Here is a 57,671-nt window from a genome sequence, read left to right as displayed (position 1 = left end):
GCGCGCGCACGCGCGAGATCGCCCTTGCGAACCTCAAGCGCTCCTCCCTCTACGGCGGCTATATCCAGGGACGCGGTCCGCGCTACTGCCCCTCCATCGAGGACAAGTTCGTCAAATTCCCGGAGCGCGAGGTGCAGCACCTGTTCCTGGAGCCCGAGGGCCTGGACACCTGGGAGATCTATCTCAACGGTTTCTCCAACAGCCTTCCCCCCGAGGTCCAGCTCGAGATGCTGCACAGCGTGCCCGGACTGGAACAGGCGGTGATGGTCAAGCCCGCCTACGCCATCGAGTACGACTGCTACGACCCGCGTGAGCTGGATTTCAGCTTGCAATCCAGTCATATCGCCGGTCTGTTCCTGGCCGGTCAGGTCAACGGCACCTCGGGCTATGAGGAGGCCGCCGGTCAGGGCCTGGCCGCTGGTGTCAACGCCGCGCACCTGGCCCTGGGACGCGAGCCGGTGACGTTTTCCCGTGCCGAAAGCTACCTGGGCGTTATGATCGACGATATCGTCAGCTGCGGGGTGGATGAGCCCTACCGCCTGTTCAGCTCCCGCGCCGAGTTCCGTCTCTCCCTGCGCCAGGACAACGCCGACCTGAGGCTGTCGCCCCTGGCCCACAAGCTTGGCCTTCTGGATGGTCCGAGCTATGCCAAAGTCCTGCGCAAGAAAGAGCTTTCCGAAGCGGTGCAACAGGAGCTTGGCTCTACTTTCCTCTCTCCCGAAAAGGCCAACCCTTATCTTGAGAGTATCGGCGAGACTCCGGTCAGCTCCGGTATCGGCCTGAACAAGATTATCAAGCGGCCCACGGCGAGCCTGGCCGGTCTTCTGACCTACCTGGGACGGGAGGTCACGGCTGCGGAGCAGGAGGTGCTGCCCCAGGTTGAGATGGAGCTTAAATATTCCGGTTTCATGCAGCGTGAGCGGGGTCGGGTGCAGCAGATGGAGCGTATGGAAGGTGTGCGGATTCCGTCAGGCCTGGATTATTCCTCTCTTACCGGGCTGTCGCGCGAGGGCCGCGACAAGCTTTGTGCCCGCTGTCCCGCGACCCTGGGCCAGGCCCAGCGCATTCCAGGGATCAGCCCCAGTGACATCAGCCTTCTGATGGTGGCCCTGAGCCGGGCGCGCAGTGGGAACTCCGATTCCGATTCTTCTGAGACTGAAGGGCCTTAAGACTCTACTTGCCCCTTTCAACCTCCGGCCAGATTATCCGGTGCAACTGCACCTGCAGCTTGCAGATCAGGTTGTCCTGGATCATCCATTCCGCCAGGACCGCCGGCTCGAGACTGCCGGCCACCGGCGACAGCAACACCCGCGGGTTCCTTTCCAGTCCTGTTTTCTGCATTATCCGCAGGGCCCAGTCGTAATCCGCTCGCTCGGCCAGGACAATCTTTATTTCATCCTGCGGCTCCAGCAGGTCGAGGTTACCCCAATGGAATCCCCTTTTGGCCCTCGCGCTGGGAGGCTTGATATCGATGACTTTCTGCACCTCTTTCGGCACCTCATTCACCAGGCGGGTCCCGCTGGTTTCGAGCTGAACGCGGAATTCATTCTTTAGCAGCTCAAGGCAAAGTTGAGGCAATTCGGCTTGCAGAAGCGGTTCTCCGCCGGTGAGGATGACCCGCTCCGAACGGTTGGCGTGGCAGATCGAGACCAGTTCCTCCACGCTGCAAGGCTTGCCCTTTTCCTCACGGGCGTACACTGTGTCGCACCATGCGCAGTCCACATCGCAGCCGCTGAAACGGATGAAGGTGCAGACATAACCCTGCCAGTCGGCCTCACCGGAGATACTTCTAAAAATCTCACAGACCTCGAGCATTTTTCCTCATTCAAAGCGGCCGCCAAGCCGCACGCCACAGCTCGGGCAGATTCCTCCCGGCCGAAGTTTGTATTCGGTGACAAAGAAGCCATCGCGGGTGATCACTCTTTCTCCACAATGCGGGCACTGCGTACTGTCTTCTTCGGAAGTCCGCAGGTTCCCGGGGTAGACATAGCGCAACCCGGCTTGCCGTCCGATATGCAAAGCCGTCTCTATGGACTGAACCGGGGTAGGGGGACCCTGGCTCATACGCCAGGCCGGGTGGAACCGGCTGACATGCCAGGGAATGTCCGGGTCGGTTTGCTCCAGGAAGCGGGCGATAAGCTCGAGTTCCTCCGGGCTGTCGTTCAGGTCCGGGACCACCAAGGTGGTCACCTCCAGCCAGACTCTTTCTTCCCAAAGGGCCAGGATATTGTCTTGCACCTGCTGCAGCGAGCCTTTAAGCACCTTGCGGTATGTGTCCAGGGAAAAGGCTTTCAGGTCGATATTGGCCGCATCGAGCCAGGGGATCAATTGCTCGAGGGGTTTCGGGTTGATGTAGCCGTTGGAGACTATGGCCGTTTTCAATCCCCTTTCCTTGGCGATCCGTGCCATCTCCAACATGTACTCGTAGAATACTGTCGGTTCGGAATAGGTGAAACAGAGTGTACTGGCCCCTGCGTCCAGAGCCATTTCTACCACTTGCTTCGGTTCCCTCTTTTGTCCGCTTATTACTGTTTTTTCACGGCAGCCGACAGACAGGTCTGAGTTCTGGCAGAACGGGCAGGAAAGGTTGCAGCCCTCGGTGGCCACTGAGAAAGCTCTCGATCCAGGGTAGAAATGGTAGAGCGGCTTTTTCTCCATCGGGTCGAGGTGGGCGGCGGCGAGGTTTCCCCAGCTCAGGCTGTAAAGCTTACCTTCGACATTTGCCCGCACAGCGCACACGCCGCGTTTTCCTGGCGCTATACGGCAGTTATGCGGGCAAAGTTCGCATTGTACGTCTTCATTGTCCAAAGCGCTGTAATAAAGGGCCTCTTTCATTCTTCACGAACCTGAGCTGGTGCCCCCGCCCGCGGTGATTCTCTTGTTGACGTCGAATCCGTAGGCGGCTTTCATGCGCTTGGCGTCGAGCAGGTTGCCTTTCTGCTCGAGCTGTGCGATAACCTGCACTACCTGTCCCAGGACTTCTCTTTCCTTCTTGGCCCAGGCCTCCGGGAAGATACGGAAATCCATCTCCTTCTTCATCCGCTTATATTCCGCGTTCCCGTCGCTCAGCTTGCAGATCGCGTCGCAGGTGGCTTTATAGAAACAGGCTTCGCCCTCTTTCACGTGCTTGAATATCTGGCAATTTTCATCCAGATGGAAAAATTTCCCACGTACCTGCATAGAACCTCCTCAGTTATTCCAGTCCGGGCGGCAGATCGACCTGCACGACCCAGGCGTATTTGAATCCGAACTCCACGGCTCGTTCGCGCAAAAGCTCGGCTGCATCACGTTTCCTGCAGTCGCCGATCCGCAGGCACCACCGGCCGCCAAACTGGTCGATGTGGCTCTTGGTCTCGAATTCCCGCTCCACCCGTGTGACCAGCCGGTCGAGCTCTTTCCGGTTCTCCGAGGAGGCGATCTGTACCCGGAAACCGGTTACCGCGGGAAGGCTTTTCTCCTCCACCGCCGCTTCATCCCGCAGATTGTAGTATTTTCCGTCCGCCGTTTGCGATTTAGCCTTGCTGAGCCCTAATACAAGTGTGTCCACAGGTACAGCCGCCCGGGCCAGGGAATCCATGGCGCTTCCTTTGTCCTGGCTTACGAGCGGGCCGGATTCGGCCTTGGTTTTCCCTTTCATGCTTTTTAGCATCTTCAACTGCGCACAGCCCTGCGCCAGAACGATACTCGCCAGGGCTGCAATCATGGTCAAGGCTTTTAAATTTCTTTCGATATCTCTCCACTCCCGTTTCATTACCCGTTCCCCGTCGGCTTTCTATCTTTCCGAATGATGTTTCCAGTCTCCATGGTCCTTAACGCTTATCAATCCTGCGCTAAAAGTCAATATACAATCTATTTGACTCCTTCCGCATTTTCATCGACCGAGATTTTCTCATCCTCGTTGGCCTCTGGCAATTTCTCCAGCAGCCATCTCCGCTCTTTCAGCTCCGCGGTAGCGTGCGGCACCTTGATGGGCATGTAGCCCTCGAGCTTGTAGCCGCAATCCTCCAGGGTCTCCTGCTTGTCGGGCGTATACCAGGTGATGAACACCCGTTCATCCGGGCCGACCCAGGCCAGCACTCCCCTGAATATCCCGAGACGGCCGACATTCTTGGCATCTCGGCTGCCGCTGTCAAAAGCCCGTTTAGTAATCTCCTCCGGTATCTCTTTAAGTCCGAGCTTTTCGATATTGGTTTTTATTTTCGCCGACTCCTTTGAAGAGGCCAGCTCCTCGCGCTCCTTGCGGCTGAGTTCCAGCTCACCCTCCGGCAGAAATTTCTTTACGGCTTCCAAGTCCTCCGCATTGTCGGTACAGTAGGGCAGGGGCTCGACTTTCTCCGGGAAATGGTAACCGGCCTCGGCCAGAACTTTCTGCTTACCGGGAGTGACCGGAGTGATCAGCGTGGTCCGGTCGGGCATGACAATGTAGATGAACTGGTTCTTTTCCAGGAAACGCCCCACCATCTGGGGACCGGCCTTGGGGCCCTTTGCGCAGCGGGCCAGAAAATCGGCTGGAATCTCCCCCAGGGAGCGCCGTGAGGCCAGCTCCTGGGCCAGGTGGTCCAGTTTTGAGGTGTCGGCGGCTTCGTTCTCCTGGCGGCTTCGGACCATTTCACCTGAGGGAAGGTTGTCCTTGCGCCATTGCGTGTCCTCGGGGGAATCGCTCGAATGGGGGACCTGGAACCGGCGGCTGGCGTACTGATAGTTGTCCTTTTTAAGCAGCTCAACTTTTTCGGCGGTCTGCGGAGTAATCCACACCTTCCCCATCGGGTCGACAAAAGCGAGCCACTCGCCCTGCAAAATATACTGGCCGATCAGGTCGGTCAGATACTCGCCGCTGTTCGCCGAGCGCTCGGTCAGTGCCTGTGGCGCCTTGTCTGACAGATGCTTCCTTTCCCGGAGTGATTCTAGTTCTTTTTCCTTCTTATTCCTTTCCAGCTCCTCAATTTCTTTCCGGCAGCGTTCCAGCTCATCCTTGGGAAGGTGGCCGTCGAGCCAGGCTTTATCCTCTTTTGTTTCCGAGCCGTAAGGCACCTTTATCAGTCTGTCAGGTATCTGGTAGCCGGCCTCTCTCAGTGTTCTTTCTTTATCCGGAGTGAAAGGGGTCACCCAGTAGAAACTGTCCTCGTAGATAAAAGTGGTCACACCTCCGCGCGAGCAGTAGTGCCCTATCAGCTCCAGATCGTGCTGGTCGGTGCGGACGCAGCGGTCCAGGTAGCTCTTCTCCAGCTTTTCCAGCTTGAGCGTTTCCAGTATCCTTTTGATCCTTTCATCCTGCTTTTTCGAACTCAGTTCATCCAGTTCCTTGCGGCTGCGGTCGATTTCTGCCTGCGACAGGTGTCGCCGCAGGTATTCCATATCCTCCGGCTTGCCGTCCGAATGCGGCACGGTGAAACCGGTCGGAGCGGCGTGGTAGTTGGCTTCCTTCAGCTTTTCCACCTTGGAGGGCGCAGACGGGGTGATGAAGACCGAGGTGTCCGGTGTCACGAACCCGAGTACATCGTTGCGGATGAAATACTGCCCCACGAAATTCTGCTGCTGGACATCGGTGCGAATCGCGTGATCGATCAATTCGGCGGGAAGGTTTTTCAGGTCGAGGGCGCGCTGACGTTTCTCGGCCATTTCCTCCTCGCGGCGGCGCTGCTCCGAAAGGTTCGCTTTCCGGGCCGCCTCCCATTCCTGGGGCGGAATGTTTTTCTGCAGCCAGGCGATATCCTCCTTGTTCTTGAGCGAGTGCGGGACCTTGATGGTCGAGCCCATGAACTGGTAGCCCAGCGCCTTGAGATTTTCAACCTTATCACTCGTGGCCGGTGTGACCCAGGTCACTCCGGCCGGGTCGGTGAACGAAAGCACTCCGTTGTGCGAGCCGGCCATACCGACATTGCCCGGCAGTTTCTCCTCGGTTGCCGAACAGGCCGCCAGCAACCCTGGCGGAATGTCTTTCAGACCCAGCTCCTCGATCTTTTTCCGGGCCTTTTCCATTCTTTCGTTTTCGCGGGCCTGGCGCACCTCATTCTCGGTGCGCTCCCATTCATCCAGCGGAACGTGGGCGGCCAGCCATTTGCGGTTTTCCTTGCTGTCGAGGGCAAAGGGGACTTTGATCATCGCCTCGACATAGGTGTAGCCTTTCTGCTCCAGGAGCTGCTTTTTCTGTTCCGAAAAGGGCGTGACCCAGGTATTTGCGTCCCAGTCCGTAAAGGATAGCACCCCGTGGAAACTGGCGGCCAGGCCGACATAATAGTAGTACTTTTCCTCCACCAAGGCGCAGCGCTTCAGGAATTCCTCCTCCAGAGCCTCCAGTCCGTCACGGTTGGCTTTCAAGATTCCGGCCATTACCTTGCCTTCCTGCTTGGGCATCTTGTTTTCCTCGACCGAACGGAGGATTTCGTTGCGGTCGATCTCTTTGCGCAGGATCCTTTTACTCTTGGCGGTGCCATCCGAGTAGGGCACTTCAATCTGGGGGCGGCGGTTGCGGAAACCACAGCTTTCGAGCAGGTCTATCTTGATCCGGGTGCCGGGAGTGAGGTAGAGCTGACCATCGAAATCGACGAATGCAATCACGCCGCCCTTGAAGCCGTATTGAAGCTTCTCTTCCGCCCGCTTCTCCTCGAGCTTGATCGAGCGGAGGATCAGCCCGGCCGGGGCTTTCTTCTCCTGGGTCTCAGCCGGGTTATCCGTGCCGGCGGTCTTTTCTTTGGCTTCGGCCATGCTCACCCGGTCATTAAGTATGCGCTCAACAGGCTGGGTCTAATAATATGCTTAAGCCTTTGTATGTCAATTCACAATAGCCGTCGAGTCAGTGCGCCCGGAAATACTTGAAATAGTAGAGTATCAACTTTACGTACTCGTTGTTGACCAGGATCAGCTCCCGCTCCCGGGTCCACCAGAGTTCGAGGGAAAGCTTTTCTGTCTCCAGCGGCACGCTGATGAAAGTGATCCGCAAGCTGTCCGTCTCGAAAACCTTCCTGTAAGTTAGCGCCGCCCGCCGCATGTTGAACGGGCTGGAGACCACGATCAAAGAGTGCAGGCCCTGGCTCAATACAGTTTTCCGCGTGGCTCTGGCATCCTCCCAGGTGGAGCCGATGTCCCGGTTGATCAGGATAGCCGAATCCGGCACCCCGTGACGGGCTGCATCCTGGCGTACGCTCTCTACCGGGTCGATCGGCTGCCCGAAATAATAAGTCGTGTCGCTGACATTGAAAATAATCCGCGGGGCATAGCCCCGGCCGTACAGCTCGATGGCGGTCAGGCGGCGGCTCTCCTCGCCGCTGACCGCCACAATCGCATCCGCCTTTCGCAGGGAGTCGCTGAAAACCAGGTACTCTCCGGTCGCCCGGAGAATCGGCCGCCAGGCTAACAGTACTGTCAGAAACGCAAGCAGCAGCGTCCCGGTGACAACCAGACAGCCAATTTTCAGGACCCGGCACATGCCCCGCTCTCTCTCTCTGCTTTCGACAGGCTCGGCCTATTGATTCTCTTTCTGACCGGTAAGCCCCTCGATGTTCTTTTTCACCAGCGGCGCCATGTCGGCATCCGGTTTGATCTGGATGAACTTGCGGTAGGCTGTCACCGCCTTGGCCGTGTCGGCTTGCAGCTCGTAGAGCAGTCCCAGCAAATACCACGGTTGCGGCTCGTTGGGCTGTACTTCGGCCGCCTTCAGGAATACTTTCTCCGCTTCCCCGAAGCGTTCCATCCGGCTCAGGGTCTGACCCAGTTTCAGGTAGCTGGTGAGGTCGGAGGAGTCCATGTTTATCGCGGCCTGGAACTGGTCGCGGGCCTGCAGGTACATGTCCTTGGCCATGTAGACCTCGCCCAGCAGCTTGACCGCCTCGATCATGTCCGGGTTCATGCCCAGGGCCCGGTTGAGGTAGATCACCGACTCGTCCAGACGGCCCTCCAGGAAATAGGTCCCACCGATGCCGTAGGGCGCCCAGTAGAAAGTGCTGTCGCAGTTCTGTGCCTTGATGAACTCTCCGCGCTTGGCGGCCAGGTCGGTCAGCGAGCGGCCGTAAAGATAGTGGTACACCGCGCTGTTCGGGTTCTGATCCACCTTGTTGCGGTACATGTCGGTCACCTCATCCCCGCGGCCCACACCCTTGAACGCATCCATGTAGCGCAGGTGCGCCTGGACGAAGTTCGAGTCGGCATCGATGGCCTGTTTCAGCTTGTCCACCGCCTCGCTGAAATTGTCCTCGCCGGCCAGCTTGAGGCCCTCCTGGTACAGGGCGATGGCCCGCGGGTTGTCGGTGGCAAGCTTGCCTCCTATCACACCGGCGTGCAACGGTGCAACCGCTATCAGGCCGGCCAGCGTCAACAGCAATATTTTCCTCAGTTTCACTCGCCTTGACATCCTCTTCTCTCCCTGTGGTTCCCTTCAGTCTTCAGGTGCGGTCCGCCATTTCCCGGCCGAACCGTTACAGCATAAAGCCAAAAGCAATTTTCATTCCAGCGCCGGGCCGAGCTGTCGCAGCACCTCGTTCACTGCCTCGCGCGCCTCGGCGATGGGAGGCATCACATGGCAGGCATCCAGCATGGAGCCCTCCTCCACGGCACGGCGAAGGTTGTCCAGAAGGTCGGCGCGTCCGGCTTTCTCGGCCGCTTTCCAGGCGATATGCAATGCCTCGTAGTCCTGGATGCCCTGGCGCAGGAGTTCCCAGCGCATGCTGTCCAGGGGGCCGTCCGGCCCCGGATACACGAAATACATGTCCCCGGAGTGCCACTTGTAGTTGGGCTGCTCCCAGACATTCTCCGGGAAAGCGTTCACCGCCCAGCGCGTGTAACCGTCGAACCCCCAGCTCCAGGCCAGCCAGGCCATCAGACGGCTCTCGCGGAGGCTGGAGTAGATGAACGTGTTGGGGTAATAGGGATTGCAGGCGGTGTACAGCGTGACATAGCGCTTCGGATCGGCGTGCATCTTCTCCACCAGCGGCTTGATCTCTTTCCAGCGCTGCGGGTCCAGGATTTCTGTGATATGGAACACGATCTCATCGCCCCACTTGCGCTCATCGCCCGGGAATCCGCCGGACAGGGCGACCCGGAAATCCTTGGCGTTGGCGAGGAGGAAATCGAAAATCACTTTCATTACCTCGGGGGTCTTCTCATCGAACCCCAGCTCGGCGATCTCGAACCAGCCCTTTTCCTTCAGATGTGTGCGCAGGGCGGGCAGGAACGCTTTCCAGGCCTCGGCCCAGCGCGGCTCACCCACTTTGAGCTCGGCGGTGCGGTACTGGCCGCTCGTGGTGTCCAGGTAGCGGATATTGGCGTCCTGGGTCGAGCCGGGGCCCATCACCAGGGCGTACATGTCGATCTTTTCCTTGATCCCGGCGTCCATCATGAGCTGGACGTAGCGGTCGAAGATGGAAAAGTCCCACTCGAACTTGTCGCTGGCCGCGCCGGTCCACTCGCCGGGGTATTTCCATTCGACCATGGTGTCAAACGGGTATCCGGACTGGCTTTTCCAAGGGTCGTAGACCACACTGGTCATGATCGACTTGAGGCCGTGGGCGGCCAGGTTCTCGGCGTACCTGGCAAGAAGCGCCCAGTGCTCCTCGCTCCAGACTTTCACCCCGTGGGCGCGGGCCACGCCGCTGGGGTCCTGCCAGATATTGAGGTAGAAAGTCCAGTCCGAAGGGGCGGGCAGCTTCACCGGCAGCACCTCCAGGCTGAAATCGAACGTCACCGGGCGCTGGTCATCCGCCAGGACCCGCAGGACCGAGGAATAGACACCCGGAGCGGCCTCGCGCGGCACTGCCACGGTGACCCAGACCGCCTGGGCCCGTCCGGCCGGCGCCTCCACCGAATCCACCTCCAGAAGCGGGTCCTCGGTCAGGTTCATCGTCTCGTCCACCTTTAGGTAGGCCCCGTAGCGCACCCTAACGGCCGAATCGTCGAGAGTGGCTCCGCTTTCGCTCTTCAGGCCCCGCAGCTCGGCGCGCAGGTTCTTCAGCTTCTCGTCGCAGCGCACCGCCACCTGGGCCGAGACGAACTCTCCGGCCAGGCCGCTGACTCTCAGGGCCTTCTCCTCCGGATTGCGGGTGAAAGCGCCGGAGTAAATCCGGGTCTCGATGGGCACGGGCCAGGCCTGCATCTCGGGCTTGTTTTCGGAATCCCCTTTGATATCCACTTTCAGTTTGCAGCCGCTCGTTGCGATCAGAGCGCAGAGCAGAATCAGTGGCAGGTGACTTTTCATGTTCTCTCCAGACTGACAGGTGGCGGGCGCTCTGTTTTCTGACATCGATATGTTCCGAAAAACCAAATATTATGTTTCGCTCCGGTTTTGGCAACTCCCGGTGCATTTCGGGTGGCTGGGGGCTTAATCCAGAACGGCCAGATATACAGTGATTTCCCGGAGACAAGTATTGACTCTCAAGGCTTTCCGCCGCATCTTAGGGATTGAGAAACGAGAATATATGGAGCGCCCTCACCGGCCGACCGGCCCTTTGTCTGGAGGACATCTTTGAAACTCTACCTCGTGCGCCACGGCAAGGCTTTGCCCGCCGATCAGGACCAGGCGCAACCGTTGAGCCTGGAGGGACGGGACGATATCGTGCACCTGGCCCGCACCCTCGGCAACATGAATATCCGGGTGCAGACAATCCTGCACAGCGGCAAGCTGCGTTCCGAGGAAAGCGCCCGCCTGATCGCGGATATACTCCAGCCGTCCGGGGGAGTGGTCAAGAGTGGCAGCCTCGGGCCCACGGATGATATCGGCCCCATGCTGCAGCAGGTCCGCTCCGCTCAGGAGGACCTGATGCTGGTCGGGCACCTGCCGTTCCTGGCCAACTTTCTGCAGGCCCTGGTGGAGGCGCCGGACCAGGATGACCTGCCGGTGTTCGACACCGGGATCCTGGTAGGGGTGGAAAAGCTGGGCAACCGCTGGCAGGTATTCCGTCACCTGGGGCCGAGGATGATAATGTAAGGGAAAGCAGCAGGCACATCTCAACACAGATGGAATCAAACAGATACCGATCAGGGGCATGGTGCGCCGTGCCCCTGCATTTTCTTTATTCCGTTGTGTCAGTGCAGGCGAAACCCAAGTCGACTGAAGAACAAGGAGCCTGGTAATTGAAACTGATCCAGAAATGCGACCCGCGTGAGAATGAACTGATCGAACTTGGCAAAGACCCCTACGTTGACCGCCTCTACGGCTGCTTCCGCATCGACAACCCCCGCGCCGACCGTTTCACCGCCGAGCGCCGGGTGGAGCTGATTTTCCGCGGCGGCCCCAAGTGGAGCGTGCGCGTGCCGGAAAGCCTCAAGATCACCCTGCCCGAGGGCAAGGCCGTGAACCAGGATTTCTTCAGCCTGGAACAGATCGGCGACAACCTGGACAGCATGATGCTGCTCACCATGCGCGTGGGCTGGAACCAGGTGGAGACCGACCTGACCCGTATCGTGGGTTTCTGCCCGCAGGGCAATTTCGTGGCCTCGTTCCGCGGCGCGGGCTATGACATCCCGGTGGGCACCTCCTCGGTCGCTCCCCTGGGCAAGCGCCATACCTGGATCGGGATGATCCTGGTCCACCCGGAGGTGCGCCGCCAGGGAATCGCCAACGCCATGATGCAGCACTGCGTGCGCTACGCGATCAAGGAAGGTAAAATCCTCAACGGCCTGGATGCCACCCCGATGGGCAACACTGTCTACGGCGCGGTGGGCTACGTGGACAGCTACCGTATCTGGCGCAGCTGGTACCGCCCGGCCGAGTTCCGCGGCGCGGCCTGGGACCGGGCCCGTATCTCGCGCGTGGAGGAGAAGGACCTGCCGATGCTTATCAAATACGACACCGCCCGTTTCCTGGAGCGCGAGAACGTGATCCGCGGCCTGCACCGCGACAGCGAGGGCGAGGCTTACCAGTGGCTGAACGACAACGGCGAGGTCGAGGGGTTCGTGTTCGCCCGGCCGGGACGGATCCGCTACAGCGTGGGGCCGTTCACCGCGGAGAACGAAAACATCGCCCGCCAGCTACTGGCCTGTGTCTCGCAGAGCCTTGACAGCAAGGGCGTGGCCGAGTGCTTCATCGACACCCCGGAGGCCCGTTTCGCCGACCCCGGCGTCTACGACAAGAGCGTGTTCGACCAGGTGAAAAAGCCCTCCGGCCACGCCCTGATCAAGGAGATTTACCCGGTGCGTGATTTCACCCGCATGTACCAGGTGGTGGATGAGCGCAAGGCCGAGGCCCTGATCGAGCAGTTCATCAAGGTGGAGAAGCTGGAGCGCTCCAATCCCAGAGTGGCCGATTTCGCCGAGACCATGCACGGCAGCATCGCCAACTACACCGAGAGCGTGGGGTTCATGGAGTACGAGGCCCGCGAGCTGCAGAAATATTACTGGGCGATCACCGGGCCGGAGAAAGGCTGAGACCTTTCCGGAGGATTGAGGAAACGAAAGGGTGCGGCAGAGACCAGCCGCACCCTTTTTGTCATTATACACCTGATCCGCGGCGACCGGTCCGCCAGGCGCCGCGTTATTTGGCTCCCGGTCAGATTTTCACCAGCTCGGAAATCTCCACCGGACGGTTCCACTCGATGGAGCGGCGGGCCATGATCCCGGTCAGGCAGCTCAGGGCCCCGGCGCGGCTGCCGGCGGTCTGCTCCAGCGGGTCGGGGGCGCCGCGGAAAATCATGTTCTGCAGCTTGTCATCCGAGCCCCAGTGGCCGGCATCCGCTCCCGTGTGCTCCTGGCTCTCGCTCAGCTCGAAAGTGCGGCTCTTGGCGAACAGCGGGGTGACCCGGAACTCGGCCAGGGCTTTCTGCTCCCAGGGCTGGGCATGGTAGACCTGCACGTCCAGACGGCCGTTCTTGCAGTTGAACCCCACCCGGTAGCCCTCGTAGGGCATGAAACAGTTGAGCGAGTAGGTGAGGATGACATCGTTGTGGTAGCGGATATTGGCGGTCATGGTGTCCCAGATGTTTATATCGTTGCGGTACAGGCAGGCGTCCGTCGAATACCCGTCGTACTTCTCGTTGTCCACGTACAGGCGCATGGCCTCTTCGTCTTTCGTGATGTCGTAGAAGAACTCGCACTTGGCCTTGTACTCGCAGCCGCGGCACTTTTCGCCCCGGAACGTCCCGTTCCAGCCGTAGCGGCGCAGCTCACCCTGGGCGCTGACCCAGCGCGGCTCGGCGGCCAGCCACCAGTTGAGAAGGTCGAAATGGTGGGTGGCCTTGTGCACCCAGAGCGAGCCGTTGTATTGCTTGAACCCGTGCCAGCGGCGGAAATAGCTCGCCCCGTGGCTGGTGTCGAGGAAGTAGTTGAAATCGACCGAGGTGACCTGGCCCAGTTCGCCCGAGCGCAGGATTTCGTAGATTTTCTCGGCCTCGGGGTTGTAGCGGTAGTTGAACGTGACCCGTATCTTGCGGCCGGTGCGCTTTTCGGTGTCCATGATCTGCTGGGTCATGGCCTCATCCGTGGCCATGGGCTTTTCGGTGATCACGTCGCAGCCCAGCTCCATGGCCCGGCAGATGTATTTGGCGTGGAAACAGTCGGTGGTGGTGACAATCACCACGTCCGGCCTGGTCTCGGCGATCATCTTGTCGAATTCCAGGTCGGTGTAGGTCGGGCAGCTCAGGCCCATGAACTTTTTCGCGTAGGCCGCGCGGCCGGGGTTGCGGTCGCACAGGCCCACGAACTCGACCATGTCGGAGTACTTGTCCACCAGACGGCGGCCCCACATCGAGTGGCCGCGGCCGCCGGTGCCCACCAGGCAGTAGCGTTTCTTCGTCGCCTCCACCGGGAACTTGAACGGTCCGCGGCCCATGGCCAGCGGTGCGATTATGGCGGCGTTGGCCGTGGCGGCCAGGAACGAGCGGCGGTCCATGCTCTTGGTCGGATCGGACATCGGGGTTCTCCTTTGCGTATGGCTCGGCATAATGGGGGACACGCTTTTTCATTCGTATTCGTCCGCCGCGGGGAACTAATGGCGGCATGGAGGAAAAATAGCCCGGTAAGGAGGAAGGGGCAAGCTGATTAAATGCGGGAAAGGGAATTTTCATTTATTTTTGAACCGATCCGGCCCCTTCGCTTGTCTTAAGAGTCGTGATCTCCAAGTCCTGCTTACTTTACCATTCAGCCCTGAGCCACAGATGGACCCTCTGTTCGAACAAACCGCACCCCGGCCGCGTCTGGCCGTCGGCCTGCTGCTGGCCCTGGCCGGGGCCAAGCTGGCCCTTCACCTTGCGTCGAACGCCTGGCTGCACTACGAGTATTTCTGCGACGAGTTCTACTACCTGGCCTGCGCCGAGCGCCTGGCCTGGGGCTATGTCGACCACCCGCCCCTGGCTCCGTTCCTTCTGTCCATCTCGCGCGCGCTGTTCGGGGACTCGATCTTCGCACTGCGTCTGCTGCCCGCGCTGGCCGGCGGGGCGACCGTGCTGCTGGCCGGAGTGCTGGCCCGCGAGCTGGGCGGCGGCCGCAAGGCCCAGGCCCTCGCCGCTCTCGCCACCTTGGCCGCTCCGGTGCTGCTCTCCATCGATAGCATCTATTCCATGAACGCTTTCCGTCCCCTGTTCTGGAGCGGGGCTTTCATTCTCACGGCGCGGATAATCAACAGCGGGGAAGGTCGTTGGTGGCTGTGGCTGGGGGTCCTGCTGGGTGTGGGGCTGCTGAACAAGGTCAGCCTGCTCTGGTTCGGGGGCGGACTGGCCGCGGCTCTTCTTCTCACCGGCCAGCGCCGCTGGCTGTTGCGCCCCGGCCCCTGGCTCTGCGCCGGCATCGCTCTGCTCATCTTTCTGCCGCACCTGCTCTGGCAGGCGGCGCACGACTGGCCAACCCTGGAGTTCATGCACAACGCCACACACTACAAGATGAAAGCAGTCAGCCTGACAGAGTTTGTCTCCCAGCAGGTGCTGGCCATGAACCCGCTGCTTCCGCCGCTGTGGCTGGGCGGGCTTTTCAGTCTGCTGGTCAGCCGTCGGGGGCGGCGGTACTCGCCACTGGGGATAATCTTCCTGGCGGTGTTCGGCCTGCTGGCCTGGGAGGGCAAATCGCGCCCGGATTACATCGCCCCGGCCTATGCGGTGCTCGCCGCCGCCGGGGCGATCTGGTTCGAGGGCCTCGCCGGAACGCGCCGCTGGTTGACCGGGCTGGCTTTCACGGCTGTGGCCCTGAGCGGGTTGGCCCTGGCCCCGCTTGCCATGCCGATTCTGCCGGTCGAGGCTTATCTGAGCTATGCCGGCGTCCTGGGGATCAAGCCGGAAACCAGCGAAAACAAGTCGCTCGGGGCCCTGCCGCAGTTCTTCGCCGACATGCACGGCTGGCAGGAGCGGGTGGACTGTATCGCCCGGGCCTACGAAAACCTGACCGAAAGCGACAAGGCCGACTGCCTGATCGGCTGCCCCGACTACGGGATCGCCGGGGCGGTGGATTTCCTGGGCCGCCGCCAGGGGCTTCCCCCCGCGGTGAGCGGCCACAACAATTATTTCCTCTGGGGCCTTCCGCCCCGGTGCACGGGCAATGTCCTCCTGGCCCTGGACAACAGCCCGGAGCACCTGGAAAAGCTCTACCGCCAGGTGCTCCTCGTGGGACGCTGCGAGAGCCGCTGGGGCATGCCCTACCGTAACCAGAACCTCTATCTCTGCCGCAGCCCCAGGCTTTCCCTGCGCGAGGTCTGGCCGGGGATCAAGCACTACGATTAGCTCTCCGGGAGCTTTCACTCCACGCTCAGCCGCGTTTCCGGTCCTGCTCCGCGGTCGACTCCTGTATCAACTGGTCGTAGCTCTTGATCCCGAACTCGCGCAGCACATCCGCCACTTTCACCTCGGGCGAGAGGCTCTCGACTATCGACCACTCCTCCTCCATGAACGTGGTCAGGCGCACCGCGCGGCCGTACTTGGCCCGGACCTTGTCGAAATTCTCGGAGAACGGCCAGGTGTGGACATAGGCTTTCTCCAGGTTGAGCGCCGTGCAGAGGCTCGGCTCCCACAGGCCGGTCCAGGCCACGCTCTGGCCGGTGATATCGACCACCTGGCTCACCCCCTTGCGGGTGCTGGAGACGACATTATAGCGGAACAGGTTGGCCAGCAGGTTCAGCTTGCGCCCGCCGCCGAAAGCCGAGGACCAGAACACGATCTCGGCCCCGGCCTTCCCCAGTTTCTCCCAGCCGTCCTTCCATTCGATGTCGAAACAGATCTGCGCCCCGATCCGGCCGAAATCGGTGTCGAACACGGTCGGCTCCAGCGGCCCCGGGCTGACCCCGTCCTCCATCTCGCCCAGGGTGGGGTGCATCTTGCGGTACTCACCCTGCACCTGGCCCCGCCGGTCGATCAGCACCAGGGCGTTGTAGCAGCGCCCGCCCTCCTGCGTGTAGAGCGGGGCCCAGACATAGCAGTTGTGGCTGCGGGCGAACCCGGCCAGGCGGGCGGTGAACGCGGCGCAGTATTTCCCGGCCGCCTCTTTCACCGGGGTGCGGCTGTCGCCGGTAAGGTTCACGAACGGCCCCACCTCGGGCAGGCAGATAATGTCCGGCCGCTGGGCGGCGGCCAGCTCCATGCGGGCCAGCAGCAACTCGACCATCTGTTCCGGAGTGTCGGCGCTCAGCCCGTTCTGGCTGATCGAGGCCACCCACACCTCCCGCGGCAGGCGTTCCGTTTCCGCCGGGGCGCCACCCTGCGCCGGGGCCGCGCCCAGGGCCGCCGCGGCGAAAGTGCCACCCACGCCCGCGGCCGCCTGCCTGACAAACCCTCTCCGGTTGATCTCCTGCATACAAGCCTCCTCTCAAGAAATCATGGTTCGTAACCTCATATCCCTGGCGGAATATAATCCGGCCGGACCCTGGCCGGAAGGACATTGCGGTTTCCGGGGCAGAGCGGCGCCCAGCAAAAAGGGGAGGAAACCGGATTCGGTTTTCCTCCCCTTGTCGGTATGGCAATTATACTGCGGCGGGGTTCCGCTCAGCGGCGGGGCCCGGCCCCGGCGGGGGCGCCGGTCTTGGTGGTCGCGCTCTTGGCGGCGCCGGCGGCGGGAGCGGCGGCCCCGGACTGCAGCACTTTCAGCACGTCATCCGTGGCGTCAATCCCATCCGCGGCGTACAGAAGGCTTTCGGCGTTCAGGAGGATGGTGTACTTGTCGCGCGCGCCCACGGCCTCTATCGCCCGGTTGACCTTGTCGTTGATCGGCTGCATCAACGAGTTCTTGCGCTTTTCCGCCACGCCGTCCGGCCCGAAAATATCCTGCTGGTACTTCTGGGCTTCCTGGTTTTTCTGCATCATTTCGGCCTGCATCTCACGCTGTTTCTCCGGGCTTACGAGCGAGGCTTTCTGACGGTAATTCTCCTGCAGGGTGTTAAGATCCTTCTGGTATTTTTCCAGCTCGGCCTGCCATTTCTGCGCCTCGGTCTGTAAAGTCACCTGGGCATTGTTGAAATCGGAAAATTCATGCAGCAGCACATCCACTTTTACATACCCTATTTTTACCGTCTGCGCCGAAGACACCGTGATGAAAGACAAAACCGCCGCCAGAGCCAGAATAAGAACACGCAAGGCAATACCTCCTTAAGAGCTATGACCGGAATCGGAAAGGGTGAAATATCAGCCTGCAAACTTAAAGAACATTGCGTTCCGTATCAAGGCTTCATCCCTTCCACGTCGATTTCGAACTTCTTGATCCTGTATTGCAGGGTTTTGTAGCTTATCCCCAGCAGGCGCGCCGCGCCCACCAGGCGGCCGCCGGACTGCTCCAGGGCCTGAAGAAGGAAGCTTTTTTCCACTTCCTCCATCTTGACCCCGCCGGCAGGCAGACGGAACCCGGAACTGTCCTCGCGGGCGGTGTTCCCACGCGCGGCGGGACGCGAATCAGGTTCCGCGGCCAGGAAGGAAGAGACAGCCGGGGCCTCCGCCAGCGCCCCGTCGGCGCCCTCTCCGCTTTCGAAAATGTAGCCGGGCAGGTGCTCGGCGCCGATCCGCGGCTCATCGGCCAGCACCACCAGTTGCTCGATCAGGTTCTCCAGCTCGCGCACGTTGCCGGGCCAGTCGTAGCCAGCCAGCCCCTCGACCGCCTCCAGGCTGACCGAGAGGCCCTTGCGCTCGTACTGACGGGCGTACTTGTCCAGGAACGAGCGCACCAGCAGCGGGATATCGCCCCGGCGCGCGCGCAGGGGGGGAAGGTTGATGTTTACAACGTTCAGCCGGTGGAACAGGTCGGGGCGGAACCGCCCCTCTGCGGCGAGCTGGCGCAGGTCCTGGTTGGTGGCGGTGATTATGCGCACGTCCACCTTGAGGGTCTGGTCGCCACCCACGCGCGCGAACTCGCGCTCCTGCAGCACCCGCAGGAACTTGGCCTGCAGGTCGTACTGCAGGGTGGAAATCTCGTCCAGGAACAGAGTGCCGCCGTCGGCCGCCTCGAACTTGCCGATCCTCCTTCCAGTGGCCCCGGAGAACGAGCCTTTCTCGTGGCCGAACAGCTCGCTTTCGATCAGGTTCTCGGGGATAGCGCCGCAGTTTACCGCCACGAACGGCCCACCGCGCCGCGCGCCGTTGTAGTGGATCGCCCGGGCCACCAGCTCCTTGCCGGTGCCGCTCTCGCCGCTCACCAGGACGGTGGAGTTGTTGTCCAGCACCTTGCCGATCAGCCGGTAGACCTCGTTCATCGCCGGCGAGGCCCCGATGATGCGGTCGAAACGGTAGCGGCTCTCCAGCTCGCGGTGCAGGTTGATATTTTCCTGGGCCAGGTGACTGTTCTTCAGGGCTTTCTCAAGGACGATTAAAAGTTCATCTTTATTCAACGGTTTGGTCAGGTAGTCGGTGGCCCCGGCTTTCATCGCCGTGACCGCGGTCTCCACCGTGCCGTAGGCGGTCATCAGCACCACAAGCGTGGACTCGTCCGCCTCCACCGCCGCGCGCAACACATCCAGCCCGTCCTTGCCCGGCATCTTAAGGTCGGTTATCACCACCTGGAATTTCTCCTTGCCCAGCCTGCCCACGGCCTCCTCGCCCCCGGCGGCCTGCTCCACGCTGTAGCCCTCGTCGCTCAGGATCTGGGCCAGGATGTCGCGCTGGCTGAAATCGTCCTCTACGATCAGCAACCGCACCGCGGCTTTGTTGATTCTGACATTCATTCCGGCTCACCTCAGGGTAGGGTTACCGTGAACTCGCTGCCCGTGCCCAGGCTGCTCTTCACCTTTATCTCGCCGCCATGGTCGCGCACGATGTTGTTGACAATGGGCAGGCCCAGGCCCGACCCGTTCTCCTTGGAGGAGTAGAACAGGTCGAAAATGCGCTCCAGGTTCTCCGGGGCGATCCCGCAGCCGGTGTCGGCCACGCTGATCCGCGCCGGGGCGCCGGGGCCGCCCACGGTGCGCACCGTGAGCCGCCCGCCCGAGGGCATGGCCTGGATCGCGTTGATCACCAGGTTGAGCAGCACGGTCTTGATCTTTTCCGGGTCCACGTTCTTGACCAGGGTGCGTCCCGCATAATCGGTCTCCACGCGCACCCCGCGGCCGGCGGCATCCCGCGCCAGCAGGGTCAGCACCTCCTCCACCAGGGCGTTGAGGTCGACCGGCGAGCGCTCCAGCTCGTTCATGCGCGAGAAATTGAGGAACGTGTCCACGATCTTGGTCAGACGGGTCACCTCGCGCTGGATGTTGGGGCTGTAGCGCTCCCAGAGGGCGCGGTCGCCCTCCGACTCCAGCTTGAGCTTGTCGCCCATGTGCTGCAATGTCAGGCGGATGGCGTTGAGCGGGTTCTTGATCTCGTGGGCGATCCCTGCGGCCAGCTCACCCAGGGAACTCAGGCGCTCCTGGCGGAAAACGGTTTTTTCAAGGTCCTTGTTCTGCTTGAGCCGCTCCACCATCCGGTTGAACCCGTCCACCAGTTGGCCGATCTCATCGCGCCGCCCCACCTCGATCCGGCAGTCCAGGTCGCCCTGCTCCACGCGGTTGAAGCTGTCGCTCAGACGGCGGATCGGGCGGGTGAAATAGCCGGCGAACAGTATGGCTATGGTAAGACCCACGCCCAACACCGAGAGGGTCACCAGCAGGCTGGTCACCTGGAAGTGGTGGAACTGCTCAAGGAAATCCGAGATTTCATACTGCATGTGCACGAACCGGACCTGGCCCTCCTCGATCACCGGGATGCTGACCTGCAGGATGTTGTCCGGGGTCTGGACCGCCGGATTGGAGCTGATCTCGTAGTGCCAGCGCGGGCTTTTGCGGCTCATCTCATCCATCACCGAGAGAGTGACCGAGAAAAAGGACCAGCCCTCGGGGGCGGGCTGTTCCGAATCGGCCAGACGGCGCAGGCGGGCCACATGCTCGAGCATGGCCCGCTCCAGGTCCTGCCCGCTGAGCATGCGGCTGAAATTGCTGTTCACGAACTGGATGAAGCTCTCCAGTTCCCGTCGGACCGCCGCCTGCTCGACCGAGCCGGGGGCGGCCTCCTCCGGGAGTGAATCGGAGGCGCGCATGGGGGCGGACAGACGGCTGGCGCGCTGCTGGATCTGGCGGTCGATGTCGCGCACGGTCTGGTTGATCTCGTGGTTGAGACGCACCAGACGGGCCAGCACCTCCTGCTGCTGACGCCAGTTCAGGTAGAATTGGGTGGCGCTGGTCCCGGCCAGCAGGGCCGTGATCAGAAGCACCAGGCGCGAGCGCACGCCGAATTTCACGCTTCGGGTGGTCATCTCAATTTCACTTTCACTCTTTGCTTCCCCTTTTAAGGCATCTCCAGGCCCACGAAGTGCGTGGTCCCGCCGCGAAACACCATGATCAGCGCCGCGCTGCCCGAGGGCAGACCGTCCAGCAGGCCCTGGGCCTCGGACAGGCTGTTCACCGGCTTGCGGTTGATCCTCAGGATCACGTCCCCGGCGTTGAGCCCGGCGCGCAAAGCCACACCGCCGTCGGACACCTGCTCCACCAGGACCCCGCTGCGGTTCTCCAGGTCAAGCTCGCGAACATCCCGCGCCGTGATGCCCCGGAGCTGAAGCCCCAGACTGCTGTTGCGCGGCGGCTCGGGGATCGAATCGGCCGGCTCGGTCCGGACCGAGGCGATCTCCTTGCGGCCCAGCTTGACACTGTACTCCAGCTCGCGTCCCTCGCGGAACACTTTCACGCGCACGGTCTCGCCGGGACGGTGCTTGGCGATGGCCTCCTGGAGCTGGTGGCTGGCGCCCACCTCGCGCCCGTCCACCGCCAGCACCACATCCGCCCGCTGAAGGCCCGCGGTCTCAGCCGGCGAACCGGCGCGCGGCGTGAAATCCTCGATCAGCACTCCCTGCGGGCTGGGCAGACCCAGGGCGCGCGCCTGGGTCGGGTTCACGGTCTGGATCAGCACCCCCAGAACAGGGCGCACCACGCGCCCCAGGGCGATCAGGTCCTCCATCACCCGCCGGGCCAGGTTGACCGGGATGGCGAAACCGTAGCCCTGATAAACGCCCGTGCTGCTGGCTATAGCGGTGTTGATCCCGACCAGCTCGCCCTTGAGGTTGACCAGCGCGCCGCCCGAGTTGCCCGGGTTTATCACGGCGTCGGTCTGGATGAAACTTTCTATCGACTGGTCCACGTTGCCCTGCACGTTCTGCGGGTTGTCGCTCAGGATATCGATCCGGCGGCTTTTGGCGCTCACGATCCCAGCGGTCACCGAGATGCCCAGCTCCATCGGGTTGCCGATCGCCAGGACCCAGGCCCCGATCTTGCACGAATCGCTGTCGCCGAAACGGATCACCGGCAGGTGCGCGCCGGGCTCCAGCTTAAGCAGCCTCAGCACCGCCAGGTCGGTGGTGTAGTCGGCGCCCACCACCTCGGCCTCGTAGGTGCGTCCGCTGGAGACCAGCACCCGGATTTTCTCGGCCCCCTCGATCACGTGGTTGTTAGTCAGCACGTAGCCCGCGGCCGAGACTATCACTCCGCTGCCCAGGCTTTCGGCCTCGCCGCGGCGGGTGCTTGCGCGGGCCTCGGTGTGGTGGCTCGAAATGATGCTAACCACGGTCGGGGTCACCGACTCGCCCACCTGCATGAAAGTGCGGTTAAGACGGTCGGCGGTCTGCTCCGTCTCGCTCTGGCGGCCCGCTGCCACCGCGGCCGCCCCGGCCTTTGCCGACAGAAGGCAAAGGACCAGCCCGACAGACAGAAACAGCGCCCCGGCGGAGCGTTTGATGCCTGGAAACCGTCGAATCGCCATGCGCGCCTCAATTCGAAACCGTTGTCAGTTGAAAAGCAATTCCCGTACCTGTGCCCTCGCGGACGGCCAAAAGCCAGCCCGCTGTGATCTGCGCCGAATGAACGCATGCAGGTCCGGCCACAGGTGAGTCAGGATAGCTGGAAAGGCACCTAAGTATACCTCATTTGAGGTTAATCGATCAACCTCCAATCAGGGTTGACCCGGCAGCGGCCCGGGCGTAAAATAGTTTGTCTCCCGCGTGGAGAGAGTTCCTTGCCGAGGCCGCCCCCCGCTGCCGAGTGACTTCCGGTCGTGCCGGACCGTGCAATATAAGGATTTCCGGCCGTCCGGGGCAGGTAAATCGTCCATCCGCGGCTGTCCTCACCCAGCCGGCCGTCCCAGAGAGAGCGCCATGTTCCGAGTCCTTTACTCTGCCGTATTCCTGCTCCTGTCACTTTGTCTGAGCCTGGCAAGCCCGCTCACGGCCAGTGTGGAGGAGGTCTCCTCAACCACCGCCCTGGACAGCCTGCGCAGCGCCGCCGATTCACTTTCCCATGCCGCGGACTCCCTGGCCCGCGCCCTGGACTCCCTGGCCGTCAAGCCGGCCCCGGCCCCGCCCAAACCTGCGGCTGCGCCCACCCCCGCAACCAAGAAAAAACCCTGGGAGATGGGTCTCGGCCTGGGCTACACCCTGAACCGCGGCAACAGCCGCCAGACTTCGTTGGTCACCAGCCTCAACCTGGCGCGCGCGGGCGAGCGCACCCATTTCAACACCGAGGCCACCTCGACCAACGCCTCGAGCGAGGGCGGCAAGAAAACGCAGAAAGCCGCCCTGCGTTCGAAACTCGAACTCAAGCACAGCGAGCGCTTTTTCTATTTCTCCACCCTGGACCTGGACCACAACCGCGAGGCCGGCCTGGACCTGCGCGTGGCCCCCGGCCTGGGCGCCGGCATCGCGGTGCTCACGGCCAGGAAAGTCAAGCTCAACCTCAACCTGGGCGCCAACCCGATCACCGAATATTTCCGCGGCCGGACCAGCACCACGCGCGGCCACTACCTGGCCATCCAGGAACTCAAGCTGCGGTTCAACTCGCGCTCGCGCCTGGAACAGAGCCTCACTTTCCAGCCACGGGTGGACAAGATCGAATCCTACCTGCTCAATTTCAACCTCTCGCTCAGCAATGAGCTGACCCATGCGTTCAGCCTCAAGGTGAACCTGGAGGGCAAGTACAACAGCCGCCCCCCCGTTCATGTGCCGGCCTACAGGCGCCAGGACTGGATGCTCTACACCGCGTTCAGCTACAGTCTCTGGTGAGCGCTCCCCACAGACAGTGCTGTTGACAAGCGCCGCGGCTGAGAACAACTTTCACTTAGATAAATCGGCCCGAAGCCCGCGCAGACCTGTCTCAGTAAACGGCTTCCGGCCAGCGTGCTTGTCAGAAGCGGAGGTCAGGATGAATGACACCGGCCCCGAGTCCCGGGCGGCCTGGCTGCGCCATCAGCTCAGCCTGTACGACTACCATTACTACGTGCTGGATGATCCGCTGGTGGCGGATTTCGAATACGACCAGCTCTACCACGAGCTGGAGCGCCTGGAAGAGGCACACCCCGAGCTGGCCGTGCCCGAAAGCCCCACCCGGCGCGTGGGCGGCCAGGCGCGCGAGGGATTCAGCCAGGTGTCCCACAGCGTCCCGATGCTCAGCCTGGACAACTCCTACAGCGAGGAGGACCTGCGCGAGTTCGACCTGCGGGTGGCCCGCGGCCTGGGCGAGGACACGCCCCGGGTCTACGTGGCCGAGCTGAAGCTGGACGGCCTGGGGGTGAGCCTGCGCTACGAGAAGGGCCGCTTCGTGCAGGGTGCCACGCGCGGGGATGGCCGAGTGGGGGAGGACGTGACACTCAACCTGCGCACGGTGAAAAGCCTGCCCCTGAGCCTGCGCGCTCCAGCGGGCGGCTCTGTCCCGGAGCTGGTCGAGGTGCGCGGCGAGGTCTACATGACCCGCGCTGGCCTGGAGGCGGCCAACTCCCAGCGCCAGGAGGACGGCGAGCCGCCGTTCGCCAACCCGCGCAACGCCGCCGCGGGCAGCCTGCGCCTTCTGGACCCGGCCCTCACCGCCGCGCGCCCGCTCAAGGTTTTCCTCTACCAGCTCGTGCGAAACGAAAGTACGCCCGGCCTGCCGCCTTTCGAGCGCCACAGCCAGGTGCTGGAGTATCTTAAAAGCCTGGGCCTGCCGGTGGACCCGCACTGGCGTCGCTGCGAGGGGATCGAGGCGGTGCTGGACTACTGCCGCGAGTGGGACAAACGCAGGGATGAGTTGCAGTACAACATCGACGGGGTGGTGCTCAAGCTGGATGACCTGGCCGCCCGCGAGGGCCTGGGGTTCACTGCCAAGCACCCGCGCTGGGCCATGGCCTACAAGTTCGCCCCGGAGCAGGCCCGCACCCGGCTCGTCGCCATCGACGTGCAGGTGGGGCGGACCGGAGCGCTCACCCCCACCGCGCGCCTGGAGCCGGTGTTCCTGGCCGGGACCACGGTCTCCAACGCCAGCCTGCACAACGAGGAGGAGGTGGCGCGCAAGGACATCCGGGTGGGCGACTGGGTCTGGATCGAGAAAGCCGGCGAGATAATTCCCCAGGTGGTGGCGGTGGACCTCAAGGCCCGTCCGGAGGGGAGCGCGCCCTGGCAGGCGCCGGAGCATTGCCCGGTCTGCGGCGCGGCGGCTGCGCGGCCCGAGGGCGAGGTCGTACGGCGCTGCACCAACCTGTCCTGCCCGGCCCAGCTTCGCCAGCGGATCGAGCATTTCTGCAGCCGCGAGGCACTGGACATCCAGGGCCTGGGGCCGGCCCTGGTGGAGCAGCTGACCGGGAATGGCCTTGTGCGCGAGGTGGCCGACCTCTACAGCCTCAAGCCCGAGAACCTGGCGGCCCTGGAGCGCATGGGAGAAAAAAGCGCGGCCAACGTGGTCCGCGAGATCGAGGCCTCGAAGGACCGTCACCCGGCGCGTCTTCTTTTCGCCCTGGGCATCCGTCACGTGGGCGCCACCGTGGCCGAGCTGCTGGTCCGTCATTTCGGTTCGCTGGAGGCGCTGGAGGGCCGCCCGGCCGAGGAGCTGGCCGCGGTGGAGGGGATCGGCCCGGTGATAGCCGAGTCGCTGAGCGCCTTCTTCGCCGAGGAGAAAAACCGCGGACAGCTTAAGCGTCTGCGCGAGGCCGGCTGCCGCACCGCCCTGGCCGAGGCCGAGAAAGCCCCGGCCGCCGGGCGCCTGGTTGGGAAAAAATTCGTCATCACCGGCACCCTCGGCTCGCTGTCGCGCAGCGAGGCGGAGGCGCGGATCAAGGCCCTGGGCGGTGCGGTGAGCGGCTCGGTCAGCGCCAAAACGGATTACCTGGTGCTGGGGGCCGAGCCCGGCTCCAAGCTCGAAAAAGCGCGCAAGCTGAACGTGGAGGTGCTGGACGAGGGCCAGTTCATCCGCCTGCTGGAACAGGGCTGATAAGAAGCGGCGAGCCACTTGGCAGCTTTACGGGCGAACACAAGGTTCGCCCCTACGACAACACCCGGCATTCCGGAAGGGTAAACCCGTTTGCGGCTATCAAGCCGCCGCAGTTTAAGCCTTTGGGGGCCGCACCTGTCTGAGCCTCCTACCATGGCAGCGTGTAATCGAGAGTGAAACGGTAAGGGTTGGAATTGCCGCACTCTCCGGCGGCGATTCACGGCAGCGCCGCCGCTGCAACGCGGCAGCGAAGTAAATCCTCGGGCACACCACAATCAGAAAATGAGTTGTGGTTTGGACGAGTTTGCGGCCCCCGCTGGCTTTGCTGCTTTGGCCGAGGGGGATTTAATCCAGTAACCGGGCATGGCGTGCCGTCCCCTTCATCTGATCTTTCGGATTGCGGTGAGGGCTGTTGCCAGGATCGACGCCCGGAAGCTGACTCCTATTCCGGATACGGGAAATCAAGGTATTATATAAAATTCGTCTGAGAGGGGAGTGGCACGGATGCAGGACCTGATCGGCGTGGTGTTCGATTTCGACGACACCCTGGCCCCGGACAGCACCTGGGGCTTTCTGGAAGCCTGGGGCGAGGACCCGCCCTCTTTCTGGCACTCCCGGGTCGACCCGCTGGTGGAAAAAGGCTGGGACCCGATCCCGGCCTACCTCTACGCCATGCTCGAGGCCTCCAGGGAACGTCCCGATTTCGGGCGGATCACCCGCGACCGCCTGGCCGCCTACGGACGGAGCGTGCGGATGTACGAGGGCGCCACCCGCATCTTCGACAAGCTCGCCGCCTACGCCCGGTCCGAGAACCCCGACATACGTCTGGAGTTCTACCTCATCTCGAGCGGCATCCGCGAGATTCTGATCAACACCCGGATCAGCCGCCATTTCACCCGTATCTGGGCCTGCGATTTCCACTGCCACCCGGAAAGCGGCGAGATCATTTTCCCCAAGAACATAATCAGCTTCACCGACAAGACCCGCTATCTGTTCCAGATATCGAAGGGCCTGGTCGGCCCGGAGTACGACAGCCAGCCCTTTGCGGTCAACCGTCGGTTCAGCCGCGAACAGATGCATATCCCGATGAGCCAGATGATCTACGTGGGGGACGGTTACACCGATATCCCCTGTTTCTCTCTCATCCGCAAGCAACAGGGCGTCGCGATCGGGGTGTACGACCCCGGGCGGGAGGAGAAATGGAGCCGCGCCTGGGGCTTCATCGAGGACAACCGGGTAAGCAATCTGGTCCCGGCGGACTACTCGAAAAACTCGGCCCTGGAGATCAGCCTGCGCATGGCGATCCGCAGCATGGCCAGCGACATCGCCCTGCGGCGGCGCACGCACCGGGACTGATGTGTGGCGAGGGTGGTGCTTGCTATTGGATAAATCCCCCCTGGCCCCCCTTTGCTAAAGGGGGGTATCCGCTCCTGAAAGTTGCCGCCGGCGCCTCCCCCTTTGAAAAAGGGGGACTGAGGGGGATTTAATGGAATAATCGGGCGAAGCATGTTTAGCCCACAGACACAGCCGCAAACTTTCTGCGGCCATGCGGGCGCTCAGACTAAAAACGAACGCATCAGGCCCGGAAATCATTCTATAAATTCCAAATAGAGTTGAATGCCAACCCATTTCCAAGGGAGACCCGTCATGTCCGAGAAAAAACAGCCTCCCCTCAGCCGCAAGGCGTTCCTGGGCACGGCGGCCCTTGGCCTGACCGCCATGGCCGGCTCTGTCCAGGCCCAGGAAACGGCTAAAGATGGCGGGTTTGCCGACCACCCGCGGGTAAAGCGCAACTGGGACAAGGACGGCCGCAGCAAAAAGGTGGTGTTCCTGGCCCACTGCGCAATCAACCAGAACGCCCGTCATGAGAACTGCGCCGATTTCCCGGCCCAGATGGATGAGCTGGCCGAATGGCTGCGGGCACAGAAAATCGGGATCGTGCAGCTCCCCTGCCCGGAGCTGATGGTCCTGGGCCTGGGCCGCGACCGGGATGAGCCGCCGGTGGACACTATCCGCGAGGCGCTTTCCGTACCCGAGGGCCGTCGCCGCCTGGCCCGCCTGACCGAGCCGGTGATTTTCATGCTCCAGGAATACCGCTGGCAGGGGATACAGGTGCTGGGAATCTTGGGCAAGAACGGCAGCCCCTCCTGCGGGGTGGAGACCACGAGCAAGGAGGGCAAGTTCGGGCCGGGCGAGGGGGTGTTCTTCGAGGTGCTGCGGCAGGAGCTGGCCAGGCGCGGGGTCGAGGTGCCGATCAAGGGCATCGACGACCACCGTCAGGCCGAAACCATCGAGTGGCTGAAAGAAAGGCTCTAAGCTAACCAACGATAATTATTTTGCCTTCTTAATTTCTTTATGTTATTGTTTCGCAGTTTTCTCTATTCTCTTTATGTTCTCTGAAATTTATTTTGGAGGTTTTTGTGAGAGTTAGAGATAGATTTAAAAAGACTGGATACTTCTGGTTGCCGTCAACACCCGAAAGAAAAGTGCCGGGTACTCTTAACATATTGGATGGTGGCAAAATAGAACTTGAAATAGTTGGATTTTTCGAAGACGGTCTTGAAAATGCTTTAAGAGAGAGAAAAGAATCATTTAGAATTGTTGGGCACATAGAAGAACATGGGCTTGTTACATTAGACAATTGCGACTATAAAAACAAAAACATTGCCTTCGGAGGCATTTCAAAATCCTTGATTCTCGTTCGAACGGCATTTCTCGGAGTAGCATATGACAATAATGAATCTATCTCGTTCAATACATTCAAGTTTTCTGTAGAAGGCATTGATGAGTGGGTAGGACTTAGTGGTATCAATGTTTTATCAAACTATAAAGCAAAGACCGCGCAAATACATTTTTCTCCGCCAGAAGAGATAATCATAAACCTAAATAATAACATGCAACTATTGATTACATTTTCTTGGAATTTGCCAGGACTATCGTCATTAACAGAAGCCAAAATAACGCAGAAGACATATTTCAAGCTTGTATCAAAAAAAGAGCGCCCCATAACTGATTTCATCTCCTATGCTTACAAAATTACGACTCTTCTGTGTTTTGCAATCGACAACATAGTATGCATAGAGAGTATAACAGCAACTTCAGATAAACTTCAAAAACAAACAAATAGTGGCAACGCCCTTTCAGTGTCGGTGTCAATTTTTTATGCAAGCCTCCCTTATACGGAAAGTTCACCCCAAATAGATAAGCATCAAATGCTATTTAGATATCTGCAAATAGAAAACACCGCAGAAAAAATATTCAATAATTGGCTTGCAGCTTATGACGAGATTGACTCAGCAATCAATCTGTATTTTTCTGTAGCAACAAATGCTCATAGATATATAGATGGCAAATTTTTAGCGCTGGCCCAAGGCCTTGAAACCTACCACAGAAGAACAACCAATGAAAAAGAAATGGATGATGAAGTTTTTCAAAATTTAACTTCAAAGTTAATTAGCGCATGTCCGGAGGAACACCAACAATGGCTATCTGGAAGACTTATACATGGCAACGAAGCAACTTTAAGCAGAAGAATAAAAAGTATTATTGAGCCATTTAAAGATTATTTTGGCAAAAGCAAAGAACGAGATAACTTAATAAGAAATATAGTAAATACGAGAAACTATCTAACTCACTTCGACAGCTCTCTAAAATCAAAGGCAGCTAGCGGAGTTCAATTATACTCACTTTATATGAAATTAGAAGCAATATTTCAGCTTCAGTTACTTAAAATGCTTGATTTTTCTGGGGATGAGATAAAATCTATATTTGTCAATAATAATAAGCTACAATATAAACTTAAAGACGCATAAATCTTATAGACAAATAAGCCTCAGGAGCGTTTCTCTTATTTTGGCTTAATCCAAACAAAAAAGGGGTGCGTTCGCCGCACCCCTTTTCATTTGCTATATGCCCGCTGTCAATTCCCGGCCCGGAACTCGCTCATTTTCACCGTGCGGCCCTCGCGCACCGACTGGTAGGCGGCGAACGCCACCTCCATCGAGGCCAATCCGTCCTCGCCCCGCACCCCGATCATCGGCTCGGTGTCATCCCGCACGCAGCCCACGAAATACTCGATCTCGGGCGGATAGCCGAGCTGCCAGAGCTCATCCACCGCGGGACGGGTCCAGCCGAGCTGGCTTTCGGCTTTCTCCACCGAGTACTTGTAGCCCACCCGGCTGAACACGTGGATCGGGCTGCCCAGGGTCAGGTCCACCTTGAGCATGCCCTTGGTCCCGTAGATTTCCACCGTGTCATCCATCCCGCCCAGGGTGATGTAGTTGCCCTCGACAAAGCCCTGCGCGCCGCCCTCGAACGTAAAAATCGCCACGCCCCAGTCCTCGCCCTCCACGTCCTTGTGCAGCATGTTGCCCGCTCCGCCGCCCGAGGTCTTGCCCACCACCTCGACCACCTCGCGCGCCATCAGGTGACGGACCCAGTTGATCGGGTGGCAGCCGATGTGGAACAGCGCCCCGCCGCCGCAGTAGCGGATCTGCTTGGCGAACGGGCTGTGGCTGCCCGAGTGGGTCTCCTTGGCCTTCACGTAGAGGATCTCGCCCAGGGCGCCCTCGGCCACCACCTCCTCGACCCGCTTCAGGATGGGGGCGAAACACCAGTCCTCGGCGTACATCAGTCGCACGCCGGCTTTCCTGGCCGCGGCCACCATGGCCCGGGCATCCTCCAGTGTGGTGGCGAGCGGTTTCTCGCAGATTATCTGCTTGCCAGCCGCGGCCGCGGCCTCGACCACCGGCCTGTGCACGAAAGTGGGTGTGCAGACTATCACCAGGTCCACTCCGGGGTCGTTGCACAGCGCATTGAAATCAGCGGTGCGTTTGGCGACGCCCCACTTGTCGCAGAACGTGTCCAGGCCGTCGATCCCGCAGGCCATCACCAGCTCGGCGTCACGGCAGCGCGCCAGGGCGTCCGCGTGCAGTTCCGCGGCGAAACCGGTCCCCACTATACCGGCGCGGATGGGTGTTTTCATCGTTTCCCTCTTTCGGTTGTATCCGACAGTTTGGTTTCGATTCAGAACCATTTGGGGATTGTACTCCGCAAAAAGAATAAAAAACATATTCTCACCAGTCAAGGCCGGAACCGATTCCCTCTCCCGAGCGACGCGCGACGCAGGATTATCTTGACAGGCGGCCGCGGGGGGCCCGTCACTGCGCGAGGCCGGTCCGGCGGGCCGCGGCGTGTCTGCACCGCGCCTGTCGACCGCGGACTCGGCTCCGGTCCCGCCCCGGCCTTGACAAGGCCGCCTGTCCCGGGTATATAAGTCCCGTTCCGCAGGGGAAGACATGTTGGGGGATGATCCAAGCAAGGAGGGAAAGATCGAAGACCGGTATTTCATCAAGATAGCGGCCGAGCTGGGGGTGAGGCCACGCCAGGTGGAGGCCGTGGCCGAGCTGCTGGCCGAGGGGGCCACGGTGCCGTTCATCGCGCGCTACCGCAAGGAGGCCACCGGCGAGCTGGACGAGGTGCAGATCACCTCGGTGCGCGACCGTCTGGAGCAGCTCGAGGAGCTGGACAAGCGCCGTGCGGCGATCCTCAAGTCCCTTGAGGAACGCAACCTTCTGACCGAGGAGCTGAACGCGCGGATCTGGGCGGCCGAGACCATGACCGAGCTGGAGGACATCTACCTCCCGTTCCGGCCCAAGCGCCGCACCCGGGCCACCATTGCCCGCGAGCGCGGCCTGGAGCCGCTGGCTATTCTCGTGTTCGAGCAGGGCGAGATCGACCCGGCCGCCGAGGCCGAGAAATATGTGGACCCCGAAAAAGAGGTGCCGGATGCCGCGGCGGCCCTGGCCGGCGCGCGCGACATCATCGCCGAGTGGGTCAACGAGAGCGAGCCTGCCCGCCGCGCCATGCGCGAGCTGTTCCACAGCGAGGGCCTGTTCCGCTCGCGGGTGATCCCCGGTAAGGAGGAGGAGGGGGCCAAGTACCGCGACTATTTCGAGTGGGAGGAAAAGCTCGCCGCCGCCCCCAGCCACCGCGTGCTGGCCATGCGCCGAGGCGAGAAGGAGCTGTTCCTCACCCTGCGCGTGGTGGTTCCGGAAGACACCGCCCTGGACATTCTCTGCGGCCAGTTCATCAAGGCGCACAACGCCGCCGCGGACCAGGTGCGCGAGGCCGTGCACGACTCGTTCAAGAGGCTTCTCGCCCCCTCGATGGAGACCGAAATCCGCCTGGAGACCAAGAAAATAGCGGATGCCGAAGCGATCCGCGTGTTCGCCGCCAACCTGCGCGAGTTGCTTCTGGCCTCGCCCGCCGGGCAGAAAAGCGTGCTGGCCCTCGACCCGGGCTTCCGCACCGGTTGCAAGCTCGTGCTGCTGGACCGTCAGGGCCGGCTTCTGCACAACGAGACGATCTATCCGCACACCGGCGAGGGCGCGGCCAAGTCCGCCGCGCAAACGGTGGTCCGGCTCTGCACGATGCACCACGTGGAACTGATCGCCATCGGCAACGGCACCGCCGGGCGCGAGACCGAGGCGTTCTGCCGCGCGCTGGAGCTTCCCGGAAAACCCACGATCATCATGGTCAACGAGAGCGGGGCCTCGGTCTATTCGGCCTCCGAGGTGGCGCGTGAGGAGTTCCCGGAGCACGATGTCACGGTGCGCGGGGCGGTCTCGATCGGACGGCGGCTGATGGACCCGCTGGCCGAGCTGGTCAAGATCGACCCCAAGAGCATCGGCGTGGGCCAGTACCAGCACGATGTGGACCAGGGTGAGCTGAAAAAGGGCCTGGATGACGTGGTCATAAGCTGCGTGAACAGCGTGGGCGTGGAACTCAACACCGCCAGCCGTCAGCTTCTGACCTATGTCTCCGGCCTGGGGCCACGCCTGGCCGGCAACATCGTGGCCCACCGTGACTCCAACGGCCCGTTCAAGAGCCGCGAGCAACTGCTCAAGGTGCCCATGCTCGGGCCCAAGGCGTTCGAGCAGGCGGCCGGGTTCCTGCGTATCCTGGGGGGGGACAACCCGTTAGACGCCAGTGCGGTGCACCCCGAGAGCTACCATATCGTGGACACCATGGCCGCCGACCTGGGCTGCTCCGTGCCGGACCTGCTGAAAAACGATGAGTTCAGGGCGCGTATCCGTCTGGACAAGTATGTCACCCCCGAGGTGGGCCTTCCCACCCTGAACGATATCGTGCAGGAGCTGCAGAAGCCCGGGCGCGACCCGCGCAAGCAGTTCGAGGCGTTCAGTTTCGCCGAAGGGGTGGCAAAGCTGGAGGACCTGCGCGCCGGGATGCGTCTGCCGGGGATAGTGACCAATGTCACAGCGTTCGGGGCGTTCGTGGACGTGGGGGTGCACCAGGACGGGCTGGTGCACGTGAGCCAGATCGCGGACCGCTATGTCAAGGACCCGGCCGAGGTGGTGCGGGTGGGCCAGCGGGTGAACGTGACCGTGCTGGAGGTGGACCTGGCGCGCCACCGCATCGCGCTGAGCCTGAAGAAAGTGCAGGACAGCGCCGCCGCGACAGCAGCACCGGGAGCGCGGCCCCAGGGCGGGGAGAAACCCCGGCCGAAAGAGAAAAAGCCGGACATGCAAAGCTCTCTGGAGGCGCTCAAGGCCAAGTGGGGCGGCGGGAAGAAGCGGTAGGGATAACACACTTCTATTATTTTAAAGAGGGGATGCCCGACCAGGCGTCCCCTTTTTGTGTGATAATTTCTCTCTTAAGCTTGCATATAACATCCTATCGGTTTATAATTGGTACACCTGATGTGATTTTTTCTCTTTGGAGGGATAATGCTCATATCGTTTGAAGTAGAGAACTGGATGTCATTCCGGGATAAAGTGACTTTTTCGATGGTGGCGAGCAGAGAGAAACGGCATGGAGAGAGAATTCCAAGAGTTGGGAAATATCCTTTGAGAATACTACCCATTGCGGCGTTTTTTGGTGGCAATGCTTCGGGAAAAACAAATCTATTCAAAGCATTAAGCTTTTCAAAACATCTTGTAACAAAAGGGACCAATATAAATAGTTTGATAGAAATTAAACCTTTTCGGCTTGACCCTGCTTATAATGATAAAATATCCAGTTTCAGGTTTGAACTCCTAATAGATGAAATTGTTTATTGCTTCTATTTTGAGTTAACCCGAGATAGAATAATTAAAGAATATTTATCGATGATATCAAGCACTCGCGAAGAACATCTCTATGATCGAGATGGATCGGAAGTGGTTTTTTCTAAAAGCTTATTAGATAATGACTCTCTTAAATACGCATTCAAAGGCACTCGAGATAACCAGCTTTTCTTGACAAATTCTGTTAACCAAAAAATCGATATTTTTAAGCCTGTTTTCAACTGGTTTGATAAATCTTTGCTTCTCATTGGTCCAGATGATCGCTTCGGGCCGTTCGAGCAATTCATCCAAGACAATAATCCGCTTTTCCCTTTTGTCAATGTCAATTTGGCGCGATTGGATACAGGAATAGATCATCTTGGAGCAGCGGAAGAATTTACATTGAAGAGTTCTGATTTGCCGGAAAAAGCAGTGCAATCTTTAGAAGAGAAATTAAAGGAGGGACAATCCTTGAGCTTACCTCCTTTCTCAAACAACCGGTATATTGTCACTCGAAAAAAAGGTCAACTTGTAGTAACAAAATTAGTAGCTTTTCACAAGCGAAAAGATGGAAGTGAAATTCAATTTGAGACTGACCAAGAATCAGACGGTTCAAATAGAATTCTTGATTTGTTGCCAGCTTTTCTATATTTGTCTGAAAAAGATTCAAAGGGTGTATTTTTCATTGATGAGATAGATAGGAGTTTGCATACTATCCTTGTACGTAGGCTTATTGAAACCTATCTTGGAGCTTGTTCTCCGGAAAGCCGTTCTCAACTGGTCTTTACCACTCACGATGTCCTACAAATGGATCAAAATCTTTTGCGCAGAGATGAAATGTGGGTTCTCGAAAGAAACCTTGATGGAGTTTCCTCATTATTGGCTCTGTCTGATTATAAGTCTGATTATAAAGTAAGGTTTGATAAAGATATCAGGAAAATGTACTTGCAGGGTAGATTCGGCGGGGTGCCGCGTCTACTGCTAAGTGGTCAATTGGCTCGTTGTGAAAAGGTCGGCTCCTCGGATAGGGGAGAAGAATGACAGCTTTGAGAAGGCGGTTCTACCGTCCAACTGGTACAAGACCATTAAGAAAATTGTATGTCATTGCCTCTGAAGGTGACAAAACAGAACCTCAATACTTTGATTATTTCAGAAAGTTAGAGGGTATAGCTCTAAAAATACTCCCAAGCCGAGACGACAGTTCGCCTGAAGCCATTCTTAGAAAGCTTAAGGCACATTTAAGAAAAGAGAAATACGAAAGGCCTTATGAAGCCTGGCTGGTTGTAGATATGGATCGTTGGCCAGAACGACAGTTAGAGAATGCATATAATTGGACTCAAAATGCACCAGGATACAATTACCTCGCGGTCAGCCGACCTCTATTCGAATACTGGCTGTTGCTCCATTTTGAAAACGCGGCCGGGGTTTCAACAAAAACGGAATGTTGCAGAAAACTGAAAAGGTATCTTCAAAATTACTCTAAAAGTAATTTCGACATGGCGAAATTGATTCCTGGCATTCCAGAAGCGATTACAAGAGCTAAAGCCAACGACACCCCACCTTGTGAAAGGTGGCCGGAACATGCCGGAACCACAGTCTACCGCTTAGTAGAAAAACTCCTTTCCTCTTAATCATTACACTTATTTTTTCAGGTACTGACCGTAGAACTTTTCGAGGCAGTCCGGGCAGACCCCGTGCGAGAACACGGCCTCCGAGTGCTCCGAGACGTACAGCTCCACGTGCTCCCAGTAGCCCTTGTCGTTGCGAACTTTCTTGCAGTGCATGCAGATCGGCAGCAGGCCCTGCAGGCGCTTGATCTCGGACAGGCTCTTTTCCAGGGCCGCGATCATACGCTCTTTTTCCCGCTCGCGCTGTTTCTGCTCGGTGATGTTGCGCAGGATGTACAACCGTCCGGCCGGGCTGGAGTCGCGGTGCTCCAGCGGCGAGCAGCTGATGTCGATCCAGAGTTCCTCAGCGCCGGCCCTTAGGCAGACTTCGCCGCCGCCGGCCCCGCAGCCGGACAGGATGCTGCAGGCCTCCTGCGGCAGAGCTGCGCCCGGCTGGAGCGCCCCAAGGCCCAGGTAGCTCAGTGCCGCCGGGTTGGACAGGATCAGGCGGCCCTCCGTGTCGGTCACCAGCACGCCGCTGCGCAGCATGGAGAACAGCTTGTCGTAGACCACGGGCGGCACTTCGAGCAGGCCCTGACGCAACAGGCTCCAGCCCACAATCAGCGCCATCAGGGCGAAACCGAACAGGGTGTAGTCCACCCCCGGCAATTCGGTCAGCTTGAACATGTAGGCCAGGCTGCCCGCAAAGGGCGGGAGCGAGCCCAGCACGAGCGTGCGGGCCTGACGGCGGAACATGGCGGGGGCGTCCCCGGACCAGTGGATAAGATGGAGCGCCGCCCCGGTGAGCACGATGTAGGTGAAAATGGCCAGGGCCCAGCAGGCCGGGCCGTGCTCGTACAGCGCGCGGCTGCCGTACTGGTCGCTGATCAGGCTGACCGAACTCCAGATCAGGCGGTGTGACTCGTTGGTCAGGGCCAGGACCAGGCAGACCGCGGGGATGGCCCAGAAAGCCGGCAGCCGCCAGCCGCTCAGCCAGTGTCTCCGGTCCGTGTAATCCAGCACGAAATGCAGCCACAGCCCACCCACCGAGCCGATGAACACGTAGCTGAGCTTGGACCACCAGATTTTGGCCGCCAGGGCCATACTGACATATTCAAAGGTGCTGGTGACAGCCCAGCCGGTCACGCCCAGACTCATCAGCAGAAAGAACAGGCTGCCCCGCACCCGTCCGCGCCGACGCACCAGCAGGGCCAGAAACACTATCAGCACCGTCGATACAAGCATCAGTACCGCCAATATGTTTTCCTTGAACATATTCGTGCCCGCCCATCCCGTGAGACTGTTATCCGTCTTCGATCCTACACTTGCAGCCAGCCGAGATAAAGATCGCGCCCTAAGGGAATGATTGTCAAGCTAATAAGGGGGAGGCCCGCGCGAGCCTCCCCCTTATGCCGATACGACATTGCGGTGCACCGGGCGCGCCCGATGCGCGGCCCGGACCCACTCTGGCTTTTTACTTTTCGATCAGACCCTGGGCCACGGCCTTGGCCAGGGCGGCCTGGTCCCAGACGAAGCTCTGGTCCTTGGACAGGTCGACCCAACCGAGCCAGTCATCACCCTTTCCGCCCAGGAGCTTGTCCCAGGCGACCGTGATTTTCTCGCACCAGGGGTTCATGTAATACCCGCGCTCGATGGGGTTCCAGTACAGGTGCTCGTAGGCCCCGTCATGCAGCCCGAATGCCAGCTTGCCCGAGTCCTTGCGCATGAACATGTCCAGCGACCAGACCCCGTCGCCGGCCAGCTTGTCCCCGTGGGTGCCGTCATCGTACAGCAGCACCGGGATGTCGGCATAGTAGCCCTTGGACTCCAGGATGCCCCACTGGTACTGGGGCGCGTAGGTGAAATTCCCCCGCAGGCTGAACGGCGGCTTGAACCCGGGCACAGCGGCGGCCTCCACCTGGATGTGCACCTTGACCAGGTTGCCCAGGAACGCGCTGGCCGGGACGAACTGCGACGGCTGCGGGGCCGGGGACTTGACCGGTTTGATGGCATAGGCCTGGGCCACGGGCTTGTTCAGGGCGTGCTGCTCGGCGTAGGCCGCGGCCTCGTCCTTTTCCAGGGCCTCGGTGATCACGCCGGTCTTGAACGGAGTGAAATCGCGCGGGCTGCCCACACCCTCCAGCAGCACCCGGCGCCAGCGGGTGTAGAACGCGGCCATGCGTTTCTCGCCCGCCTCGAGCACTTTCATCGCCTGCAGCATCTGCGGGGTGTTCGGGTAGCGGCTGAGGTTGACCCCGGCGGCCAGGTCAGAGGCCGGGAGGATGTCAATCGGCTTGCCGTCGATCTCCAGGCTGTACCAGCCTGCAGCCAGGCCCTCCACCTTGAGCAGGTCGCTGTTCAGCTTGTCCGGCCATTCCAGGATGCGCTGGGTCAGCGCGCGGGTGGAGGGATAGGCCGGAGCGGGCAGGCAGGCGGCCTTGCGGGTGAAAGAGAGCCCGCCCGCGGCGGCCTTCACCGCCTCGACCGTGGCCCCCTCCTGCTGCTTGACCGTTCCGGCGGCTGCGTCGATCGTGGTGGCGGCCACCAGGTCACACGCGCCCATGCCCTCGAGGATCACGCAACCCATCTCGAACTCGCCGTCGATGTTGGGGTGCACGCCCTCGGCCGTGAGCACGAAACTGCCGTCCGCCAGCCCGACCTCCCGGTTATGCCGCATGAAAGCCGCGTTCAGGTCCACGTAGCGGCAGCCCTCCAGGCCGGCCAGACGGCCCAGCTCCCAGGAGTAGCGCTGCAAGACCTCGGGGTAGAACAGGGTGCCGAGGGCCTTGGTGTCCTCCACCCGGCCGCTGACCTGCTCCAGGCGCACGCGCAGGTCGTAAGGGGTGGCCGAGATCAGCATGATCTGGGGGTTCGAGTTCTCGTGGAAAATGGCCAGCTCGGTCTTGAGGCTGTCCAGGTAGACGCTCAGGGTCTTGGGGTCGAACGGCTTATACTCGCCGTCGTTCATGCCCAGCATCACGCAGACCTTGGTCGGCTTGCAGAGCTGGATGTCGCGGCGCAGGCGTCCCACGTTCATGGTGCGGTCGCCGCCCCAGCCCAGGTTGAAGAACTTGACGTTCCAGTCGGGGTGGCGTGTCACAACATAATTCTCGATCATCCGCGGATAGATGCCGTAGTCGGTGATGCTGTTGCCCCAGAAACAGACCACGTCCCCGTCCTGGATGAAAAACTCGGCCCGGGCGGTGCAGACTGTGAGGGCGGTCAGAAGAAACAGGGCCAGCCAGGTGTTTCGCATCGGGTGTCTCCTTGCGGTGGTTGAAAGGTGCGGATCAGGGTTGCGTCTTGCCTAAAAGCATAGCGCGGGGAAGGGTCGCCCCCGCGGCGATAAGCCTCATTCAGCGTGCCGGGGCCAGGGCGAGGGCCTTGTCGCAGGCATCGAGGACCATTTGGGACGTGATCTCCCGCATGCAGCGGAAATGCCCCAGCGGGCAGGTCTGGGGGCCGTGGGCCGAGCAGGGGCGGCACTCCAGGCCGCTCACCTGCACCACCAGGCAGCGCTCCGACAGGGGGGCGAATCCCAGCTCGGGCGTGGTGGCGCCGAAAATGGCCACCGTGGGCTTGTCGAAAGCCCAGGCGATATGCATCGGGGCGCTGTCGCCGCAGACGACCAGGTCGGCCTTGCGCACCAGGGCGGCCAGAAGGCGCAGGTCGGTGCGGCCGACCAGGTCGAAGCAGGGCGCTTTGACCCGCTCCAGGACCGAGTCGGCGGCCCCGCGGTCGGCTGGCCCGCCGGCCAGGAGAACGCGCGCCGTGTAGCTTTCGTACAGGCTGTCGATCAGCTCGGCGAAACGCGCGGGCGGCCAGCGCTTGGTGCCCCAGACCGAGCCTGGGGCCACCAGGACCAGCGGGCCCGGCCCTTTGGGCAGGCCCACGCCCAGCATCCCGAACACATGGTTGGCCTCCTCGCCGGTCACGGGCAGGAACGGATGGGTGGAGAGGCCGGAGGGGTTTACCCCCAGCGGGGCCAGAAGCTCCAGGTTTCGGCGTGTCTCGTGGGCGGCGCTGTCACGATGGGCCAGGCGCGTGTAAAGCCAGCGCCCCTGGCTGGCATCGAACCCCACCCGCTCGGGGATGCCGGCCAGGGCCAGAAGCATGGCGCTGCGGAAACTGCGGTGCGGGCAGAGAACGAGGTCGAACTTCTCGGTCCGCAGATGGAGCGCCGCGCGCAGGACCCCGGCCGGCCCGCGGTCGCGCCCGTGTTTCTCGAAAATCAGCAGACGGTCCAGGTAGCTGCTCCCCGAAAGAAGGCGCACCCCGGCGGAGGTGGTGCAGAACCCGATCCAGGCGCCGGGGAAACTTTCGTAGACCGCACGCAGCAGCGGCGTGGTCAGGACTATGTCACCCGGAAAGGCGGTGTTGAAGATCAGAATACGGTCGAAGCTTTCCAGGGCGCGCCTCTCTATGCCGGACCCAAGCCCGGGTCAACGGGGGGTCATGATCGCCACCGGGAGGATCATCTCCTCGGGCGAGATACCGCCGTGCAGGAAACTGCCGAAATAGCGGCTCTGGTATTCCCGCAGCTTGGTCGGGTAGACGAAATAGTAGTCCTCGGTGGCGAACATGTAGTGCACGTTTATCCCGAGGTAGGGCAGCTTGGCCCGCTCGGCATCCCGCACCAGGAATGTCACCGGCTCCTCGCTGCTGATATTGTCGCCGAACTTGTAGCGCAGGTTGGTCGAGGCGTCCCGCTTGGCGAACACGGTGACCGGGCGCGAGCAGTGCACGCTGCCGTGATCGGAGGTGAGCACCACTGTCACCCCCTGACGGGCGGCCTCCTGCAGCACCCCGTAGAGGCTGGAGTGACGGAACCAGCTGAGGATCAGTTCCTTGTAGGCCAGCTCGTTGGGCGCGATCTCCATCAGGATTTCGCTCTCCGAGCGGCCGTGGGTGAGGATGTCGATGAAATTGAACACCAGGGCGGTCACCCCGCGCTGCATCAGGGAGGGAATTTTTTTGACCAGCCGGGACCCGTCCTCCTTGGTGAACACTTTCTCGTAGCGCGGCGGGATACGCGGGTCGAGGCCCAACCTCTCGAGCTGGGCGGTGAGAAGCTCCAGCTCGTACTGGTTCAGGCTGCCCTCGTCATCCGAGCCCACCTGCCAGTACTGGGGGAATTTCTGCACGATCTCAAGCGGGAAATAGCCGCTGAAAATGGCGTTGCGCGCGTAGGGCGTGGCAGTGGGCAGGATCGAGAAATAGTGCTTGAGCTGGATGTCGAACAGCTCGTACACCATGGGGGCTATATGAAACCACTGGTCCAGGCGCAGGCAGTCGACGATGATGAAAATCACCGGACTGCCGGTGCGTGCCGGGGGCACGACAAACTCCTCGACCACGTCCACGCTCAACAGCGGCCGATTGTCGCGCGCCGCCCAAGGCCAATTGAGATAGCTACTGGTGACATAGCCCGAGAAATCGCGCCGCCACTGGTGCTTGAGCTGATCGAGCAAGCCAGCCAGGCCTTTTTCACCGCTTTCGGCCAGACGGCCCTCCCAGGTGATCAACTCGGAGTAGGTCTCGGCCCAGTCACGCCAGGTGAACATGCCGGTGCGGCGCTCCTCCAGCTCGCGGAACCGGGAGACGAAATCCTGTGCCGTGCGCTGGTGGCGGATGCGGCTGCCCTCGAGGAGGCGCTTGCAGACAGAGAGCACCTGGTTGGGGTTGACCGGCTTCACGATATAGTCATCCACCTGCTGGCCGATGGCCAGGTCCATCAGGTCCTCCTCCTCGCTCTTGGTCACCATGACCACCGGCACACCGGGGGCGATCTGGCGGATCTCGCCCAGGGTCTCGATCCCGCGCTTGCCCGGCATCTGCTCATCGAGAAGGATAAGGTCCACATTCACCGCACGCAGCAACTCGAGGGCGTCCTCGCCGTTGGCCGCGGTCTCCACCAGGTAGCCGCGCTGCTGGAGGTAGATTATCTGACTGCGCAGCAGCTCCACCTCGTCATCCACCCACAGTATCTTTTTAGATAAATCGTTTGACATCGAATTTGTCCCGGTTCTAAATTGCAGTTTTAAGGCACGGCTGTACTTTCCGCGCCAGAGTCAGTGTATGCTCTGTTCGACATTAAATCAGCGGCCGATACACTCTCCCGGGTTGTCTTTGTCAGTTAATTTCAAACTTAGAGGCGGCGGGCGGACTTGTCAATGCATCTAACGGGGCGGCAAGGGCCAGTGGAGCGGGTGGAGAGTGTCCTGGTACTGCGGTTCAGCTCGATGGGGGACATAATCCTCACCACTCCGGTGCTGCGGGCCATGCGCGCGCACTGGCCCGGGGCGCGGATTGTCTATGTGACCAAGGCGTGTTTCGCCCCTCTTCTCAAGGGCAACCGGACGGTGGATGAAATTTTTATCCTGGAGGAGCCGGGGAGACGGGAGGAGCTTGAGCGTTTGGCCGAAAGCCTTTCAGTCCGGCACTGGGACATCCTGGCCGACCTGCACCACAGCCTGCGCAGCCGTATCCTGCGCAAAAAAATCCCGGCCCGGAGCAAGGTATTTCTTTCCAAACCCTACCTCAACCGCAGCCTTCTGGTCTACGCCCGTCTGGACCTCTACGGCCCGGAGCCCGCACCGATGCCGTGGCAGTACGCCGCCGCGCTGGCCGGCCTGGGCCTGGAGCTGGACAACGGCCCCTGCGAGCTGCACCCGGATGAAGAAGACTTGTATCTTTTCCGCTCGGCGCTCCCGCCGGGCTGGATGGAGGCGGGCCCGTTCCTGGCCCTGGCCCCGGGGGCGGCCTGGCCGACCAAGCGCTGGCCCGCCGAGCGTTTCGCCGCAGCCGCGGCGGCGCTCTGCGACAGGCACGGCTTTAGCGCCGTGCTCCTGGGCGGCGGGCCGGAGGCTCAGGACTGCGAGCTGGTCCGGGCGAGCCTGGGCCCGGAGCGCTGTGTCAACCTTGCGGGCAGGCTGCCGCTCATGGCCTCGGCCGCGGCGCTCAGCCGCGCGAGGCTCCTCATCTCCAACGACACCGGCCTCATGCACATGGCCACCGCAGTGGGCACGCCGGTGGCGGCTGTTTTCGGGCCGACTACGCGCCATTTCGGCTATTTCCCCTACCGCGCCACCTCACGGGTGGTCGAGATCCCGCTCTGGTGCCGTCCCTGCACCCATAACGGCCGCCAGCGCTGCCCTCTGGGTCATTTCCGCTGCATGCGCGACATCCAGCCGGAAAGGGTGATCGTCGCAGCCGAGGAGCTTCTTATTGGTACTACCCTGAACCCCGGAGCCGGAGCATGACCGTCTCCTCCTCCCTGGCCCTGGCCCTGGCAGTCTTTATTTTCGCTGTCATTCCCGGCCCTGGAGTGTTCGCCACCGTATCACGTGCCCTCAGCTCAGGTTTCAGGCACTCGCTGGCCGTGATCGGGGGGATCATATGCGGGGATATTGTCTATCTTCTGTTCGCCCTGTTCGGTCTTTCGGCCCTGGCCGGGGTGTTGGGGAGACTTTTTTTCCTGGTCAAGCTGCTGGGGGGTGGTTATCTGATCTGGCTGGGAGTGCACCTGTTGCTGAATTCCGGTAAGCTCCTTACTGATAAAAATAACCGCTCCGGAATGTCCGGCGGCTTTTTCCACGGCCTGCTGGTCTCTCTCTCCAATCCTAAAGTAATTCTTTTCTACTGCGGTTTCCTGCCCGCGTTCCTCGATTTCAACGCGCTGGGTGCGTTCGATATCCTCCTGGTGGGCTTTATCGTGCCCGCCGCCCTGGCCTCTGGGCTTTCGCTCTACGCTTTGGCAGCCCGAAGCGCGGGCGCGTTCCTGGTCCGGGGCACTGCCGCAGCCTGGACCAACCGGGTGGCGGGTTCGGTGCTGATCGCGGCCGGGGCCATGATCGCGCTCCGGGACTGAAAGCAGGGGGGGCCGGCGCCGCGCAAGGCGCGGGGCCGGCCGCGCGCGGGATCGGGGAGAGAGCCGGGCGTCGGGAAACCTCCAGGCTCAACTTCAGCCCCTCACTCCGTGCCTCCCCCCGCGCGGCCCGGCCGGGCGCTTTTCGCGCCCCGCCGGCCCCCCGTGCAGTTCGCTTTCCCTTCCTGACGACTCATTTTACGGCCAGGTACGGCCCGGAACCCGGCGCTCCCGCCTCACCCAGGAACCGCACCAGGGCCACCACATCGCCCAACCCGACTTTGCCGTCCCCGTTGAAATCGAGCGCCTGGTCGCTGTCCCCGGACATGACCCGCAGGATCAGGGCCAGTGCATCGGCCATTCCCACGCGGCCGTCGCGGTTTACATCGTGACGGAACCCGGTCTGGCCATCGGTCTGGGGCGAGGAGGGCAGGATTTCCGCCTGGCCGCCGACAAACTGGACACTGCCGCCCAGGTCGCCCTGGCTGTTGAAACGCACCTCCACCGGCTGGCCCGAGGCCGGAGTGATACGGAACACCACTGTCTGCCCGTCGTTCTGAAGAAGCTCCACCGGGGCGGGTGTGGCCTGGCCCTCATCCGCCACCTCCAGCACGTGGAGGAACAGGTCGCGGGTGGCCGCGGCGGGTGGCTCCACCTCAAGGCGCCAAGGCACCTGGGGCGGATTGGATGTGGCGCTGCCGGTGAAATTCTTCCGTCCCGCCGGGTTGTGCGGGTTGCCCCAGTAATCGTAGCCCGCGCCGCCGCGCACCGTGATCGCGGCGTTGGCGGGAAGAAGGGTGCTCAGGAACGCCCGGGAGCGACCGCTCGACAGCACAGCCTGGTCCGTGCGGCAGGGGTCGCTCAACCAGGTGCTGACCTTGGCCCCGCTGTAATGCAGCACGTGGTCCGCCACCTCCACGCTCTCGGCGCCGTCCAGCGTGGGACAGGTGGGAAGGTGGAGGAACCAGGTCTTGGGAAAGTCGGCGCTGGTGGACTCCACCCGGTCGAAGATCACGAAGAACTCATGCTCGCCGCGCAGGTAGAGGAACTGACGGGTAATCTCGTTCAACTTGCTCCGGCTGTAGGCGTCGCGTAGGTCGGCGGCGGCGTAGGTATAGCGCAGGTTGTGGCTGTAGGCGGTGATATGCCCGCGCTCCTGGCGCTGGCCGCCCGTGTCGGTGCGGCCGGTGTAGACCCGCCGGATCAACCCACCGTCGTTCGGGTTGTCCGTCCCGCCGTCCGAGGGTTTTTCGGTGCGGCGGAACTGCTCCTTGGAATCATAGACCGTGACGATGTTGAAGGGCATCGATCCACCGGCGTAGTAGTCGTCGTCGTTGTGCCCGGTTCCTCCGGCCCGCAGCACCAGCCAGCCTTTTTTGGCGATCAGGAAATGGCCCTCGTCGTCCCGCGAGTGCCCGGCATAGAGCGGCCCGGCGCCGAAAAAGGCCCAGGTGGCGTCCGGGTTGTCCCACTGGCTGCGTAGGTAGACATGGCCCGCGCCCTCGAACAGGTGCGACAACTCCCAGCCGGCCTGGCCCGGGGAGACCGGTGTCACGTTCTCATCGTAGGGCACGAAGCGGAAGATGGTGTTGGAGCTGAACCACTCCTCGGGCCAGCGGCCGCGCTGCCAGCTGGAGGCGACCCAGTTGGCCACCGGATCACGGTAGCGCGCCCCCAGGATCGGGGCCACGTTCTTCATGGTGTTCGGCAGGTCGCCCGGGCTGGCGTTGTCGTCGATATAGGCGGTGCGGTTGTTGAACGGGACGGTCAGAAACACGGCCCAGCGGTTGAGGTCCTTGAGAAACGTGGTGGGCTCCCCGAGCTGGAACCAGTCCTGGCCCGTGGCGGTGCGCCAGGCCTCGAAAGCCCAGGGCGTGGTCTGCACGTTGGCATAGATCCCGTGGCCCATGCTCTCGGACCACACACCGCCCATCATGTCGAACAGGGGCATGCAATCCCGCGGGATTTTGGTGTACCAGTCATCCAGGAAACTTTTGCAGTCATCCTCCCGCGCCGTGCCCGCCCCTGACAGGGCCAGAGCCACCAGCAGCTTGGGCGTTATCCCGTCCCGGCAGTTGGGCGTGTTCAAGTGTTCGGGGCCCCAGGTCTGGTTGTACAGCCAGTCGCCGTAAAGAAGGGTGATCGTGGCCGAATTCGTGTAATAGGACAGCCAACTGCCGAGTGCATCGCCGTAGCTCTTGCGCTCCTCTGGGGTGAGGTAGTCGTAGATCCAGTCATAGGCGATCGCGAAGCTGCCGAAATGCCCAGGACCGAGGTTGGAAAACAACAAGCCCTCTCTGAAGTTGTGCTGGGCTTCCCATTTCTGCCAGGTATGTTTTACCGCCCGGGCGTAGACATAGGCGCTGTCGTTGCCCCGCTCGCGCTCGACCAGATAGACCAGGCAGGCGGCTAACATGTCCATCGGACGGTGCCAGACATCGTCCAGATCGTTGAAAGTCTCCTCGGCCACGATCCGGTCGGCCTCGTTCTTGAGCGGGGCGTAGTCCTCGCTCAGCATCCCGCCGGCGTGGGCGCGCCGGGCCAGTTCGGGAAGGCGGGCCTTGTTGACCAGGATACGCGGGTGCTCGACCAGGGTGTAGCCCTGGCCCGCGGCCAGCAGCGGAGTAAAAAGGAGCAGTACAGCGGCAGCCAGAACACGCATCGAAAACCCCCAGGCTGGAGAAAGGTATGTGGAGGAGGTGGATTATGCCCTTTCGGGACAGGCGAGGGGAACCTTCTACAAAAAGGATGCCAGCCGGGGGATGCAGTAATTGTGTTGTCACTTATGCAGTTAGCGCAATACCTGACAACCCTGATTCTCATATTCGATATTCCATTTGCGGAAATGCGAGAATACGCGGAATACGGACTAAAGATAAAAGAGCGCGCCCCCCCTCAAAGGAGAGCGCGCTCCTCGAATTCCGACATCGTTGTGTCCCGGGGGCTCAGTCCGCCGCGTTCCGGATCAGGCGCACGAGTTCCAGGGCGTCGGCCCAGGTGGCGGCCCCGTCGCCGTTCAGGTCGAGGCTGCTGTCCGTGGGATCGCGCAGGGCGCGCAGCATCAGCTCCAGGGCGTCCCTCAGGCTGCGCCGCCCGTCCCCGTCCACATCCCCCTGCAGCGGGAGCACGGTCACGCTGGTGTCTATCCCGGCGGGAAGGTCGGTGTATCCGCCACTGTCGCCCACCCGGATGCGCGCGCTCAGAGTGCCGCTACGGGAGAACAGCACCTCCACCGGCTCGCCCCCCGCTCCGGACAGGCGCACCCCCGTCTCAGCCGTGCCGTCCCCCAGCCGCGCCACCTCGCACATCGACTCCCGGGTGTCATCACAGGCGTCGAACACGTGCAGGAACAGGTCCTCGGCCGAGGAGATGAACGGGGATATCTCCACCCGGCATTCCGGGGCGGGTCCGGTGTCGGAGGTGGGCGGATAGCTGTGCCCGTCGTAGCTGTAGAGGTCGGCGCCGCTGTTGAGCTTGATCACGGCGCGCTCGGGCAGCACGGTGAGCGCGAACAGCCGTCCGCCGCCGTTGTCGATCCTCAACCGCTGGCCGTCCACCTGCGGCACTTTCATCGCCTGGAGCAGGAACGTCTTTTTGTAGCTGGAGCGCGGCGACTTGACCCGGTCGAACACCACGAAACGCCCCGGGCGGATGTACACGATCTGACGGTAGAAATACTCGAGCTTGCCCTTGTCGTAGGCGCGTGAGCAGTCCCCGGCCGTGTAGAGCCAGTCGCCGTGGTCACGGTAGGCCAGCATGTCCGCGATGTCGAACTGGGCCTTGTTCGCGTTCCAGTCCGAGACCTGGGCGGCCAGGCCGTTGTGGTGCTCCCAGGGGTAGTTCTGGCCCCCGTCGTTACCCGTGACCATCCCGGCGCGGATGTCGGCCCGGATACGCTCGGCGCTGTTGTAGACCAGCATCGTGTTGTGGGCGATGGTGCGAAGCTGGTAGTTGACATCGTGGACGCCGCCGAATTCGTAGTAATGGCCGCCATCGCCCAGCAGCTCCTCGCGCCGGGCGATCATGAAATGCCCCACGTCCAGGTGCTGATGGGAGGTGAAACGGTCGCCGCATTTGAAGAAAAAGTGGGTCGCGTCATCGCTCCAGGAGCTGCGGGCGTAGACATAGCCCGGCCCGGAGCTGTAGTGGGAGAGCTTGAAAGTGGCGAGGCTGGCCTTGGGCACGCTGGTGTCGTGCCAGAGGAAATCCTTGTAGGCGTTGGTGCCGCCCGAGGCCCGGGGCGTGGTCTCGTTGAACGTGGCTACCGCCTGGTGCGACGGGTCGTTGCGGTAGCGCGAGGCCAGTATCCGCCGCACGTTGAGCGTCTTGTCCCGGTCGCCGCCGTAAAGCCGTCCGCCGCTGTCGCCCATCGGGATCGGCCGGCGGGAGTGGTAATCGCTTATCCAGGGGTAGGCCTCGAACATGCTGGCCACGGCGCGCTCGCGGAAGAATTTCGGGGCCAGCTCGCAGTAATCTATCCCCTCGCAGTACGTGGCCGCCTCGCAGAACACCATCCACTCGTAGTTCCAGTAGTTGATGTAGTAGCCCTCGGCCCAGCCGCCACCCTCGCCGGCCAGCTCCAGGGCCGGCACGGCCAGGTTGCGGTAGTCGCTCTCCAGCTTGGAAAGTATCGCCGGGGCGCGGGGGTTCTCGTAGTAGGCGGCGTAGCAGGCCAGGCCGTAGCCCCAGTGCTTGTAGCCGTACCAGCCGTTGGCGAACGGGGTGGTCTCCTCGTTCACGTTGCCGTCCACCGTGGCGTTGACATAGGTGTGGAAAGCCTGACGCTCCTGGTCGGTCCAGTAGTCCCAGCACATGTCGTAGATCACCGCGACATTGGCCAGGTCGTGGCCGAAAGTCGTGTGCCCGGTCTGGATCGGGCCGTTGACATACTTGAGCGCCAGCTCCACCGCCCGGCGGCCCAGGGCGCTGTCGGGCTCCACGGCGCAGACCAGGGCCAGGCTGAACATCAGCGCATGGTCATCCACCTCCGGCCAGGCGAGCACGGCTTTCATGCGGGCGTATTCCTCGGGACGCTCGGCGGCCAGGCTGCGCAGCCTCTCGCGCGAACCGAACAGCCGCGGGTGCTCCGTGGGCACGGGGTGACGCCCGCCCGCGGCCTGGGCCGCCATATCCACGGGCAAAGCCGCCAGCCACAGACAGAGTAGGCCGCATAACACCCCGACAAGGTTGCCTTTTCGCATACTCGAATTCTCCCGGAATTGGTTTTGGATCTGAATTAATTGTCCGCGGCGCATCCGGAAAACCGACCAGAGCATATTATTTACACGCGGACGGCCCACTGTCAACAATTCCCGGGTCCGATGCCGGAGGGCCGGGCTAACACAAATCTCGGGCCGGCTTATTAATGCCCTAACAAACTCCGGATAACTTTATCTGACTTATCAACTGCACCGCGATCCCAATTCCTGAAACATCCCCGATCCGACCCCGGGGCAGACAGCTCGCGCGGGGTCCCTTCGGCCAGGTTAATAACTCTCACTATTATCTTACGGATTCGGATTCCAGCCCGGATGATCCGGGCGTGTTTCCATCGGTTGGAATATGCCGTCACGGAGTGCAAAAATGGCTACGCTGAACAGTAATATCGATCTGGCCGAACAGACAGACGCCTCGAAAGTAGACAAGTGGACCCGGATCTGCCAGGTTTTCGACTACGCCTTCCAACCGATCGTCAACATCCACACCGGCTCCTGTTACGGCTACGAGGCCCTGCTGCGCAACTACGAGAAAGCCGGGTTCCAGAGCATACAGGACGTGTTCGACACGGCCTACTACGAGGGGGTTTCGGTACTGCTGGATTTCATGCTGCGCGAGAAAGCGATCCAGAAATTCGCCGGGATCAAATCCTGCGTCAAACAGAAACTCTTTTTCAACATCGACAACCGGACCCTGCTCGACCCCGGCTACACCCAGGTCAACTACACCAGCCTGTTCGACAAGTACCACCTGCCGCTGTACTCGCTGTGCGTGGAGATATCGGAGCGCCACGATTTCGAGACCTTCATCCTGCACGACATCAAGGGCCTCAACACGATCAAGGACATGCTCAAGTTCTTCCGCGAGGGCCACTACAAGATCGCCATCGATGATTTCGGCTCGGGCCTGTCGGGGCTCGAGATGCTTTACCACAGCGAGCCCGACTACATCAAGATCGACCGCTTCTTCATCGGCGACATCGAGAAGGACGCGCGCAAGAAACTGTTCGTCTCCTCCATCCTCAACATGGTGCATATCCTGGGCGTGATCGTGATCGCCGAGGGCGTGGAGAACGAGCACGAGTTCTATGTCTGCAAGGAGATCGGCTGCGACTACATCCAGGGCTATTTCATTCAGCGCCCGCAACTGGACGAGGCCGAGCTGCGCGACAAGTACGATCTTATCGCCGACCTGAACCAGAAAGACCGCCGCTCCAAGCTGACCGACCAGGACATCATCGCCCGGCGCCTGGAGTACATCGAGCCGATCTCGCTTTACAACAGCCAGGACACTATCACGGACATCGATTTCATCTTCGACTCGTTCCGCCGCAACAAGAGCAACTCCTTTTTCCCGCTGGTGGGCAGCACGGGCGAGCCGATCGGGGTGATCCGCGAGATCGACCTGAAGGAGTTCGTCTACTCGCCCTACGGACGGTTCCTGCTCAAGCGCAAGTCCTCCAACAGCCTGCTCGACTTCGTCTCCAGGATGCCGGTCTCGGAGATCAACACGCGGGTGGAGAAAATCCTCGAAATATTCTCGCAGGATGTGCAGTCCGAGGGTATCCTGATCACCAGCGGCGGCCGCTACGTGGGGTTCCTGAGCGCCAGCTCGCTGGTCAAGCTGCTGAACGAGAAGAACATCGCCGAGGCGCGCGACCAGAACCCACTGTCCAAGCTGCCCGGCAACGCGATCATCAACCAGTACATCTCCGAGGCGATGGTCAACTCCGGCGAGAGCTTCGTCTTCGTCTACTACGATTTCGACAATTTCAAGCCGTTCAACGATATCTACGGTTTCCGCCAGGGCGACCGGGCGATCCAGATCTTCTCCGACATCCTGAAAGACAGCGCCAATCAGAAAAAATGCTTCCTCGGCCACGTGGGCGGAGATGATTTCTTCTGCTCGTACCGCGAGAACGAGATCGAGGCGCAGGCCGCGGTCAGCTCGGTCCAGGAGATAATCCAGCGCTTCTCCGAGGACGTGAAAAGCCTGTACAAGCCCCAGGACCGGGAAAACGGCTTCATTATCGCGGTCAGCCGCGAGGGCAAGAAAAAGAAATTTCCGCTCCTGTCGGTCAGCGCCGGGGTGCTGGTCCTGCCCGCCGGGCGTCACTGTTTCCAGCTCGAGGACATGTTCGCCCTGCTGGCCGATCTGAAAAAGCAGGCCAAGAGTTCGGAGGCCAAGATCGTGCAGAAAGTGCTCTGAAAAGCCCTTCTATCGGTCCAGCCTGTTGTCTGATTACGGAACCGGTTGCCTCGCGGCCGGTTCCTTCTTATTTTCACCCCGGATGTCCCCGTTCACAGCCTTTCCCACCCCATCCCGGCAGGTCAAGATGAGCATGCCTCCGCTGCACCGGAATCTCACGGCCGCCCTGGCTTTCTGCCTGGGCCTTTTCACCGCAACCGCAGTCGCCGCTGAATCCGCCGCACCCAGCGTGCGCCTGGCCGAGCGCTACACGCGCGAAACTGTCCAGGCGAGCCTTCTGCCGCGCGAAAGCTGGCGCCCCTACGCGGATATATCCCGGCGCGCGTTCTGGGACAGCCTGTCCGCCCCGGTGCGCGCCGCCCTGGTCGCCTCGGGTGAAAAAGCCCTGGGCGCACCCTGGCCCTCGCTGCCGGCCAAGCTCTACCTGGAGTTCGCCCGCGACGGAAACCGCTCGCACTATGAAGACTTGTATTTCGGCCGCCGCGACCGGGTCAAGGACCTGGTGCTGGCCGAGTGTGTGGAGAACCGGGGGCGTTTCACGGATGAGATAGTCAACGGCCTCTGGCTGATCCTGGAGGAAACGAGCTGGTGCGTGCCGGCCCATATCGGCGCGCAGAAAACCGGCGACGGGCTGCCCGATGAGCGCGAGCCCATCGTGGACCTGTTCGCCGCCGAGACCGGCGCGCTTCTGGCCTGGGTCGACTATCTGGTGGGGCCGCAACTGGAGACGGTCTCACCCCTGGTGCGCGAGCGGATCGGCCGCCAGGTGAAATCGCGTATCCTCGACCCCTGCCTGGAGCGCAACGATTTCTGGTGGATGGGCTGGGGCGAGAGGGAGCGGGTGAACAACTGGAACCCCTGGATCTGCTCCAACTGGATCACCGCGGACCTGGTGCTGGAACAGGACCCCGCCCGCCGGGTCGAGGCGCTCTGGAAAGCCATGCGCGCCCTGGACAATTTCATCAAGACCTACCACGCGGACGGCGGCTGCGACGAGGGCCCCAGCTACTGGGGACGCGCCGGGGCCTCGCTGTTCGATTGCCTCGAGCTGCTGCACTCGGCCACCGGCGGCGCGGTGGACATTTTCTCCGACCCCCTGATCCGCAACATGGGGGCCTACATCTACCGCTCCCACATCCACGATTTCTATTTCATCAATTTCGCGGACGCCCCGGCGCGGGTCTCGTTCCCGTTCGACCTGGTCTACCGCTGGGGCAAGCGGAGCGGCGACCCCAACATGACCGCCCTGGGCGCCTGGGCCGCGAAGCAGAAACCGGAACAGGGGGATATCGATGACGCCAGCCTGGCCCGGGCGTTGCCCGAGCTGGCCAACCTGAAAGAGCTCGCCGCAGCTTCCGGCAGCCAGCCCCTGGTGCGGGATGTCTGGCTGGACGGCATCCAGGTGATGGCGGCCCGGAGCAAGACCGGCAGCGCCGAGGGGTTCTACCTGGCCGCCAAGGGCGGCCACAACGCCGAAAGCCACAACCACAACGATGTGGGCAATTTCATTGTCTACTGCGACGGCCTGCCGGTGCTGGTGGACGCCGGGGTGGGCGAGTACACGGCCAAGACTTTCAGCGACCGGCGCTACGAGATCTGGACCATGCAGTCGTCCTACCACAACCTGCCCACGATCAACGGCGTGATGCAGCAGGAGGGCCGCCAGTACGAGGCCCGGGCGGTCAGCTACAGCCAGTCGGGCGGCGCGGCCGCTTTCTCGCTGGATATCGCCGGGGCCTACCCGGCCGAGGCCGGGGTGAAGTCCTGGAAGCGCAGCCTGCGCCTGGAGCGGGGCAAGGCCGTGCGCCTGAGCGACAGTTTCGTGCTGGAAAAGCGCCGGGGCGAGCTGTTCCTCAGCCTTCTCACCCCCTGCCGGGTGGAGACAGTGAAACCCGGCGAGCTGCGCCTGATCACCCCCGAACGGCTGGGCGCTCCGGTGAGCGTGCGCGTTCTCTACGACAGCGCCCGGCTCAGCCCGGCGGTGGAGCAGATCAAGATCGACGACCCGCGGCTGTTCGGCTCGTGGCAGGGCGACCTCTACCGGATCAAGCTCAGCGCGCCGGAGAGCAGCCCGCCGGCCGATATCTGGGAGCTGAAAATCACCCGCTGAGCGGCCGTACTGCAGCTCGTGTACAAATACCAAGGGGCGGACACCCGCGGGTGTCCGCCCCTCGCATTTTCCGTAGAGAATCGACAATCAGACTGTTTTGCGGGCCAGCTGGGCCACTGTGGTGCTCTTGAGGAACGAGATGTAGCGCTCCCGGACCTCGCACCACATGCCGTCCATAGGGCAGCGGCTGCGGTTGTTGCAGGGCGCGGTCCCCAGGATGCAGTGCTCGAAGCGTCCCAGGTCCTCCAGCGCATCCAGGATATCGAACAGCGTGACCTGTTCCGGCCGCAGTTTCAGGCGGAACCCCCCCATGCGCCCGCGCTGCGATTCCAGCAGGCCCACCCGCACCAGGTTGTGTAATATTTTGGACAGGTATTGGGCTGGAATATCGAGTTCGCGACCCATTTCCTGAACAAGGTGATAGCGGCCGTTATCCTGCGCGCCCAGGAATGACAGGGCTCGCAACGCATACTGACCTGTCTGCGATATCATGACTTTTTTATCCTTATATCTTTATTTTGAACATATCTGAAAATACGCGGGCTGTCAATTGTTCTCTGAAAAAATCAACCTGGTCCGATCAGGTGTCGATAATGATTGAAGCGCTGTCTGTGCGGACCCAGGCAAAGGAGTGATCGAAGATGTATTCTACTAAGAATGGTCTCGGAACTCCAGTTTTTCGTCCCTTGGACAAGGTCCTGGGCTCCGTGACGCCCAGTCCTGAGCGGGTGCTGCTGATCCGCTGCGCCCCGGAGCCGCTGGTGCGTTTCGCCCTGGGGGCCCTGGAGCGCTCTTTCCCGCGCTCGGAGCTGACAGTCCTCTGCCGGCCGGGACAGGAACTGGCGGGCTGTAACTGCCTGGTTTGCCCGGGCGAAGGGTTCCTGCGCCTGGAGGACCTGGACACCCGGTCCCGGCGGGCTATCCGCTCCGATCTGGCGCTGATCCCGTGTTCCACCACCCGACGTCTCTGCTCCTCCTACCACAATGTCAACCGTCTGGCCGCGGCCTCGGGCGCGCGCTGGACAGTCCACCTGCACAGCGATCGCCTGGCCTCGCGGGTCGGACCGCGTTTCCTGGAGCGCCTGGAGCGGGAGGTCCACGCCCCGTTCCTGGCGATCAAGCAGGCAGCCCTGGCCGAGCTGGCCCTCTTCACTGGGGAGGATCTGCCAACCGTGGAGCGCAAGTGCGACCTGGCCGGGCTGCGGGCGGTCAGTCTCTGGCAGGACTCTCCGCCCGCGGATGCCAACTCGGTGCGGCGTTTCTACCAGGAGCACGATTTCTACCTGTACGAGTTGATGAAGACCGAGTACAACGGGGACGAGGCTGAGCTGAACGCCGAGGTGTTGAGTCTTTGCAGTCCAGGGGAGCGAGTGCTGGATTACGGCGGCGGTTGCGGCAGCCTGAGCCTGGAGCTGGCGCGCAAGGGCTGCCGGGTGACCCACCTGGACCTGCCCGGGCCGCTGCTCGATTTCGCGGCCTGGCGTTTCGCCAGCCGGAAACTCCCGGTGCGCATTCATCCGCTGGAGCGGGAGGGTGAGCTGGGCGGGCCCTACGACAAGCTGATCAACATATTCGTTCTGGAACACCTGTTCGACCCGGAAAGCGCCCTGCGCGCGATGCGCCGGGCCGTTGTCCCGGGCGGACAGCTTCTTATCGCTGTGGATTTCGAGGAAAGCGCGGTCAAGACCGCACCGCTGCCGCTTCACCTTTGCCGCCTGAGCCGCACCCGCTACGCCGAACTCACCGCCGAGCTGGGCCTGACCCATCTGGAAAGCCGCGGCGCGCTGGACGTGTTCGAAACGTCTGCCTCTCCCGCGCTCCAGTTCTGAACTCCCCTGACGGCCTGTCCCTCTCCGGTGCATCGTTTTTAACAATGTCACGCCTTTCACCCGATATATTTGCCCTGCCTGAAAATGACGATTTATACATATAAATCTATCTTGACATTGCATTTTCATGGCTTAGATTTATGATGCAAATATCTTGACATACCGGTCCAACCGCCAGCGTGAAAGCCCGGCCATGGGAAAAATTCTGCAAGGACCCTGCGTCTCTGCTTTCTCCTCCTTGTGTTCCACTATAACACGTAAGGCAGTAATGTCATTATTTGCCCCCCGTAGCAGCACTTTCGTCTTTATCGGAAAGGAGTGTCGTATGCGGAAGCCCCTGGCTCTGTGTTTTGCACTCGTGTTCTTTTGCGTCGGAGTCTCCTTCGCAGGGGAAATGCTCTGGCAGATCAAGACCGACAAAGACATAAACTGGCGAAGGCTGACCGACCTGGGCAGCCTGGTCTACGCCACGGATGACGGCCTGTACTGTCTGGACCCCAAGACCGGTGAGAATCTGTGGAAAAAAGAAGACGACACGGTCAAGAAAGTCCAGGAGGGCCAGGTGGAGTTCATCCCAGCCACCCCGCTGATGCTCCTGGACATCAAAAAAGGGAAAGGCAATATCACCGGCACTCTCTGCGCGTTGAACATCGCGGACGGGAGTGTTGTCTGGACCACCGGCGAGCAGAAAGGCATGGGTATCGGGGTATTCCCGAATTACGAGCGCGGCGAAATCCTTTATTTCATGAATGACGAGAAGCTCAAACCGGTCCTCTACGTCTACGACATCACCAACGGCACCTCCAAGGTGTTCAAAGAGCAGTTCGATGAGGACCGTTTCGACGTGTTCGAGGTGCCGGGCTCGGGCATCGTGTTCAAGAAATTCTCGGTGGCCGGCAACCAGCGGCCCGTGTTCGAGGGCGATTACGCCTACCTGGCGTTCCCCAAGCCGATGAAGGTTGACCTCAACACCGGGAACATAGTCTGGAAATGCGCCGACGGCGGGGTGAAAAAGACCCAGCCCAAGGACGGCATGGCCCAGATGATCTCGGACGGCAGCGCGCTCTATGTGCCCAACGAGGACAAGCTCTACGCCATCGACTGCGCCAGCGGAGCGGTCAAGTGGAAGACCCAGGGCCTTCCCAAGTGGGTCGGCCAGATCGTGGAGGACGGCGAGGGGCTGATCCTCAAGGGCGACGACTCCAAGAGCGGCGACGGGTTCGTACTGCGCATTAACCGGGCGGACGGCGCTTTCCTCTGGAAAGACCCCTACAAGTACAAGGACTCCTCCTGCAACATGCTGATCGACGGCGAGCGGATACTGCTGGTGGCGGACGGTAAGCTGCAGAGCGTGGACAAGGCCAGCGGCAAGAAAACCACCGAGCTGAAGCTTAAGGACGCCAAGTTCGTGGAGACGGTCAACAGCCTGGACCTGCGGGACGAGGGTCTGCTGCTTCAGGCCACCCAGGGCGCCTGCCTGCTGGACAAGGACGGCTCCAAGGCGGTCTGGGCCAAAACCCTCGAAGCCCCCGGCTCCTCGGGCTGGATGAAACTGGCCGCGGCAGCGGTTTCGAGCCTCGACTACATGGCCAACGCCTCCGTTGCCATGAACACCTACCGCGGCACCCTGGACAACGCCCGGGCCAACAAAAACATGAACTCCTCTTTCGGCTCGTTCATGGAGGAGATGTCCAAGCGCTTCACCGCCACCGCCTCGGGCGAGCGGTGGATGTTCATCCTGACCAATCTGGATGACGGAGCCGGGCTGGCCGCGCTCAACCTCAAAACCGGCCAGGTGGACGCCGAGGTCCTGCTTAAGGACAAGAAGCCTGACTACCAGATTGACGAGCTGGGAAAGAGGGTGTTCTACTTCAAGGACAAGAACGAGCTGCAGTGCTATAAGTTCTGATGTCCTCTGGAAGTGGACAGAGAGAGACCCGGCCTGCGCGCTGCAGGCCGGGTCTTTTATCTATCGTGGCTGTCCGCGCCCGCCTCTCAGCCCTACAGGCGCTTGACCAGGGCCTTGATCTCCTCGGCCCGGGCCTTGGGCAGCACCAGGGTGCGCTTGCCGGCGCGCACCACGATCAGGTCCCGCACCCCGAGCAGGGCCACGCTCTCGGAGCTGTCCTCGCAGAACACGAGATTGTCCGCGCTGTCCAGGCTCTCCAGGCCGCCTCGGTGGGCGTTGCCCTGGCTGTCCTGTTCCAGGTACTCGGCCAGGGCGAGCCAGCCGCCCACGTCGTTCCACTCGAAACCGGCCGTCACCAGAGCGGCCTGGGCCGCCCCCTCCATCACTCCGAAGTCGATGGAAGTGGCCTTCAGCCCCTCGAACGCCGCGGCCAGGGCCGCCTCGCGCTGCGGGCTGTCCCAGAGCGCCACCGCCGGTTCCAGCCGTTTCAGGTGCTCCGGGAGCTGGCGCGCCAGCTCGTCCAGGATCGCACCCACCCGCCAGACAAACATCCCGCTGTTCCAGAGGTAGCGCCCCGCGGCCAGGTAGGATTCGGCCGTGGCGCGGTCGGGTTTCTCCTTGAAACGGACCAGATCGTAGTGCCGGATGCCGTCCTCCTCCGCGAGCATTTCCCCCCGTTCCAGGTAGCCGTAGCAGGTGGCCGGGTAGGCGGGCGGGATGCCGAAAGTGTAGAGACGGCTCCCCGTGGACGCAGCACTCGCCGCGGAGAGAAGCTCGCGGCGGAACTCGTTGTCCGGGGCGATCAGGTGGTCGGCGGTCAGCACGCACATGACCGGGTCGCCCCAGCGGCTGCGGCAGAGCAGGGCGGCCAGGGCCACCGCGGCGGCGGTGTCGCGGCGGCAGGGCTCGCCGATCACATTCTGGGACGGGACCTGCGGCAACTGCTCACGCACAAGGCCGGTGTAATGCGCCCCGGTGGCCACCAGCACCCGCTCCGGCGGCACCAGACCCGTCAGACGGTCGTAGCTCTGCTGCAACAGGCTCCGCTCGCCGAAAAGGCGCAGGAACTGCTTGGGCCGCGCCTCGGTGCTCAGTGGCCAGAACCGTGTGCCCGCCCCGCCGGCCATGATCACGGCCACCAGTTCCGGCGTCTTTTCAGCCATGTGCAATCCCCGGGTTGAGAGATTTCTCATCTGAATGAATTCACACAGATATGGTAAAACAAAGCCCGCCCCCCGGCAAGACCGTCGCTCGACACCTCCGGCTTACGGCTCACCCTTGCCAG

General features: G+C 61.5%; 41 protein-coding genes (1 of these 41 running past the window's edge). 18 read left to right on the top strand and 23 right to left on the bottom strand.

Annotated elements, in window-relative coordinates; genetic code table 11:
• Positions 1–1,169, top strand: partial view of a tRNA uridine-5-carboxymethylaminomethyl(34) synthesis enzyme MnmG gene (mnmG, locus tag LLH00_11180; GenBank protein MCE5271833.1) — the 3' portion only. The gene continues 742 nt to the left of window position 1, outside the view; 1,169 of the gene's 1,911 nt are visible here — the last part of the coding sequence; its start codon lies off the left edge, out of view; it ends in the stop codon at positions 1,167–1,169.
• 4 nt (positions 1,170–1,173) lie between these two features.
• Here mnmG and LLH00_11175 read toward each other — a convergent pair whose 3' ends face one another.
• The 8 genes from LLH00_11175 to LLH00_11140 all read right to left on the bottom strand — a co-directional run bounded on the left by LLH00_11175 (position 1,174) and on the right by LLH00_11140 (position 10,186).
• Positions 1,174–1,815 (bottom strand): 7-carboxy-7-deazaguanine synthase QueE, encoded by a 642-nt coding sequence (locus LLH00_11175; GenBank protein MCE5271832.1) that lies wholly within the window; start codon positions 1,813–1,815, stop codon positions 1,174–1,176.
• Positions 1,816–1,821: 6 nt separating this feature from the next.
• On the bottom strand, positions 1,822–2,835 hold the full coding sequence (gene amrS, locus LLH00_11170) for an AmmeMemoRadiSam system radical SAM enzyme (protein ID MCE5271831.1): 1,014 nt from the start codon (positions 2,833–2,835) through the stop codon (positions 1,822–1,824).
• A gap of 3 nt (positions 2,836–2,838) precedes the next feature.
• The gene (locus LLH00_11165) at positions 2,839–3,180 is read right to left on the bottom strand and encodes a hypothetical protein (protein MCE5271830.1); all 342 of its coding nucleotides are present in this window, start codon (positions 3,178–3,180) and stop codon (positions 2,839–2,841) included.
• Positions 3,181–3,193: 13 nt separating this feature from the next.
• Complete coding sequence (locus tag LLH00_11160; GenBank protein ID MCE5271829.1) at positions 3,194–3,751, bottom strand: SPOR domain-containing protein; 558 nt, start codon at positions 3,749–3,751, stop codon at positions 3,194–3,196.
• Positions 3,752–3,849: 98 nt separating this feature from the next.
• Positions 3,850–6,705, bottom strand: coding sequence for a hypothetical protein (locus LLH00_11155; GenBank protein ID MCE5271828.1), 2,856 nt, complete (start codon positions 6,703–6,705; stop codon positions 3,850–3,852).
• 88 nt (positions 6,706–6,793) lie between these two features.
• Positions 6,794–7,426 carry a YdcF family protein gene (locus LLH00_11150; protein MCE5271827.1) on the bottom strand — a complete coding sequence of 211 codons (633 nt, stop codon included), beginning with the start codon at positions 7,424–7,426 and terminating at the stop codon, positions 6,794–6,796.
• A 36-nt stretch (positions 7,427–7,462) separates the two neighbouring features.
• On the bottom strand, positions 7,463–8,347 hold the full coding sequence (locus LLH00_11145) for a tetratricopeptide repeat protein (protein MCE5271826.1): 885 nt from the start codon (positions 8,345–8,347) through the stop codon (positions 7,463–7,465).
• Between the two features lie 90 nt (positions 8,348–8,437).
• On the bottom strand, positions 8,438–10,186 hold the full coding sequence (locus LLH00_11140) for a DUF4091 domain-containing protein (GenBank protein MCE5271825.1): 1,749 nt from the start codon (positions 10,184–10,186) through the stop codon (positions 8,438–8,440).
• A gap of 267 nt (positions 10,187–10,453) precedes the next feature.
• On the opposite strand from LLH00_11140, the gene sixA reads away from it, so the two are divergent.
• The gene (gene sixA / locus LLH00_11135) at positions 10,454–10,915 is read left to right on the top strand and encodes a phosphohistidine phosphatase SixA (protein ID MCE5271824.1); all 462 of its coding nucleotides are present in this window, start codon (positions 10,454–10,456) and stop codon (positions 10,913–10,915) included.
• 146 nt (positions 10,916–11,061) lie between these two features.
• Positions 11,062–12,354, top strand: coding sequence for a GNAT family N-acetyltransferase (locus tag LLH00_11130; GenBank protein MCE5271823.1), 1,293 nt, complete (start codon positions 11,062–11,064; stop codon positions 12,352–12,354).
• Between the two features lie 121 nt (positions 12,355–12,475).
• Here LLH00_11130 and LLH00_11125 read toward each other — a convergent pair whose 3' ends face one another.
• Positions 12,476–13,834, bottom strand: coding sequence for a Gfo/Idh/MocA family oxidoreductase (locus LLH00_11125; protein MCE5271822.1), 1,359 nt, complete (start codon positions 13,832–13,834; stop codon positions 12,476–12,478).
• 244 nt (positions 13,835–14,078) lie between these two features.
• On the opposite strand from LLH00_11125, the gene LLH00_11120 reads away from it, so the two are divergent.
• Positions 14,079–15,629: a glycosyltransferase family 39 protein gene (locus LLH00_11120; GenBank protein MCE5271821.1), complete on the top strand. Its 1,551-nt coding sequence runs from the start codon at positions 14,079–14,081 to the stop codon at positions 15,627–15,629.
• Positions 15,630–15,654: 25 nt separating this feature from the next.
• On the opposite strand, the gene LLH00_11115 is transcribed toward LLH00_11120, so the two are convergent.
• The 5 genes from LLH00_11115 to LLH00_11095 all read right to left on the bottom strand — a co-directional run bounded on the left by LLH00_11115 (position 15,655) and on the right by LLH00_11095 (position 22,103).
• The gene (locus LLH00_11115) at positions 15,655–16,695 is read right to left on the bottom strand and encodes a carbon-nitrogen hydrolase family protein (GenBank protein MCE5271820.1); all 1,041 of its coding nucleotides are present in this window, start codon (positions 16,693–16,695) and stop codon (positions 15,655–15,657) included.
• 188 nt (positions 16,696–16,883) lie between these two features.
• Positions 16,884–17,471: an OmpH family outer membrane protein gene (locus LLH00_11110; protein MCE5271819.1), complete on the bottom strand. Its 588-nt coding sequence runs from the start codon at positions 17,469–17,471 to the stop codon at positions 16,884–16,886.
• An 83-nt stretch (positions 17,472–17,554) separates the two neighbouring features.
• Positions 17,555–19,045 carry a sigma-54 dependent transcriptional regulator gene (locus LLH00_11105; GenBank protein ID MCE5271818.1) on the bottom strand — a complete coding sequence of 497 codons (1,491 nt, stop codon included), beginning with the start codon at positions 19,043–19,045 and terminating at the stop codon, positions 17,555–17,557.
• 11 nt (positions 19,046–19,056) lie between these two features.
• Complete coding sequence (locus LLH00_11100) at positions 19,057–20,607, bottom strand: HAMP domain-containing protein (GenBank protein MCE5271817.1); 1,551 nt, start codon at positions 20,605–20,607, stop codon at positions 19,057–19,059.
• Positions 20,608–20,639: 32 nt separating this feature from the next.
• The gene (locus tag LLH00_11095; protein ID MCE5271816.1) at positions 20,640–22,103 is read right to left on the bottom strand and encodes a trypsin-like peptidase domain-containing protein; all 1,464 of its coding nucleotides are present in this window, start codon (positions 22,101–22,103) and stop codon (positions 20,640–20,642) included.
• Positions 22,104–22,494: 391 nt separating this feature from the next.
• On the opposite strand from LLH00_11095, the gene LLH00_11090 reads away from it, so the two are divergent.
• From LLH00_11090 to LLH00_11070, 5 genes are all read left to right on the top strand, one after another.
• A complete protein-coding gene (locus LLH00_11090) occupies positions 22,495–23,397 on the top strand; it encodes a DUF481 domain-containing protein (GenBank protein ID MCE5271815.1) in 903 nt (300 codons plus the stop codon).
• Between the two features lie 139 nt (positions 23,398–23,536).
• Positions 23,537–25,573, top strand: coding sequence for an NAD-dependent DNA ligase LigA (gene ligA / locus LLH00_11085; GenBank protein ID MCE5271814.1), 2,037 nt, complete (start codon positions 23,537–23,539; stop codon positions 25,571–25,573).
• 504 nt (positions 25,574–26,077) lie between these two features.
• The gene (locus tag LLH00_11080; protein ID MCE5271813.1) at positions 26,078–26,929 is read left to right on the top strand and encodes a haloacid dehalogenase-like hydrolase; all 852 of its coding nucleotides are present in this window, start codon (positions 26,078–26,080) and stop codon (positions 26,927–26,929) included.
• Between the two features lie 291 nt (positions 26,930–27,220).
• On the top strand, positions 27,221–27,889 hold the full coding sequence (locus LLH00_11075) for a hypothetical protein (GenBank protein ID MCE5271812.1): 669 nt from the start codon (positions 27,221–27,223) through the stop codon (positions 27,887–27,889).
• A gap of 104 nt (positions 27,890–27,993) precedes the next feature.
• Positions 27,994–29,385: a hypothetical protein gene (locus LLH00_11070; protein MCE5271811.1), complete on the top strand. Its 1,392-nt coding sequence runs from the start codon at positions 27,994–27,996 to the stop codon at positions 29,383–29,385.
• Between the two features lie 107 nt (positions 29,386–29,492).
• Here the strand turns inward: LLH00_11070 and LLH00_11065 are convergent, their stop codons facing one another.
• Positions 29,493–30,557 carry a Gfo/Idh/MocA family oxidoreductase gene (locus LLH00_11065; protein MCE5271810.1) on the bottom strand — a complete coding sequence of 355 codons (1,065 nt, stop codon included), beginning with the start codon at positions 30,555–30,557 and terminating at the stop codon, positions 29,493–29,495.
• Positions 30,558–30,870: 313 nt separating this feature from the next.
• Between LLH00_11065 and LLH00_11060 the strand changes: the two genes are divergently transcribed.
• From LLH00_11060 to LLH00_11050, 3 genes are all read left to right on the top strand, one after another.
• Complete coding sequence (locus LLH00_11060) at positions 30,871–33,174, top strand: RNA-binding transcriptional accessory protein (protein MCE5271809.1); 2,304 nt, start codon at positions 30,871–30,873, stop codon at positions 33,172–33,174.
• Between the two features lie 147 nt (positions 33,175–33,321).
• Complete coding sequence (locus LLH00_11055; GenBank protein MCE5271808.1) at positions 33,322–34,680, top strand: AAA family ATPase; 1,359 nt, start codon at positions 33,322–33,324, stop codon at positions 34,678–34,680.
• On the top strand, positions 34,677–35,270 hold the full coding sequence (locus LLH00_11050) for an RloB family protein (GenBank protein ID MCE5271807.1): 594 nt from the start codon (positions 34,677–34,679) through the stop codon (positions 35,268–35,270). Before LLH00_11055 ends, LLH00_11050 begins: the two co-directional genes overlap by 4 nt.
• Positions 35,271–35,279: 9 nt before the next feature.
• Here the strand turns inward: LLH00_11050 and LLH00_11045 are convergent, their stop codons facing one another.
• The 4 genes from LLH00_11045 to LLH00_11030 form a co-directional block, all read right to left on the bottom strand.
• Entirely contained in the window at positions 35,280–36,491 is a 1,212-nt protein-coding gene (locus LLH00_11045; GenBank protein MCE5271806.1) for a hypothetical protein, read from the bottom strand.
• A 229-nt stretch (positions 36,492–36,720) separates the two neighbouring features.
• The gene (locus tag LLH00_11040) at positions 36,721–38,502 is read right to left on the bottom strand and encodes an SGNH/GDSL hydrolase family protein (GenBank protein MCE5271805.1); all 1,782 of its coding nucleotides are present in this window, start codon (positions 38,500–38,502) and stop codon (positions 36,721–36,723) included.
• A 100-nt stretch (positions 38,503–38,602) separates the two neighbouring features.
• A complete protein-coding gene (locus LLH00_11035; GenBank protein ID MCE5271804.1) occupies positions 38,603–39,520 on the bottom strand; it encodes a glycosyltransferase family 9 protein in 918 nt (305 codons plus the stop codon).
• 168 nt (positions 39,521–39,688) lie between these two features.
• Complete coding sequence (locus LLH00_11030) at positions 39,689–41,257, bottom strand: response regulator (GenBank protein ID MCE5271803.1); 1,569 nt, start codon at positions 41,255–41,257, stop codon at positions 39,689–39,691.
• 162 nt (positions 41,258–41,419) lie between these two features.
• Here LLH00_11030 and LLH00_11025 point away from each other — a divergent pair, with 162 nt between their 5' ends.
• Positions 41,420–42,508 (top strand): glycosyltransferase family 9 protein, encoded by a 1,089-nt coding sequence (locus tag LLH00_11025; protein ID MCE5271802.1) that lies wholly within the window; start codon positions 41,420–41,422, stop codon positions 42,506–42,508.
• The gene (locus tag LLH00_11020; protein MCE5271801.1) at positions 42,505–43,116 is read left to right on the top strand and encodes a LysE family translocator; all 612 of its coding nucleotides are present in this window, start codon (positions 42,505–42,507) and stop codon (positions 43,114–43,116) included. The genes LLH00_11025 and LLH00_11020 overlap by 4 nt, the downstream gene beginning before the upstream one ends.
• A gap of 190 nt (positions 43,117–43,306) precedes the next feature.
• On the opposite strand, the gene LLH00_11015 is transcribed toward LLH00_11020, so the two are convergent.
• Together LLH00_11015 and LLH00_11010 are read right to left on the bottom strand one after the other, a co-directional pair.
• Positions 43,307–45,775: a dockerin type I repeat-containing protein gene (locus LLH00_11015; protein MCE5271800.1), complete on the bottom strand. Its 2,469-nt coding sequence runs from the start codon at positions 45,773–45,775 to the stop codon at positions 43,307–43,309.
• 283 nt (positions 45,776–46,058) lie between these two features.
• Entirely contained in the window at positions 46,059–48,314 is a 2,256-nt protein-coding gene (locus LLH00_11010; protein ID MCE5271799.1) for a heparinase II/III family protein, read from the bottom strand.
• 382 nt (positions 48,315–48,696) lie between these two features.
• Here LLH00_11010 and LLH00_11005 point away from each other — a divergent pair, with 382 nt between their 5' ends.
• Positions 48,697–50,538: an EAL domain-containing protein gene (locus tag LLH00_11005; GenBank protein MCE5271798.1), complete on the top strand. Its 1,842-nt coding sequence runs from the start codon at positions 48,697–48,699 to the stop codon at positions 50,536–50,538.
• Between the two features lie 127 nt (positions 50,539–50,665).
• A complete protein-coding gene (locus LLH00_11000; protein ID MCE5271797.1) occupies positions 50,666–52,648 on the top strand; it encodes a heparinase II/III-family protein in 1,983 nt (660 codons plus the stop codon).
• Between the two features lie 87 nt (positions 52,649–52,735).
• Here LLH00_11000 and LLH00_10995 read toward each other — a convergent pair whose 3' ends face one another.
• Positions 52,736–53,140 carry an Rrf2 family transcriptional regulator gene (locus tag LLH00_10995; GenBank protein MCE5271796.1) on the bottom strand — a complete coding sequence of 135 codons (405 nt, stop codon included), beginning with the start codon at positions 53,138–53,140 and terminating at the stop codon, positions 52,736–52,738.
• Between the two features lie 149 nt (positions 53,141–53,289).
• On the opposite strand from LLH00_10995, the gene LLH00_10990 reads away from it, so the two are divergent.
• Positions 53,290–54,477: a class I SAM-dependent methyltransferase gene (locus LLH00_10990; protein MCE5271795.1), complete on the top strand. Its 1,188-nt coding sequence runs from the start codon at positions 53,290–53,292 to the stop codon at positions 54,475–54,477.
• A 325-nt stretch (positions 54,478–54,802) separates the two neighbouring features.
• Positions 54,803–56,386: a PQQ-like beta-propeller repeat protein gene (locus tag LLH00_10985; GenBank protein MCE5271794.1), complete on the top strand. Its 1,584-nt coding sequence runs from the start codon at positions 54,803–54,805 to the stop codon at positions 56,384–56,386.
• A gap of 92 nt (positions 56,387–56,478) precedes the next feature.
• On the opposite strand, the gene LLH00_10980 is transcribed toward LLH00_10985, so the two are convergent.
• A complete protein-coding gene (locus LLH00_10980) occupies positions 56,479–57,549 on the bottom strand; it encodes an NTP transferase domain-containing protein (protein ID MCE5271793.1) in 1,071 nt (356 codons plus the stop codon).
• Between the last annotated feature and the right edge of the window lie 122 nt (positions 57,550–57,671).

It is taken from the genome of bacterium (genome assembly GCA_021372515.1).
GTDB lineage: Bacteria > Gemmatimonadota > Glassbacteria > GWA2-58-10 > GWA2-58-10 > JAJFUG01.
The sequence above is the reverse complement of the archived record's forward strand: the minus strand, read 5'-3'. Positions and strand labels throughout refer to the sequence as shown.

Coding starts and splice junctions, on each gene's coding strand:
- LLH00_11010 (MCE5271799.1), bottom strand. CDS start 48,314: ATGCGAAAAGGCAACCTTGTCGGGGTGTTATGCGGCCTACTCTGTCTG.
- LLH00_11105 (MCE5271818.1), bottom strand. CDS start 19,045: ATGAATGTCAGAATCAACAAAGCCGCGGTGCGGTTGCTGATCGTAGAG.
- LLH00_11115 (MCE5271820.1), bottom strand. CDS start 16,695: ATGCAGGAGATCAACCGGAGAGGGTTTGTCAGGCAGGCGGCCGCGGGC.
- LLH00_10995 (MCE5271796.1), bottom strand. CDS start 53,140: ATGATATCGCAGACAGGTCAGTATGCGTTGCGAGCCCTGTCATTCCTG.
- LLH00_11095 (MCE5271816.1), bottom strand. CDS start 22,103: ATGGCGATTCGACGGTTTCCAGGCATCAAACGCTCCGCCGGGGCGCTG.
- LLH00_11025 (MCE5271802.1), top strand. CDS start 41,420: ATGCATCTAACGGGGCGGCAAGGGCCAGTGGAGCGGGTGGAGAGTGTC.
- LLH00_11140 (MCE5271825.1), bottom strand. CDS start 10,186: ATGAAAAGTCACCTGCCACTGATTCTGCTCTGCGCTCTGATCGCAACG.
- LLH00_11100 (MCE5271817.1), bottom strand. CDS start 20,607: ATGACCACCCGAAGCGTGAAATTCGGCGTGCGCTCGCGCCTGGTGCTT.
- LLH00_11005 (MCE5271798.1), top strand. CDS start 48,697: ATGGCTACGCTGAACAGTAATATCGATCTGGCCGAACAGACAGACGCC.
- LLH00_11120 (MCE5271821.1), top strand. CDS start 14,079: ATGGACCCTCTGTTCGAACAAACCGCACCCCGGCCGCGTCTGGCCGTC.
- LLH00_11015 (MCE5271800.1), bottom strand. CDS start 45,775: ATGCGTGTTCTGGCTGCCGCTGTACTGCTCCTTTTTACTCCGCTGCTG.
- LLH00_10985 (MCE5271794.1), top strand. CDS start 54,803: ATGCGGAAGCCCCTGGCTCTGTGTTTTGCACTCGTGTTCTTTTGCGTC.
- LLH00_11155 (MCE5271828.1), bottom strand. CDS start 6,705: ATGGCCGAAGCCAAAGAAAAGACCGCCGGCACGGATAACCCGGCTGAG.
- LLH00_11125 (MCE5271822.1), bottom strand. CDS start 13,834: ATGTCCGATCCGACCAAGAGCATGGACCGCCGCTCGTTCCTGGCCGCC.
- LLH00_11175 (MCE5271832.1), bottom strand. CDS start 1,815: ATGCTCGAGGTCTGTGAGATTTTTAGAAGTATCTCCGGTGAGGCCGAC.
- LLH00_11075 (MCE5271812.1), top strand. CDS start 27,221: ATGTCCGAGAAAAAACAGCCTCCCCTCAGCCGCAAGGCGTTCCTGGGC.
- LLH00_11165 (MCE5271830.1), bottom strand. CDS start 3,180: ATGCAGGTACGTGGGAAATTTTTCCATCTGGATGAAAATTGCCAGATA.
- amrS (MCE5271831.1), bottom strand. CDS start 2,835: ATGAAAGAGGCCCTTTATTACAGCGCTTTGGACAATGAAGACGTACAA.
- LLH00_10990 (MCE5271795.1), top strand. CDS start 53,290: ATGTATTCTACTAAGAATGGTCTCGGAACTCCAGTTTTTCGTCCCTTG.
- LLH00_11160 (MCE5271829.1), bottom strand. CDS start 3,751: ATGAAACGGGAGTGGAGAGATATCGAAAGAAATTTAAAAGCCTTGACC.
- LLH00_11040 (MCE5271805.1), bottom strand. CDS start 38,502: ATGCGAAACACCTGGCTGGCCCTGTTTCTTCTGACCGCCCTCACAGTC.
- LLH00_11145 (MCE5271826.1), bottom strand. CDS start 8,347: ATGTCAAGGCGAGTGAAACTGAGGAAAATATTGCTGTTGACGCTGGCC.
- LLH00_11050 (MCE5271807.1), top strand. CDS start 34,677: ATGACAGCTTTGAGAAGGCGGTTCTACCGTCCAACTGGTACAAGACCA.
- LLH00_11020 (MCE5271801.1), top strand. CDS start 42,505: ATGACCGTCTCCTCCTCCCTGGCCCTGGCCCTGGCAGTCTTTATTTTC.
- LLH00_11065 (MCE5271810.1), bottom strand. CDS start 30,557: ATGAAAACACCCATCCGCGCCGGTATAGTGGGGACCGGTTTCGCCGCG.
- LLH00_11150 (MCE5271827.1), bottom strand. CDS start 7,426: ATGTGCCGGGTCCTGAAAATTGGCTGTCTGGTTGTCACCGGGACGCTG.
- LLH00_11045 (MCE5271806.1), bottom strand. CDS start 36,491: ATGCTTGTATCGACGGTGCTGATAGTGTTTCTGGCCCTGCTGGTGCGT.
- LLH00_11030 (MCE5271803.1), bottom strand. CDS start 41,257: ATGTCAAACGATTTATCTAAAAAGATACTGTGGGTGGATGACGAGGTG.
- LLH00_11055 (MCE5271808.1), top strand. CDS start 33,322: ATGCTCATATCGTTTGAAGTAGAGAACTGGATGTCATTCCGGGATAAA.
- LLH00_11000 (MCE5271797.1), top strand. CDS start 50,666: ATGAGCATGCCTCCGCTGCACCGGAATCTCACGGCCGCCCTGGCTTTC.
- ligA (MCE5271814.1), top strand. CDS start 23,537: ATGAATGACACCGGCCCCGAGTCCCGGGCGGCCTGGCTGCGCCATCAG.
- LLH00_11090 (MCE5271815.1), top strand. CDS start 22,495: ATGTTCCGAGTCCTTTACTCTGCCGTATTCCTGCTCCTGTCACTTTGT.
- LLH00_10980 (MCE5271793.1), bottom strand. CDS start 57,549: ATGGCTGAAAAGACGCCGGAACTGGTGGCCGTGATCATGGCCGGCGGG.
- LLH00_11080 (MCE5271813.1), top strand. CDS start 26,078: ATGCAGGACCTGATCGGCGTGGTGTTCGATTTCGACGACACCCTGGCC.
- LLH00_11060 (MCE5271809.1), top strand. CDS start 30,871: ATGTTGGGGGATGATCCAAGCAAGGAGGGAAAGATCGAAGACCGGTAT.